General features: G+C 63.1%; 53 protein-coding genes and 1 riboswitch (2 of these 54 running past the window's edge). Of the genes, 20 read left to right on the forward strand and 33 right to left on the reverse strand.

Annotated features, from left to right (window positions below):
* The 4 genes from tkt to OH764_RS24580 form a co-directional block, all read right to left on the reverse strand.
* Positions 1-752, reverse strand: partial view of a transketolase family protein gene (gene tkt, locus OH764_RS24565; protein WP_498851198.1) — the start only. The gene continues 1,333 nt to the left of window position 1, outside the view; only the first 752 of its 2,085 coding nucleotides appear in the window; the start codon lies at positions 750-752; its stop codon lies off the left edge, out of view.
* 198 nt (positions 753-950) lie between these two features.
* Entirely contained in the window at positions 951-1,496 is a 546-nt protein-coding gene (locus tag OH764_RS24570) for a cupin domain-containing protein (RefSeq protein ID WP_498851199.1), read from the reverse strand.
* Between the two features lie 211 nt (positions 1,497-1,707).
* The gene (locus tag OH764_RS24575) at positions 1,708-1,878 is read right to left on the reverse strand and encodes a hypothetical protein (protein ID WP_020067861.1); all 171 of its coding nucleotides are present in this window, start codon (positions 1,876-1,878) and stop codon (positions 1,708-1,710) included.
* Between the two features lie 27 nt (positions 1,879-1,905).
* Positions 1,906-2,166: a hypothetical protein gene (locus tag OH764_RS24580; protein WP_020067862.1), complete on the reverse strand. Its 261-nt coding sequence runs from the start codon at positions 2,164-2,166 to the stop codon at positions 1,906-1,908.
* A 188-nt stretch (positions 2,167-2,354) separates the two neighbouring features.
* Between OH764_RS24580 and OH764_RS24585 the strand changes: the two genes are divergently transcribed.
* The gene (locus tag OH764_RS24585; RefSeq protein ID WP_020067863.1) at positions 2,355-2,591 is read left to right on the forward strand and encodes a hypothetical protein; all 237 of its coding nucleotides are present in this window, start codon (positions 2,355-2,357) and stop codon (positions 2,589-2,591) included.
* A 20-nt stretch (positions 2,592-2,611) separates the two neighbouring features.
* On the opposite strand, the gene OH764_RS24590 is transcribed toward OH764_RS24585, so the two are convergent.
* A complete protein-coding gene (locus OH764_RS24590) occupies positions 2,612-2,857 on the reverse strand; it encodes a DUF6723 family protein (RefSeq protein ID WP_020067864.1) in 246 nt (81 codons plus the stop codon).
* Between the two features lie 188 nt (positions 2,858-3,045).
* Between OH764_RS24590 and OH764_RS24595 the strand changes: the two genes are divergently transcribed.
* The gene (locus OH764_RS24595) at positions 3,046-3,258 is read left to right on the forward strand and encodes a hypothetical protein (protein WP_498851200.1); all 213 of its coding nucleotides are present in this window, start codon (positions 3,046-3,048) and stop codon (positions 3,256-3,258) included.
* Positions 3,259-3,280: 22 nt separating this feature from the next.
* Here OH764_RS24595 and OH764_RS24600 read toward each other — a convergent pair whose 3' ends face one another.
* The 5 genes from OH764_RS24600 to OH764_RS24620 all read right to left on the reverse strand — a co-directional run bounded on the left by OH764_RS24600 (position 3,281) and on the right by OH764_RS24620 (position 8,896).
* Positions 3,281-4,597, reverse strand: a complete 1,317-nt coding sequence (locus OH764_RS24600) for a cytochrome c (protein ID WP_498851201.1) — start codon at positions 4,595-4,597, stop codon at positions 3,281-3,283.
* A 2-nt stretch (positions 4,598-4,599) separates the two neighbouring features.
* Positions 4,600-6,222: a GMC family oxidoreductase gene (locus OH764_RS24605; protein ID WP_498851202.1), complete on the reverse strand. Its 1,623-nt coding sequence runs from the start codon at positions 6,220-6,222 to the stop codon at positions 4,600-4,602.
* 3 nt (positions 6,223-6,225) lie between these two features.
* A complete protein-coding gene (locus tag OH764_RS24610; RefSeq protein WP_498851279.1) occupies positions 6,226-6,675 on the reverse strand; it encodes a sugar dehydrogenase complex small subunit in 450 nt (149 codons plus the stop codon).
* Positions 6,676-6,847: 172 nt separating this feature from the next.
* Positions 6,848-7,954, reverse strand: coding sequence for a porin (locus OH764_RS24615; protein WP_498851203.1), 1,107 nt, complete (start codon positions 7,952-7,954; stop codon positions 6,848-6,850).
* 261 nt (positions 7,955-8,215) lie between these two features.
* Complete coding sequence (locus OH764_RS24620) at positions 8,216-8,896, reverse strand: MarC family protein (RefSeq protein ID WP_498851280.1); 681 nt, start codon at positions 8,894-8,896, stop codon at positions 8,216-8,218.
* A 385-nt stretch (positions 8,897-9,281) separates the two neighbouring features.
* Here OH764_RS24620 and OH764_RS24625 point away from each other — a divergent pair, with 385 nt between their 5' ends.
* The 3 genes from OH764_RS24625 (at position 9,282) to glgA (ending at position 12,840) form a co-directional block, all read left to right on the forward strand.
* Positions 9,282-9,497 carry a DUF3311 domain-containing protein gene (locus OH764_RS24625; protein WP_498851204.1) on the forward strand — a complete coding sequence of 72 codons (216 nt, stop codon included), beginning with the start codon at positions 9,282-9,284 and terminating at the stop codon, positions 9,495-9,497.
* Complete coding sequence (locus tag OH764_RS24630; RefSeq protein ID WP_027778576.1) at positions 9,494-10,966, forward strand: sodium:solute symporter family protein; 1,473 nt, start codon at positions 9,494-9,496, stop codon at positions 10,964-10,966. The genes OH764_RS24625 and OH764_RS24630 overlap by 4 nt, the downstream gene beginning before the upstream one ends.
* 272 nt (positions 10,967-11,238) lie before the next feature.
* On the forward strand, positions 11,239-12,840 hold the full coding sequence (glgA, locus tag OH764_RS24635) for a glycogen synthase (protein WP_498851205.1): 1,602 nt from the start codon (positions 11,239-11,241) through the stop codon (positions 12,838-12,840).
* Positions 12,841-12,950: 110 nt separating this feature from the next.
* On the opposite strand, the gene OH764_RS24640 is transcribed toward glgA, so the two are convergent.
* From OH764_RS24640 to OH764_RS24665, 6 genes are all read right to left on the reverse strand, one after another.
* Positions 12,951-14,111, reverse strand: coding sequence for a diguanylate cyclase domain-containing protein (locus tag OH764_RS24640; protein WP_498851206.1), 1,161 nt, complete (start codon positions 14,109-14,111; stop codon positions 12,951-12,953).
* Complete coding sequence (locus tag OH764_RS24645) at positions 14,071-14,919, reverse strand: hypothetical protein (protein WP_498851207.1); 849 nt, start codon at positions 14,917-14,919, stop codon at positions 14,071-14,073. The genes OH764_RS24640 and OH764_RS24645 overlap by 41 nt, the downstream gene beginning before the upstream one ends.
* Before the next feature lie 718 nt (positions 14,920-15,637).
* A complete protein-coding gene (locus OH764_RS24650; protein ID WP_498851208.1) occupies positions 15,638-17,806 on the reverse strand; it encodes a M1 family metallopeptidase in 2,169 nt (722 codons plus the stop codon).
* A gap of 587 nt (positions 17,807-18,393) precedes the next feature.
* The gene (locus OH764_RS24655) at positions 18,394-19,029 is read right to left on the reverse strand and encodes a glutathione S-transferase family protein (protein ID WP_498851209.1); all 636 of its coding nucleotides are present in this window, start codon (positions 19,027-19,029) and stop codon (positions 18,394-18,396) included.
* 42 nt (positions 19,030-19,071) lie between these two features.
* The gene (locus OH764_RS24660; RefSeq protein WP_498851210.1) at positions 19,072-19,518 is read right to left on the reverse strand and encodes an SRPBCC family protein; all 447 of its coding nucleotides are present in this window, start codon (positions 19,516-19,518) and stop codon (positions 19,072-19,074) included.
* Positions 19,519-19,521: 3 nt separating this feature from the next.
* Positions 19,522-19,854, reverse strand: a complete 333-nt coding sequence (locus OH764_RS24665) for an ArsR/SmtB family transcription factor (RefSeq protein ID WP_498851211.1) — start codon at positions 19,852-19,854, stop codon at positions 19,522-19,524.
* Positions 19,855-19,983: 129 nt separating this feature from the next.
* On the opposite strand from OH764_RS24665, the gene OH764_RS24670 reads away from it, so the two are divergent.
* Positions 19,984-20,757 carry a YkgJ family cysteine cluster protein gene (locus OH764_RS24670; RefSeq protein WP_498851212.1) on the forward strand — a complete coding sequence of 258 codons (774 nt, stop codon included), beginning with the start codon at positions 19,984-19,986 and terminating at the stop codon, positions 20,755-20,757.
* Between the two features lie 196 nt (positions 20,758-20,953).
* Here the strand turns inward: OH764_RS24670 and OH764_RS24675 are convergent, their stop codons facing one another.
* Entirely contained in the window at positions 20,954-22,108 is a 1,155-nt protein-coding gene (locus OH764_RS24675) for an epoxide hydrolase family protein (RefSeq protein ID WP_498851213.1), read from the reverse strand.
* Positions 22,109-22,242: 134 nt separating this feature from the next.
* On the opposite strand from OH764_RS24675, the gene OH764_RS24680 reads away from it, so the two are divergent.
* Together OH764_RS24680 and OH764_RS24685 are read left to right on the forward strand one after the other, a co-directional pair.
* Positions 22,243-22,614 (forward strand): CidA/LrgA family protein, encoded by a 372-nt coding sequence (locus tag OH764_RS24680; protein WP_087754839.1) that lies wholly within the window; start codon positions 22,243-22,245, stop codon positions 22,612-22,614.
* On the forward strand, positions 22,611-23,351 hold the full coding sequence (locus tag OH764_RS24685; RefSeq protein WP_498851214.1) for an LrgB family protein: 741 nt from the start codon (positions 22,611-22,613) through the stop codon (positions 23,349-23,351). The genes OH764_RS24680 and OH764_RS24685 overlap by 4 nt, the downstream gene beginning before the upstream one ends.
* 94 nt (positions 23,352-23,445) lie before the next feature.
* On the opposite strand, the gene OH764_RS24690 is transcribed toward OH764_RS24685, so the two are convergent.
* The gene (locus OH764_RS24690; protein WP_498851215.1) at positions 23,446-24,591 is read right to left on the reverse strand and encodes a porin; all 1,146 of its coding nucleotides are present in this window, start codon (positions 24,589-24,591) and stop codon (positions 23,446-23,448) included.
* A gap of 659 nt (positions 24,592-25,250) precedes the next feature.
* Between OH764_RS24690 and treA the strand changes: the two genes are divergently transcribed.
* Together treA and OH764_RS24700 are read left to right on the forward strand one after the other, a co-directional pair.
* Entirely contained in the window at positions 25,251-26,945 is a 1,695-nt protein-coding gene (gene treA / locus OH764_RS24695; protein WP_498851216.1) for an alpha,alpha-trehalase TreA, read from the forward strand.
* A 146-nt stretch (positions 26,946-27,091) separates the two neighbouring features.
* Positions 27,092-27,673: an alpha-ketoglutarate-dependent dioxygenase AlkB family protein gene (locus tag OH764_RS24700; protein ID WP_498851217.1), complete on the forward strand. Its 582-nt coding sequence runs from the start codon at positions 27,092-27,094 to the stop codon at positions 27,671-27,673.
* Between the two features lie 46 nt (positions 27,674-27,719).
* Here OH764_RS24700 and OH764_RS24705 read toward each other — a convergent pair whose 3' ends face one another.
* Both OH764_RS24705 and OH764_RS24710 read right to left on the reverse strand, forming a co-directional pair.
* Positions 27,720-28,355, reverse strand: coding sequence for a carbonic anhydrase (locus tag OH764_RS24705; protein ID WP_498851281.1), 636 nt, complete (start codon positions 28,353-28,355; stop codon positions 27,720-27,722).
* Positions 28,356-28,667: 312 nt separating this feature from the next.
* The gene (locus OH764_RS24710) at positions 28,668-28,940 is read right to left on the reverse strand and encodes a DUF1488 family protein (RefSeq protein WP_088173713.1); all 273 of its coding nucleotides are present in this window, start codon (positions 28,938-28,940) and stop codon (positions 28,668-28,670) included.
* Between the two features lie 211 nt (positions 28,941-29,151).
* On the opposite strand from OH764_RS24710, the gene OH764_RS24715 reads away from it, so the two are divergent.
* Positions 29,152-30,645: an MDR family MFS transporter gene (locus tag OH764_RS24715; protein ID WP_498851218.1), complete on the forward strand. Its 1,494-nt coding sequence runs from the start codon at positions 29,152-29,154 to the stop codon at positions 30,643-30,645.
* 74 nt (positions 30,646-30,719) lie between these two features.
* On the opposite strand, the gene cobM is transcribed toward OH764_RS24715, so the two are convergent.
* The 4 genes from cobM to cbiE are packed head-to-tail and all read right to left on the reverse strand — an operon-like array spanning position 30,720 to position 34,547.
* A complete protein-coding gene (cobM, locus tag OH764_RS24720) occupies positions 30,720-31,445 on the reverse strand; it encodes a cobalt-precorrin-4/precorrin-4 C(11)-methyltransferase (protein WP_498851219.1) in 726 nt (241 codons plus the stop codon).
* A 29-nt stretch (positions 31,446-31,474) separates the two neighbouring features.
* On the reverse strand, positions 31,475-32,197 hold the full coding sequence (locus OH764_RS24725) for a precorrin-6A/cobalt-precorrin-6A reductase (RefSeq protein WP_498851220.1): 723 nt from the start codon (positions 32,195-32,197) through the stop codon (positions 31,475-31,477).
* A complete protein-coding gene (locus tag OH764_RS24730) occupies positions 32,194-33,282 on the reverse strand; it encodes a cobalt-precorrin-5B (C(1))-methyltransferase (protein ID WP_498851221.1) in 1,089 nt (362 codons plus the stop codon). Before OH764_RS24730 ends, OH764_RS24725 begins: the two co-directional genes overlap by 4 nt.
* Positions 33,283-33,287: 5 nt before the next feature.
* A complete protein-coding gene (gene cbiE / locus OH764_RS24735) occupies positions 33,288-34,547 on the reverse strand; it encodes a bifunctional cobalt-precorrin-7 (C(5))-methyltransferase/cobalt-precorrin-6B (C(15))-methyltransferase (protein ID WP_498851222.1) in 1,260 nt (419 codons plus the stop codon).
* An 85-nt stretch (positions 34,548-34,632) separates the two neighbouring features.
* Positions 34,633-34,818, forward strand: a riboswitch (cobalamin riboswitch).
* Positions 34,819-34,901: 83 nt separating this feature from the next.
* Here cbiE and OH764_RS24740 point away from each other — a divergent pair.
* Genes OH764_RS24740 through cobJ form a run of 4 tightly spaced genes read left to right on the forward strand, consistent with a single transcriptional unit; the run spans position 34,902 to position 39,583 of the window.
* A complete protein-coding gene (locus tag OH764_RS24740; RefSeq protein WP_498851282.1) occupies positions 34,902-36,452 on the forward strand; it encodes a ferredoxin-like domain-containing protein in 1,551 nt (516 codons plus the stop codon).
* Positions 36,453-36,461: 9 nt separating this feature from the next.
* A complete protein-coding gene (locus OH764_RS24745) occupies positions 36,462-37,088 on the forward strand; it encodes a precorrin-8X methylmutase (protein WP_498851223.1) in 627 nt (208 codons plus the stop codon).
* Positions 37,089-37,829 carry a precorrin-2 C(20)-methyltransferase gene (locus OH764_RS24750; protein WP_020067897.1) on the forward strand — a complete coding sequence of 247 codons (741 nt, stop codon included), beginning with the start codon at positions 37,089-37,091 and terminating at the stop codon, positions 37,827-37,829.
* Positions 37,826-39,583 carry a bifunctional cobalt-precorrin 5A hydrolase/precorrin-3B C(17)-methyltransferase gene (gene cobJ, locus OH764_RS24755; protein WP_498851283.1) on the forward strand — a complete coding sequence of 586 codons (1,758 nt, stop codon included), beginning with the start codon at positions 37,826-37,828 and terminating at the stop codon, positions 39,581-39,583. The genes OH764_RS24750 and cobJ overlap by 4 nt, the downstream gene beginning before the upstream one ends.
* A gap of 14 nt (positions 39,584-39,597) precedes the next feature.
* Here cobJ and OH764_RS24760 read toward each other — a convergent pair whose 3' ends face one another.
* Together OH764_RS24760 and OH764_RS24765 are read right to left on the reverse strand one after the other, a co-directional pair.
* Complete coding sequence (locus OH764_RS24760; RefSeq protein WP_498851224.1) at positions 39,598-42,222, reverse strand: AAA family ATPase; 2,625 nt, start codon at positions 42,220-42,222, stop codon at positions 39,598-39,600.
* Positions 42,219-43,361 (reverse strand): metallophosphoesterase family protein, encoded by a 1,143-nt coding sequence (locus OH764_RS24765; RefSeq protein ID WP_498851225.1) that lies wholly within the window; start codon positions 43,359-43,361, stop codon positions 42,219-42,221. The genes OH764_RS24760 and OH764_RS24765 overlap by 4 nt, the downstream gene beginning before the upstream one ends.
* A 238-nt stretch (positions 43,362-43,599) precedes the next feature.
* Between OH764_RS24765 and OH764_RS24770 the strand changes: the two genes are divergently transcribed.
* The 4 genes from OH764_RS24770 to OH764_RS24785 all read left to right on the forward strand — a co-directional run bounded on the left by OH764_RS24770 (position 43,600) and on the right by OH764_RS24785 (position 49,150).
* Entirely contained in the window at positions 43,600-44,880 is a 1,281-nt protein-coding gene (locus OH764_RS24770) for a DUF445 domain-containing protein (protein ID WP_498851226.1), read from the forward strand.
* Positions 44,881-45,044: 164 nt separating this feature from the next.
* On the forward strand, positions 45,045-46,994 hold the full coding sequence (locus OH764_RS24775) for an AI-2E family transporter (protein ID WP_498851227.1): 1,950 nt from the start codon (positions 45,045-45,047) through the stop codon (positions 46,992-46,994).
* 189 nt (positions 46,995-47,183) lie between these two features.
* Positions 47,184-48,956 carry an FAD-dependent oxidoreductase gene (locus OH764_RS24780; protein WP_498851228.1) on the forward strand — a complete coding sequence of 591 codons (1,773 nt, stop codon included), beginning with the start codon at positions 47,184-47,186 and terminating at the stop codon, positions 48,954-48,956.
* Positions 48,953-49,150: a hypothetical protein gene (locus OH764_RS24785; protein WP_498851229.1), complete on the forward strand. Its 198-nt coding sequence runs from the start codon at positions 48,953-48,955 to the stop codon at positions 49,148-49,150. The genes OH764_RS24780 and OH764_RS24785 overlap by 4 nt, the downstream gene beginning before the upstream one ends.
* A 105-nt stretch (positions 49,151-49,255) precedes the next feature.
* Here OH764_RS24785 and OH764_RS24790 read toward each other — a convergent pair whose 3' ends face one another.
* From OH764_RS24790 to OH764_RS24800, 3 genes are all read right to left on the reverse strand, one after another.
* Positions 49,256-50,230: a 2-dehydropantoate 2-reductase gene (locus OH764_RS24790; protein ID WP_498851230.1), complete on the reverse strand. Its 975-nt coding sequence runs from the start codon at positions 50,228-50,230 to the stop codon at positions 49,256-49,258.
* 4 nt (positions 50,231-50,234) lie between these two features.
* Positions 50,235-51,026 carry a class II aldolase/adducin family protein gene (locus tag OH764_RS24795; protein ID WP_498851231.1) on the reverse strand — a complete coding sequence of 264 codons (792 nt, stop codon included), beginning with the start codon at positions 51,024-51,026 and terminating at the stop codon, positions 50,235-50,237.
* A gap of 74 nt (positions 51,027-51,100) precedes the next feature.
* Positions 51,101-52,300, reverse strand: a complete 1,200-nt coding sequence (locus OH764_RS24800) for an amino acid aminotransferase (protein ID WP_498851232.1) — start codon at positions 52,298-52,300, stop codon at positions 51,101-51,103.
* Positions 52,301-52,480: 180 nt separating this feature from the next.
* Here OH764_RS24800 and OH764_RS24805 point away from each other — a divergent pair, with 180 nt between their 5' ends.
* Positions 52,481-53,422, forward strand: a complete 942-nt coding sequence (locus OH764_RS24805; protein ID WP_498851233.1) for a LysR family transcriptional regulator — start codon at positions 52,481-52,483, stop codon at positions 53,420-53,422.
* Positions 53,423-53,455: 33 nt separating this feature from the next.
* On the opposite strand, the gene OH764_RS24810 is transcribed toward OH764_RS24805, so the two are convergent.
* From OH764_RS24810 to OH764_RS24825, 4 genes are all read right to left on the reverse strand, one after another.
* Positions 53,456-54,274, reverse strand: coding sequence for a helix-turn-helix transcriptional regulator (locus tag OH764_RS24810; RefSeq protein WP_498851234.1), 819 nt, complete (start codon positions 54,272-54,274; stop codon positions 53,456-53,458).
* A 121-nt stretch (positions 54,275-54,395) separates the two neighbouring features.
* Positions 54,396-55,523 carry a hybrid sensor histidine kinase/response regulator gene (locus OH764_RS24815; protein ID WP_498851235.1) on the reverse strand — a complete coding sequence of 376 codons (1,128 nt, stop codon included), beginning with the start codon at positions 55,521-55,523 and terminating at the stop codon, positions 54,396-54,398.
* A gap of 9 nt (positions 55,524-55,532) precedes the next feature.
* A complete protein-coding gene (locus OH764_RS24820) occupies positions 55,533-56,159 on the reverse strand; it encodes a chemotaxis protein CheB (protein WP_498851284.1) in 627 nt (208 codons plus the stop codon).
* 10 nt (positions 56,160-56,169) lie between these two features.
* Positions 56,170-56,977, reverse strand: the 3' portion of a protein-coding gene (locus OH764_RS24825; RefSeq protein WP_114198850.1) for a CheR family methyltransferase. The gene runs 38 nt beyond the window's last position; 808 of the gene's 846 nt are visible here — the last part of the coding sequence; its start codon lies beyond the right edge, outside the window; its stop codon occupies positions 56,170-56,172.

Raw genomic sequence — 56,977 nt, forward strand, 5'->3', positions numbered from 1 at the left:
ATGCTTTTTGCTTCGACGAATGCGGCTTCGAGCGCGGCGGCGTCGTTCGCATCGTTCACATGCAGCGTGTGCCAGTTGTAGCCGCGGAAGCGGCTTTCGACATCGTCGCTATACGCAAGATCGGTATGTCCTTCGATCGTCACGCGATTGCTGTCGTAGATCCAGATCAGATTAGACAGCTTCAGATGGCCCGCGAGCGAGGCCGCTTCGTGCGAGATACCTTCCATCATGTCGCCGTCGCCGCACAGCGCGTACACGCGGTAGTCAAAAAGCGGAGCGTCCGGCTTGTTGAAGCGGTTCTCGTACCAGCGGGCCGCCATCGCCATGCCGACGCTATTGCCGAGGCCCTGGCCGAGCGGACCTGTCGTGGTTTCGACGCCCGTCGTCATCCGGTATTCAGGGTGTCCCGGCGTCTTGCTGTCGATCTGGCGGAAACGCTCGATGTCTTCCAGCGACACGGCGGGCTTGCCGGTCGGCTTGCCCTCTTCGTCCACCGCTTTCACGTTTGCCAGATGCAGCAGCGAATACAACAGCATCGACGCATGCCCGACCGACAGCACGAAGCGGTCGCGGTTGGGCCACAACGGCTCGTCCGGGTCGTAGCGCAAATGGTTCTGCCACAAATGGTAGGCGACCGGCGCGAGCGCCATTGGCGTGCCGGGGTGGCCGGAATTGGCCTTCTGGACAGCGTCCATCGACAGCGTGCGGATCGTATTGATGCACAACTGATCGAGGGCGGGATCGTTTTGCATGGGACACTCCTTGTTCGGCCGTTGGAAACATTGCCGGCGCGCGCTGCCGCGACGTCGCCGGCAAGCGGTGTTCAGGGGAAACAACGCATGAAGAGCTCAGCAAGCCTCATGGATGATGCGCCGATGCGCGCAAATCTGCACGCGGCGTGACATGGGGATCGTTGCTGCAGCGCTAGGAGGCGCTGCCGACCGGCGCGGCTAGGCCGCGTTCAGCCAATGCTCGCAAAGAGGGCCATGCTTGCCGTCGACTGGGTCCATCTTCGGGAACGGCAGCGCATGCATTGCGGCAAGCTCCTGCGGGGTTAGCGCTTCGCGGCGGATATCCCACTGCTGGCCTGCGGGATAGGCCCCCACCACGCGGAAGCGGCCTTCGAACGATTGCAGGCAATGGCCGGTGCCGGCAGGCAGCAGCAGGACGTCGCCCGCGGACACGCTGATCACCTTGCCGCCCGGACCGCCGACTATGACATCCGCGGAACCGTCGGCCACGCCGAGCACTTCGTGTGCGGTCGAGTGGAAGTGGTGGTAGTCGAAGATGCCGTCGCGCCACTGCGGCGGCCATTCGTTCCGTGCGAACAGCAACTCGAACGCCTTGGCGAGGTCGCCAATCGCGGGGTCCACTGCCTGCCTGTAGATCACGACCGGCAGCTTGCTGTTATTCGGTACCCAGTCGTGCGGTTCGAGCATGAAGGCTTCGTACTCGGTCTGCGCTGCGTCGAATCCGTGCTTCGAATGTTCCTGCATGGTTGGCTCCTGTGGGTAGCGGGGCGCGTCCGGCGTGAGCATGCCGGGAGGCGCGATATTGCAGCGCCGCATAAAGCGCGCCCGCCCCGGGGGCATAGCGCTGCCCAAGTCGGCCCACGACGTATTCGACTCGCACGAAGCTGCCGCGACGGGCGGCAGCCACGCCTTGGCCCGGCGATCACACCATCACAGCGACGCCCGAGCAAACCGCTCAACCGCCGCCGATGCCCTGCAGCACTTTGCCGGTGCCGCCACACACGGTGCACTGTACTTCCTCTACCTTGCCTGTTCCCTTGCATGCCGGGCAGATGTCTTCGCCGACGCCGGGCGCGTCGGGGGGCGCTTCATCGCCGGGGTTCAGGGGTTGGTTGTCCTGTTGCATATCTCTCTCCGTTCGCTGTTGAGCGCATCAGTTCTTGTGCGACGCGCGGCCGCCGCCGCCCGCAGGCTCGCCGTGAGTGCCGGTGCCGAGCGGCACCTCGGCGGTCTGCTCGGGACGTTCGTTCGAGCGCGGCGGATTGGTTTGCTTGTCCACTCCGGTCTGCACGACCGGCTCGATTCCAAGCGGACTCGGCTCCACGTACTGCGCGCCGCTCGGCTTGTTGCGTTCTTTCACTTCCGGCGAAACTTCGGGAGCGCCGGAATTCTCGCTGGGTGTGTCAGGCTGCATATCGCTCTCCTTTTGTCGGCTACGTCGTGAGTGCAGCAACATACGGACCCTGCCGGACTGCGTCGGACCGCACGCCGAAGGGCGTTCCGTTACAGCTCGGAAGCGGCGCGCACATCGGCAAAGTGGGCACGTGCATTGCGTCGCCAGAACTGAAGCTTCGGATTCATCTTTGTAAAAAGGAGCACTTCATGACAGTGACGACAATTCGCATCTCCGACACGGAAGTTCAGGTCGAGCGAACGCTATACACGTTCGCGCAAAAGAGCGATGCCGACGCGTTCGCGCAGTGCGTAGTGAACGATTCGATCGACACCTGCTATCGCAGTCATCCGCCGCTGTCGGCGCGGCCCACCGTGCCCGACGAACATCCGGACGATCCGAATCGCGGCAGCACGATCTCGCCGTCGCTCGGTGGCATGCCTTGACGAGCGCGCACGCGCCGCAGTCAACGTTCTGGCGATTTGCGGTCGGCCGCGACGATCTGCTTGCCATACTCGATGGCCGCACGGCGCGCCTGGTCGGCCGTCTCGTACGGTCCGATTTCCGGCGCACCGTCGAACGGAAAAAGAATCCTCCGATCTGCTCTGCGGACGACCTTCAGTCCACCTACGTAACGGCCGTCGCCTGTTCCGTGATAGCTGGCGAAAATTTCGAATTCGTCATCAGCAACGTCGGCCTTATGTCGCGCCATTTGTGTATTCCCTATCCCTGTCGATGCCCGATGAGCACCCCACGCTTAAGTGCGCAATGCCTCGTGCATTGCGCGATGAAACACAGCAATGGCCGTTCCACGCGTGAAAGGCACTACGCAAAGGGCGATCGGGGGCACAGGGACATGCGCGTTGCACGCATGATCAGAGAGAAAAGTTGGAGGTAACGATGGCCAGTTCAAACTCGCACGATGGGGTGGCGTTCGTCATGCATACGCCGATGCCGCCCGAGGTCGACCCGGAGGCCCCGCCGCCTCCGAACATCGATCCCGATCCACCCGCGACGCCCGACGACGATCCAGGCGGGCTGCCGCCGACCGCGCCGGAAGGCGACCCGCCTGCGAAGCCGCCGCCAATGCGTGCCTCGTCACGGCTCGCATGACGAGGCGGTCATGCAGTCGCGCTCAGCGCAGCCGGGCGACGTCCTTCTCGCTCACGCGCGTGGCTGCGGGGTTGCCGAACTGCGTCGTCACGTAGTTCGTGAGCGCGGCAATCTGCGCGTCGTTTAGCTGTGCGGCGAAGGCGGGCATGCCGACGTCGTTGCCTGCGGCTTTGCGTTGCACGCCGTGCAGAATGACCTGCAACAGGTTGCCCGGATTCGACGCACCCACCGTCGAGTTGTGCAGCAACGGCGGATAGTAGCCGTCCGGTGTGCCCTTGCCGCTCGCCTGGTGACACGTCGCGCAGTTGCCAAGATAGAGCCGCGCGGGATCGAGCGCGCCGTCGTTCATCGCAACGCCTCGCAGGCGCGCCACGTCGGTCGACGGTTTGCCCCACGCGCTACGCGAGCGCGAACCGCTCTGACCGCCGCCGTCGTTGACCGGCGGCACCGTACGCACATATGTGGCAATGGCGCCGATGTCTGCGTCGCTCATCTTCGAGAAGCTATGCTCGACCGCCTCGGCCATCGGCCCCGCTGCCTGTGCGAGTCCGGGTACGCTGCCCGTTTGCAGATACTGCACGAGCTGCGTATGGCTCCATCCGCCAATGCCGCTATCCGGCGACGACGTGATGTTGTAGCCGTCCCAATCCGCGAGCACCGAGCCGCCGAGAAAGCCGCTGCCGGTTTCATCGAGCGCCTGTTCCTGCATCGCGAAGCCGCGCGGCGTGTGGCACGTGCTGCAGTGCGCGAGCCCCTGCACAAGATACGCACCGCGGTTCCACTCGACGCTCTGTTGAGGCTTCGCCTGATATGGGCCACTCTTCAGGAACATCCAGTTCCATACGGTGAGCGGCCAGCGCATGTTAAGCGGCCATGCAATGTCGCTCGCGCGCGTAGCCTGCTGCACCGGCGCCACGCCGTAGCGGAAGTACGCGTATAGCGCCTTCACGTCACCGTCGCTGACCTTCGCGTAGGAGACATACGGCATCGCCGGGTACAGGTTATGGCCGTCCTTCGACACGCCCTTGCGCAGTGCGCGGTCGAAATCTTCGAGCGACCACGTGCCGATACCCGTTTGCGGGTCGGGGGTGATGTTGCTCGAATAGATCGTGCCGAGCATCGGCACCTTGAGCGGCAGGCCGCCCGCGAACGGCTTGCCCTTCGCGGTGGTGTGACACGCCATGCAATCGCCGGCGGTCGCGAGATATTCGCCGCGTTTGATCAACGCCGCGTCGTTGCCGTCCACCGCTTTGGCGTCCTGCGCGAATGCGCAAACGGGCAGCGCCGAAGACAACGCGAAGGCGCCGGCCAGCATCCAGAAAAAAGTCTTCTTCAACACGTTCACACTTCCTTCTTCAACTGGTCGGCCATGCGCAGTGCTAGCGCGGCAATGGTCAGCGTCACGTTGACGGTGCCGACGGTCGGCATCGTCGCGCTGCTCGAAATGAACAGATTCGGGTGGTCCAACGTGCGGCAATGCTTGTCGACCACGGAATCGCGCGGATCGCTGCCCATGATCGTCGCGCCCGTGATGTGGTTGTTCGGCGCGAATTCGTCGTCAAACCGGACGTCGGTGCCGCCGAGTACCTTCGCCGCGTTCGCATAGACTTCGCGGGTGTGCGCGGCGCCGCGCTTCACGTAGTCGTCGATGCGATAAGTGATCTCGGGCCGCGCAATGCCGATCGCGTCGGTCTCGGTACGGCTCGGTACGATGCGGTTTTCGGGTTGCGGCAGAATTTCGTGGAAGCAGTCGAACTCGACGAAACGCGCCGAGCGGTCGCGAATCTGCGCATCGAGCTCGGCGGGCTTGATGAGCTTGCCTTGTTTGAAGATCTTTTGGGTCTCCTGATCGACTCGCGACAGGTTCGACAGATGGATTTTCTTGGCCGCTTCCGTCGAGCGGAATGCGCCGTCGCGAAATCCGATCAGCGAGGTCATTTCCTGCGGGCCGCGCCCCGGCCACAGTTTTTCGTCAGCGTAAAACGTGACGCCCGTGCCCGGATGGTCCATCAGGTTGCGGCCCACCATGTCGGAGCTGTTGCCGACGCCGTTCGGAAAGTCGTGGCTCTGTGACATCAGCATGATCTTCGGCGTCTCGATGCCGTTCGCGGCGAGCACGAAATACTTGCCTTCCACGCGATGCTCGTTGCCCTGCGCGTCTTTGTACAGGGCCGCCGTGATGCGCTTGTCCGTGCCGACTTCGAGTTTGTAGACCACCGCGTTCGCGATCAGCCTGGCGCCGGCCTGCTCGGCTTTTTCAACGTGCACGATGCCGTTGTACATCGCACCGATCGGGCAGATCGGCATGCAGTTGTTATTGCCGCAGCAGGTCGGGCGGCCATCGTACGGACGGCTGTTGCGCGCGACCGGTTCCGTCACGACGTGATAGCGCGAGTCGAACGCATTGAGCTTGCTTTTGATGGTCTGCTCGTTGTACGACAGCGGCAACGGCGCCATCGGATAAGGCTGGCTGCGCGGCGAGCCGAGTTCTTCGTCAGTCGGGCCCCACACGCCGAGTTCTTCTTCGGCACGCTGGTAATACGGCTCCAGTTCCTCGTATTGCATCGGCCAGTCGCGGCCCACGCCATAGACGGTTTTCATCCTGAAGTCGTTCGGCATGAAGCGCCATGCGGACGCGGCCCAGTGCCATGTCGTGCCGCCGACCGCGCGAATGTACTGCGAGTTGAATTTGTGCTCGCCCTTGAGGATCAGATAGTTGTTGGGCGGGTAGTACTCAGGATGCGGCGCCCATTTGCTCGGCGGATACGGCGCCATGAAATCCATCTTGTCCGCCTGATTGCGAAAGCGCTCGACGATCTCCCAGCGCGGCATGCGCGGCCCGGCCTCGAGCAGGATCACGGACTTGCCGGCCTGCGCCATCTGATGCGCGACGATCGCCCCGGCGACCCCCGACCCGACCACGACGATATCGGCTTGCTCAGTGCTCTGTTGTTTATCGGCCATGGCTTATGCTTGCCTCTCGACGGGTTTTGCGGCCCAGAAGCCGGGCTTGTTCGGGCAATACGAGCGGATGATCAGCGTGTCGGATACCACGCCAAACATGAGCGCCTGCTCATAGGTAATGACGACGTCATCGACGGTGCCGAGATACCACGCTTCCATGATCTTCAGCGCAAGCGCTTGTTGAGCAGCATCGGCGGAACCGGCGGCGAGCGCGCCCGCGAGCTTCGGCAATTGCTGCGCGAGTTCGGGGGTGGACTTCTGCAGCGCGGCAAAGAGCCGGGTGCCGACGTCGCGATGGAGCGCGGACTTTTCGGTCAGCGATTGCGACAACGTCATGAAGGTGTCGATGGGAGCGGACGACGAGTCGTCGGCCAGCGCCTTGAGCGTGAGCGAGCCGGTCAGGCCCGCAGCCGTCAACGCGAGCGCGCCCTGAAGCCAGCGGCGGCGCGTCATGGTCGACGGCTCACCGCTCGCGGCGCGCTCACCGAGAGAGTCTTGTGGAGTCAATGTTCTTATCCCTTGTGAGGCGTGGTTCAAAACTTGTTGATGCGGTAATGCCGGTAATGAAATGAAGCGTGTGATATGCGATTAACTTAAGGCCGCTGCCTGACAATCGAGCCGCGCTTCAGAACTGATGCAGCATGCCGACATAGGCACCCGTCTGCGATTCGCCGACGAGCGGGCTCGTGTTGCTGGTCGAATCGCGCGGCGAGGCTTCGAGCGAGAAGTTCGCGTTGCTGCTGTTGCGCACGTAACCTACCGTGCCGTAAAGGAATGTTCGCTTCGAGAGGTTGTACGTGGTGCCGAGCACGTACATCATCGCGTGGCCCGAAGGATCATGCGCGGCGTCGCCGCTGCCGTCGCCGACCTTCACGTAGTAGCCGCCCGCGGTGACGGCCCAGCGCTGCTGGAAGCTGTACGTCGCGCCAAGCCAGTAGTGGTCGGCCGTATCGGCGACGCCTGCCGGCGAGTCCGGCGCCGAGTAATGCGTATAGGCGCCTTGAATCTTGACCGCGTCGAAATGCACGTTCGCGCCCACGAAGTATTCGCGCGAACTCTGAAAGATGTTCGAGAAGCGGCCATTGCTGTCGCGCAGTTCGTCGTAGATGCCGCGCACGTCGAAGAGCTGCGAATGGTAGGTCAGCATGATGCCGTCCGAGCGGCCGAACTCGCCGCTCGCGCCGCTGTTGAAGGCACCCGGCTGATTGCCGAATGCGTACTGCGCCTGCACGTCGAAGCCCCAGAACACCGGGCTGTGATATTCGACGTTATTGTTGGTCTGCTGCCAGTTGCGGCCCCGCACGAGCGACGCCGACGAAAACGCCTGCTGCACGAACGGATCGAATTCCCAAACGCCGTCGCTGTCGATAAAAAGATTACGACCTGCTTGCAGCGTGCCCCATTGCTGGCTGCTCAGTCCGGCGAAGGCGCGCCGCGACCAGAGCCGTCCGCCGCTCGTCGTGCCGTCCATCACCTGCAGACCGGTCTCCAGTGTGAAGATCGCTTTCAGTCCGCCGCCGAGTTCTTCATTGCCCTTGAGACCCAGCATGCTGGTGCCCCAATCGCCACCTTCGGCGCGCCAGCGGTTCGAGCTTCCGCCCGTGCCGTTGTTGATGTGATTCAGATATTCGACGCCGGCATCCAGACGGCCATATAGCGTTACGCTTGTTTGACCATATGCAAGCGGACTTGCCACCGCAAGAGCGGCCACCAGCTTCGTGTGTAGTCTCATTGTATTGGCGTGAGTTTCGTGTGACGCGGTATGGGGCAAAGCATGAGCACTGCATGACGCAATGCGAACTGCGGACGGCTCGAAGTAATGCGGCTCGACGCCAGGTGCTGCCAGAGGAGATGGCACGCGCGATGTTGTAAAACTACACGCAGTGCCGCCGAACTATAGGCGATGCGCGCCTGGCTAACTACCCGTTTCGCGCAATAGACTTTTGCGACGCATGCACTCGACTGCGCGTCCGCCGTCTGACTACCGCGTCGCTTACCGGTTCACCGCCGGCTGCATCGTCGCGATCGGAATGAGGAACTCCGAGAAACCAGTGAGCATGATCTGCACGCCGATGCACAGCAACAGAAACGACGAAACGCGCATCGCCACCTTAGTACCTTCGACGCCGAGGTACCGCGCAAAGATGACGGCACGGCTGTAGATCAGATAGACGGTGAGCGCGACCGCGAGTGAGATCACAACCGACGCGATGCTCGACAGCACGAACTCCGACAGCTTATGCTCGCGGTTCGCGGTCAGCGCGACGGCTGTGGCAATCGAGCCCGGTCCGGTGGTCAATGGAATGGTCAGCGGGAAGAACGCTCTCGCCTTGGCGTTCTCCGCATCCACGCGCTTGACGGTCGGCTGTTCGGCCGGCTGTGTATCGGGTGCATTCAGCATTTGCCAGCCGCCCACCGCCACCGCAAGGCCGCCGCCGATGCGCAGAGCCTGCATCGAGATGCCGAAGAAATGCAAAATGGGCGTGCCGATAAAAAACGCCACCAGTAGCACGCACACGACATTGATCGCGATCTTTCTTGCGAGCGCGGTGCGTTCCTCGGTGGTCAGTGAGGCGGTCCGGTCGAGAAAGACAAAAGCAATGCCGATCGGGTTGATGATGCTGATCAACCCGGTAAAGCCGAACAGAATGTCCGAGATCAGACTTTCGACCATATGCGATCCGTGTCGAGCGGCGGCCAGGCACTGCGACTGCTGCACACTGGTGCGCCGCGCCGTGTAGTTGAACTGAAGCGCCGAAGCCTCAGACCTGCGCGCGTTGCGTGGCGAGATCATAGCGCGGCGCGATATGAACCCGGTAGAAACGCGAACCTGCATGGAAAGGCGTGAATGTTCTGGATGCACCCCGACGTCCGCTCGCGCGCGCCGCACATTGCGGCGCAACACGAGCACACATTCGATGCGCTGATCGATGCGTCCGCAACTTTCGAAAAGCCTACACTTTTTTGACTTGCTTTACGGGACCGAAGCATCCGGCATACAGTCGCCAGCGAAGCCGCACTTTCAACGAGACGTACTTACAGTTCGAGGAGTTGCCCCCATGTTCCTTCGTGTACTCGCCGCGCTGCCGTTCATCGGCATTTTGCTCGGTGTCCCGTTTGTGAACCGGGTCGAGCCGCTTGTGCTCGGCATGCCGTTCGTGCTGGGCTGGATCGTCGCGTGGGTGGTGTTGAGTTCGATCATCATGGCGATCGTGTACCGGCTCGACGCGTCGAACCGGCACGTCGCCGCTGACGGCGAGGAGGTCCGGCCATGAGCGCACTCGTTATCATTGCAGCCATTACGCTCTTTGCGCTCTTTCTTGGCGTGCGCGCGAAGCATGGCCACGACATGAGCCTCGAACAGTGGACTGTGGGCGGCCGCAGCTTCGGCACCGCCTTCGTGTTCCTGCTGATGGCCGGCGAAATCTATACGACCTTCACGTTCCTTGGCGGCAGCGGTTTTGCATATGGCAAGGGCGCGCCTGTCTATTACATTCTGGCCTACGGCACGCTCGCATACATCCTTTCGTACTGGATGCTGCCGCCGATCTGGCGCTACGCAAAACAGCACCGTCTCGTTTCGCAGCCGCACTTTTTCAGCCGCAAGTACGATAGCCCCGCGCTCGGCACGCTCGTCGCGCTGGTTGGCGTGGCCGCGTTGATCCCCTACCTCGTGCTGCAGTTAAAGGGCCTGGGCATCATCGTCGCAACCGCTTCGTATGGCGCGATCTCGTCGACCGCGGCGATCTGGATCGGCGCCGCGGTGGTCACGGTGTATGTGATCGTGTCGGGCGTGCGCGGCTCCGCATGGAACTCTGTCGTGAAGGATCTGCTGATTCTGGCGATCGTGCTGTTCCTCGGCATTTATCTGCCGCTGCACTACTACGGCGGCCTCGGCGAAATGTTCCATGCAATCGACGCCGCCCGTCCCGGCTTTCTGACCTTCCCCGCCAAGGGTTCGAGCGTCACCTGGTTCCAGTCCACCGTGCTGCTGACGGCGCTCGGCTTCTTCATGTGGCCGCACACCTTTGGCTCGATATTCACGGCCAGGGACGAGCGCATTTTCCGCCGCAATGCGATGGTGCTGCCGCTCTACCAGTTGATCCTGCTGTTCGTGTTTTTCGTCGGCTTTGCCGCGACGCTGAAAGTGCCGGGTCTGAAGGGCGGCGACATCGACCTGTCGCTGTTCCGCCTGTCGCTGCAGACCTTCGACCCCTGGTTTGTCGGCGTGATCGGCGCGGCCGGCATTCTGACGGCGCTCGTGCCGGGCTCGATGATTCTCACCTCGGCATCCACGCTGCTCGCCAACGACGTCTATCGCGGCATGGTGAACCGCAACGCGACGGACGCCACGGTTGCCAATCTGGCGCGAATCCTCGTGCCGGTCGTCGCGCTCGTGGCGGTCGCCTTCACGCTGCACGGCGGCGAAACCATCGTCGCGTTGCTGTTGATGGGCTACAGCTTCGTCACGCAGCTCTTCCCCGCGGTTATCTGCAGTCTTTTCCCGCGCAACCGGGCGACCAGGCAGGGCGCGTTTTGCGGCATCGTTGCGGGCGTCGCCGTAGTGGCCATTACCACGACCATGCATCTGACGATCGGGCAACTAATGCCGTTCCTGCCCGACGCGCTGAAAGACGTGAACATCGGCTTCGTTGCCTTGGCGGTCAATATCGTCGTGTTCATCATTGTCAGTGCGATGACGCAAAGCGGACGCGTCGAGCATACGCACGCATCGGCGCATTGAATCGAGCGCACCTTGCGCTTACCCAAAGCCGTCGCCCCGCTCGACGGCTTTTTTGTTTCCGCCAGGCAATTCAGGAGGTCAAAACTACATTCGCATGAAGAAATGCCTTCTCCCAACGGACCGGGCTCCTAACGCGCGAGCCGCACGCACTGCAGCATGGCCGTGAGTGGGCCGCAAACCCAATACACGTGCTGGGCACACGGCTTGCTGTTAGATGGCCCTGTGAATCCGCCGCACTGCACAAGTGCAAATCGCGTCCTCTGGGGGCCACCTTGCCGCTTAACGTACTACTTGTCGCTTCCGAAGCCCTACCGCTCGCCAAGTCGGGTGGACTCGGCGACATGGTCAGCGCCTATGCCGCAGCTTTGCGCGATGCCGGCGTCGACGTTTCAATTCTGATGCCCGCTTATCCGGACGCCCTCGAGCGTGCCGTCGATGTCAGTTACGTTGCGCGGATGACCGGTCTGCCAGGCGGCGACGCGCGTTTGCTGCGCGCCCGCATGCCCGACAGCGGCGTGACGGTGCTGCTGCTTCAGATGGATCACCTCTTTGCGCGCGAAGGCTTATACCGTGACCCGCAAGGACACGATTATCTCGACAACCTCACGCGATTTGCGTCGCTGGCGGCGGCCGCCGCGCGCGTCGCGCGTGGCGTTCGCAACCTGAAACGCCCTCACATCGTGCACGCGCACGATTGGCATGCAGGTCTCACGCCGCTTTATATGCGGCTCGCAGGCGTCGCCGCGAAAAGCGTCTACACGATTCACAACCTGGCGTTCCAGGGCAATCATCCGCTCGCGATGGGCGGCTGGATCGGTGTACCGCCGGAGTTGCTCGCTCCGGCACTCAGCGACGAGCGCAGCATCGAGTTCTACGGTTCGCTCAGCATGATGAAGGCCGGGATCGTCCATGCGGACCGCGTGACGACTGTCAGTCAGCGTTATGCACGGGAAATTCTCACGCCGCATTTCGGCCACGGAATGGAAGGCGTGCTGCAGGCACAGATAGGAAAACTGAGCGGCATCGTAAATGGCATCGACGCGTCCGTGTGGAATCCGGCCACCGACGAATACATCGCCCGCCCCTATTCCGTCGACGACACCGCCGGCAAGCAGGCGTGCAAGCGCGAACTGCAACAGGCATTTGGCCTGACGCGCGACCCGTTCGCGCCGCTTGTCGCGATAGGGAGCCGCCTGACCGAACAGAAACTGGCCGACGTGGTGGTACACGCGCTGCCCCGACTGCTCGAAGAGCATCCGCGTCTGCAGTTCGCAATTCTCGGACAAGGCGAACGCGGGCTCGAACATGCGATGCAGGAACTCGCCGCCGCGTGGCCGGCGCGCGTGGGTGTGCAGATCGGCTATGACGAGCCGCGCGCGCACATGCTGCACGCGGGCGCGGATATTCTGCTGCACGGCAGCCGCTTCGAGCCGTGCGGACTCACGCAACTCTATGCGATGCGTTACGGCACGATCCCGGTGGCCTCGCGCGTGGGCGGCCTCGCGGATACGATCGTCGATTACGCGCCGCACGAAGCGCGAGACGAAGAGTGCGCGACCGGCTTCCTGTTCGATGGTGAACATCCGCACGACGTCGTGCATGCACTCGGCCGTGCGTTGGCCGCGTTCGCGCGGCCCTCGTCGTGGCATGCGTTGCAGCGCAATGCGATGAACCGCGACTCGGGCTGGGAAGCGTCGACATCGAACTATCTTGCGTTATATGCAGGTCTCGTCGACGCACGCCCTGCGGTGCCCGATACGCGTGTTCGCAAGACGCCTGTCCGCGCAAGAACTGCAGCCCCGGCGAACTCACGGCGAGTTCGCAGCGAAGATACGTTCAATGCGGGTGTGGGCGAATTGGCGCGAACCGCGTGACGGATTGACGGCGTGATGGCTGGACCGGCGGTAATGAATGGCCTACACCGTCAAGGCGCAGCCGCTTCATTAAAGGTGCGGCCGCTTCGCTTCGAGACGCAACGCCCAGGCTAGCCGGCGCGCGCCTCAGGTGGGCGCGAGGCAAACGCGAAGCCGTTCTTGCCGCTTCGCTTGACCCGATACATCGCTTCGTCGGCGGCAGCGACCAGGCGGCAATAGTCGTCGACGAGATCAGGGTAGCTCGCTATACCGATGCTCGCGCGAACCATGCCCATGCCCATCTGTTCGTCAGTGCGGGCCACGCAGCCGATCAGGCGCTGCGCGATCTGCCGCAACTCCTCCTGCTCGGCGAACTCCTGAACCAGCACTGCGAATTCGTCTCCGCCAATGCGCGCGACAACGTCGTCTTTGCGCACCGATTCGCGAAAACGCCGCGACACCGCGACCAGAAACTCGTCGCCCACACGGTGACCGCGTGAATCGTTGACCTTCTTGAAGCCGTCCAGATCCACATACAGCACGGCCATCTTGCGCGGTCTGACCGACATCGACGCCTGGGCAGCGGCCTCCTCCAGCGCGGCGAAAAGCTTGCGCCGGTTCGCGAGCCCGGTCATCGGATCATGCAGCGCCGCGTGCTTGAATTCGTGCGACTGGCCGGCCAACTGCCGGTTGCGTTTGGCGTACATGCCCAGCGCCGTGATAAGCAGGCAGAAAAGCAGCGCCGCCACCGCGATGAGCATGTGCGCGACCCCCGTGATTCGCTTGCGCATGTCCGCGCTATACGTGTCGCGTTGTGTGTGCCAGTAGGACGACGCGTCGCCGAGCAACCTGTCCATTTCGGCGAACGTCGCATCGGGCAACAACACCGACGACGGAATACGCGGCGCATTCGCAGGACTCGCATTCACGAGCGCGGCGAGCGACGCGAGACGCCGCGTCAGTTCGGCGCGCGCCTGCCCGTAGCCCTCGGCTGCGGCATCGTGAGCGTGCGGTACCTGGTCCCATACGCCCACGCGGGCACGCGCCGTCTCGGCTCGCTCGACGGCTTCGAGCACGAGGCCTGCATATTCCTGTTTGACCTGATCCGCGAACACCGTTCTGATCTGCAACGCCAGATACAGCAGGCCGATCAGCATGCACAGCAGCGACGCCACGGCGACGGTTGCGGGACCGGGCGTGAGACGCCATCCGTTGGCGCGGCCGGATTCCCAGGGCAACGCAAAAAGCGTTTCAGGGATGCGAGTAGGGGTCTTGCTGACTTCCGCTGCCATGTTGTCGGTAGCTTACGCGTCGAAAGAAGGAGCTCATCCTTGCAAACAGATTGGGCTTACGTCGTGCAGCGGTCCCTGAAGCGCGGCGCTCCTGCTGCGCGTATTTCGCTGCTCGCGCGGGACGGGTGGCTGCCAGCTGCGGCGCGGCCGCATCTGCCGCGGCGGCAGTACGTTGCATTGAGCGAGGCGATACGGCCGCGCCGGTTTCCGTGCCCGACGGCACAGCCTCGGCATTATCCGCGAGCACTTCCTCCTCGTCCTCCGGACGGCTGATCTGTCCGGACCACACCGACGGCTTCCGGCTCTCGGCAGTCGACACCGGCGACTTCGCTGGCACCGCCGGCAGGTCGAGCAACGCAATCGGGTCCGCGGGCGAACTGGTGACGGGACTGGGACTCTGCGCCGGTGCCTGTATCGGTGCCGATATCGGGGCGCTGATCGCGGATGTTACGAGCGGTGCTCCCACAATAGCCGCTGCGGGCGGCGCAGCCTGCGCGCTGGTCGCGAGCGCAGTGTCTGCTTGCGCGGACGCTTTCGCGAGCGCCGACGCCATGTTGTTGGGCGTGGGCATGCGCAACGCCTGGCGCGCGCGGGCGATGGCCTCGGCATAGGTCTGCTGGTCGCTGTTGAACCAGACGCCGTACGCCACGGTGCCCACCACGCCGAACGCGAGCGCGCTCGCCGCCGCTACGCATAGCGCGAGGCGTCCGAAGCGGGGCGTCAAGCCTGTGTCTTCCACATCGCCGCTATCGAAGCGCGCATCGTCTCCATGTCCGCGGACAGGAGGCAAGTCGGGATCGTTATACATCGCAATACGCTCCGGAATTCTTCCGTCTGACGCTCCATCAGGCTGGGTCTCACAATTTCGCACGGTCGATGCAAACGCTGCTGGAAGAATGTAACTCCCTCGTCCGGTAGCGACAACAACACGCGGCGCGGCTTCCGACGTCTGTTCGGCAGCGCGCATTCGCGTCTGAAAACTCGGGTAAAACGTTCAACGTCCATGCATATACAACAACGCAGTGGCCTTTCAACTGACGTAGGAGCGGGCGCAAAGCGCCGCCAGCCTTGATGATCGGTCGGCAGAACGCGCCAAGGGCCCACTCCCACGCAATTTTCGCGCCCGGACGCGGGGCACATGAAAGCCCGGCACGTTCACCTCGTATGGCTCGCGTCGAACAGCCGCGCCGAGCGGCGCCAGAAATGGTTGCGCCATCCACTAAACGAGGAATGTTTAACGCCACGCCCAGCGCACAGAAGAGTCACACATTCTCATCGGAGGGGTTGTGAACGGCCATGCGCCCTTTGGGGTTGCGCACGTGGGCGAAGTGGCGTCCATCGACGAGATTTCGGCGCTATTGCGCTACCGCCTGGTAGAGCCGCTTGGCCATCCGTTAAGCGGCTCTGGCCGCTAGTGCGGTAGCGCTGACGTCACTCGCAGAAGCGCAGTGGCCCGCATCGCGTGAACGATGCGGGCCACTGTACTGCCGGCGGCTAAGGTTGGCGTTCGCCGCCGGCTTGGTGCGTTACTGCCCTTGCGCCTTCTGCCGCAATTTGCCTTGGTAGCGGATGGTCGGACGCAGCGACTGCGTCGTCGGCGCCGGCGTCTTCAGCAACTGGCGGGCAACCACGGCGTTAGCGGAACTGAACGAGCCGATGCTGGTTTCACGCGACGGGTCCGCAAGACCGTGTGCCACGAGCAATTTCGCTTCGAGTTGCAAGCTCGTCAGCAGGACAGGATCCTTCAGCGCATTGCCCTGTGCGAGCAACTGACTCCACGCGTTGTTGCTGTAGTTCGTCACGTAATAGTCGAGACCGCTCGGGTCCGCGAGCACCGCTGAGCAGCCGTTGAGCCGCACCTGCGTTTGCGGGTCCTTCAGTGCGAGCGTTTTGCGCGAGGTCAGTCCGTCGCCATAAGCGAGCGTCAGCGGAACGGTCCACTGCGTGCCCGGATACTGGTTCTGATTCGGGAACGGCGACTGTTTCAGCGTCACGATGGTCTGGTTCGTCGTCAGATCGCATTGCGTGTCGAGCGAAATCAACGGAACGCCGGTTTGCCGCACGAAGCTGTCGCCGATCGCGACCATGGGCTCGCCGCTCGCCTTTGCCAGCTCATCCCACAGACGCTTCGGCGTGACGTTGCCAAGCGAATAGTCGGCGAGATACTGCTGCAGACCGCGGCGCATGGTTTCCTCGCCGAGATAGTTCTCGATCATCTTCAGCACATGGCCGCCCTTGTCGTACGTGAACGCGCTCGCGCTCAGCACGAAGTCGTTGGACGCCCAGCCGTTGAAGTTCGGCTGCACCGGGAACGAGGTCGACTTCAGGTCCGCGTTGATCACCGCATACTTGTTCTTCACGTCGTCGACCCAGCTGAACCGGTCCGGGAAGAAACGCACCTTGGTCTTGTTTTCGAAGAACGTTGCGAACGATTCGTTCAGCCACACATCGTCCCACCAGTCGAGCGTGACCAGATCGCCGAACCATTGGTGCGCCGCTTCGTGCGTGAGCACGGTTACGCCATAGTCGGACATGGTCGTGCCCGGCGCGGGCAGGATGTCATCGGCAAATTCGAGAATGGCGCCCCAGTTCTCCATGCCGCCGAAGTTCAGGTCCTTCTCTTCCTTGAACGCGTCATTGGCGGCCACCGTGTCGAACTTCGTGAGCGGCAACGGGATGCCGGTGTAGCGATAGTAGTAATCCAGCGCCTGCTTGGTCTGCTGCATCGCCGGCTTGGCCCAGTCCCGCATGCCCGGCGGCGTGAAGATGCGCAGATGCAGCCCCTTGCCGTCAGGCAGCGGACTCGTGAAGTCGTCTTCGAGAATGTCGAACTGGCCGCCGCCGAAAAAGAGCAGATACGAAGGCATCGGCGGCGTCTTTTCGAACGACACCAGCTTGTAGCCGCTATCCACATTCACCGCGGGTTTTTCCGCCGCGTTCGACACGACGTTCCAGTTCTGCGGCACCTCCGCGCTCACCTCATAGGTCGGACGGAAAGCCGGCTCGTCCCAGCCCGGGAACCACTGCCGGGCCAGATTCGACTCGCCTTGGGTAAGGATCGCGCCGCTCGTCGTGCCGTCGGTCGCCTTCAGATCGACGCGGAATACGCCCTCCGCTGCAGAGCAGCCCGGGTAATGGTCGTCGCCGCAACTGCCGCCCGTCTTCGCGACCGGATCGTCGTAACTCTTGAAGTTGATGATGCCGCTCCACTCCATGTGGAGCGAGTAGTTGCCGGCGGCGATCTGACCGCTCACGGGCCGAAGCTGATAGAAGTCGCCGTCGTCTTGCGGCGTGGCGATCAGCGCGATGTTGCCCGGTTGAAGCGTGATGGTGCCGTTGGTGAACTTGACGCGATGGCCTGCGATCGTGATCGCATTGACGGCTTTGAGCACCTTGATCTGCACGTCTGCGCGACCGTCGAACGACGACAGCGCCGGGTTGGGCCGGAACCACAGTTTGTAGTTGACCGGCATGACAGTGTTCGGCAATTCGACCGGTTGCACGGTCTTGTCGATCGACGTATCCGCAAGCACTGCACTTGCGGGCGGCACCTGAGCGACTTCGGACGCGCCCGCCGGCCCTTGTGCGGATTTACTCGTCAATGACGAGGTGCCGTCTCCTCCACCGCACCCCGCCGTTACCATTATTCCTGCTAACGCCAGGCACTGCACCTGCGATCGGAAATTTATACGCATTTTAATCCTCGACTGACAATATCGGTATAAAGAAGTGCGTTGAGCCACTTGAGCCGTGTTTCTTTTTTCAGCGACAAAGGTCTCCCGCACTAGCACCGAATTGCTAGCCAGAATATGGACGTGTTACGTCCTCAGCACTAATTGGCTGATTTAAAGATTCAAATGCTTATTTATTACAAAGCTTTCGGAGACGTAATAGCTACGCTCCGATGATCGCCGGGCAAAGCGCCGCCCACAGGACCTCACAGGCAGAACCCGAAACCAGGATCAGTTTTCGACGACAGTGCGTAGCCTAGATTGGCAAACGTTATCGTGTCAACTTCCTTTCACAATCTTTCCTGAATTGCCACACGATGTATGCGAGTTGGATGCGTGACGTAATCAACCCGAATTAATACTCTAAATAGCGGTTTTTCCGGACCGGACTACGAAAAACTTTTTTATTTTTCAATGCCGGACGTGCTAAGGCGAGCGTCACGCAGATAACGAATTGCGAATCGATTTTGTACTAGCTATTGAGTTCAACGCAGCGCGCAAAAAGACTGGTGTGCGGACGGGTCATACGATCGCATCGCAGTTGAACGTTCTCAGGCCGCAACCGCCTGGGCTTGCCTCGACGGAAACGGATCGCACCACGCCTCAAGCTCGCTCAGCCGATCGTGCCAGCGCATTACCTCAGGGAACTCGTCTAGCGGCATATTCGCGCTTGCCGCATAGGGCAGCGTGACGCCTACCGAAAAGTCAGCGATGCTCATCTGATCACCAATCAACCATCTACGGCCTTTCAGATGCTGGTCGAGAACGCCTGCATGTTTGCGGAACCACCCTTGGGCTTCCGCAACTTTCGCACTGTCAGGCGCGCCCAGACCGATTGCCGGCTTGATCAGGTGTTCGAAGTAAAGCAAGCCGCCGTGGCGGTAAAAGTGCTGGCTATTCCAGCTCAGCCAACGCAGCACGTCGGCCTGCTGCTCGCAGTTCTGCGGCCACAGCGGCGATTGTCCGCGTTGCGCGAGATGGCAAATAATCGCGTCCGCTTCCCAGATGCTTCTCTGCCCGTCAACGAGGCACGGCACCTTGCCGTTCGGATTGAGCGCCAGGTAAGCGGGCTCCGTGTGCTCGCCTTTGCCCAGATCGACATAGACATATTCAATTGGCAACCCTAAATATTTAGCCACTGCGCATGCCTTGCGCGGCGCTAATGACTCCGCATAGTAAAGCTTCATTTGGCGTCTCCGTGATGGTTCACTTCATTCGACGCTGCCTCTTCAAAGTTCCGTGTTGCCGAGTTCCACAATCAGTGCATCCAGCTTCTCAAACGCGCCCTTCCACCCGACATCGTGACCGTCGCGCGCGGCTTCGTCGAAGAACTGTGAGTGTGTGAAGTTCATTTCCGTGCCATCGTCGATCGGCCGGAACGTGATGCTGACTAGTGAACGCCGCTCGGGCAACGTCACCCATTCCCACGTAAAGACGAGCTTATGGTCCGGCTCCACTTCCCGATATTCGCCGCGGCAGTCATGCGTTTCGCCGTCGAGCGTCTGGAATACCACGCGAAACCGGCCACCCACACGTGGATCGGCTTGGGCGCTCAATACCGGACCAGCGTCAGGCCCCCACCAGCGCGCCATCAACTCCGGCCTCGTCCACGCTGCGTACACTTTCTGCGGCGGCGCCTTGAGGCGGCGCACGATGGTTAAACTGGGCTTCTGCATCGCTCACTCCCCTCCTTCGACAAAATCGGCAAGCCGGTCGAGGCTCGCGGACCAGAAGCGTTCATAGCGTTTGAGCCACGCCATGGCCTCTTCCATGGGGCCGGCAACGAGATCGACTGACACGGTGCGTCCATGCTTGGCGCGCGTGATGAGGCCGGCTTCGCTCAGCACGTCGAGATGCTTCATGACGGCGGGCAGCTTGAGCGGCAACGGGCGCGCGATTTCCGTGACGGAAAGGCCCGGCTCTCGTTCCAGACGAGCGAGGATGGCCCGCCGGGTCGGATCTACCAGCGCGGAAAAAGTACGATCGAGTTGACTGACTGGACACTTCACCATGTGGTGAACTATAGAGATTCGACGGACAGTGTCAAGGATTTTTGCGCGATACTTTTTTCCGCCGCCCGCTGTCAGAAGTTCGCTGTTCGCGCGACCAAGCCGAACGTCGAATTAAAAAAGGAATTTCGCGTGGACGACATCGACTTCGAATGCACCGCGTGCGGCAAGTGCTGCAACGACTTGCGCTTGCCGCTGACATTGGCCGAGGCGAGCGACTGGCTCGCGCGAGGCGGACAGATGGAATTGATTTGCGAGGCGATTCCGTGGCCGGCCGATCCGGAGCCGCCCAACGCTCAAGCGGACTATAGAAAAGCGCGCTCGACACCCGCTGAGAGCGGTTCGCTGCCTGTGCGCGTGTCGATCATTCTCGCGGCCGCGTTCGCGGGTCCATGTCCGAATCTTCGCGCCGACATGCTGTGCGGCATCTATGAAGAGCGGCCACTCGTGTGCCGCATCTATCCGGCGGAGATCAATCCTTTCGTCTCGCTGACGCCGGCAAACAAGGCGTGTCCGCCCGAGGCATGGAATACGAAGCCGTTGCAGCGGCACGGTGTGTTGGTAGACGAGACGACGCGGCGGCTGATCGAACTATCGCGCCGCACGGCGGAAAATGAAGCGCCGCTTCGCATGCGTTTGTGTCACGAGTTGTCAATCACTCATGCGTCGCTTGCAAACGAAGGCTTTGTTATCCATGCGCCGCGAAGCAGTGAACTACTTGTGGCTCTCGAACGAATTCGCGCGACGCCGGATGTGCCACCCGCGCCGGCGGAATGGACGTTCGTTTCGAACCGAGGCGTTACGGTGGAGACGCTGTTGTCAGTGGGTGCCGCCGTCCGACTCGATGAGCCGGTGGACGCGCGCGACTTTCGCTACCACGGCTTTCATGAGGCATCGTCCGCATAGAGCCGTGTATGCCTGCCCGCACTAACTCGGCGCGGAGAATCCATCCGTAGGCTTCCGGCGGTTTCACCGGCCTTGCTGAACCTGACACCGCGTCTGTCCACGGGCACGCGGCGCATGCTTCGCCGAACATTCAGCGCAGCTATTCGATGAACTGCCACGACAGCCACGCGCCGCTCTTCACACATCGTTCAATGCGTTACGTTCGCAGCGGCCTGAAGAATGCGCGGATTTCGGCGGCGAGCAGATCCGGCTTCTCCATGGCTGCGAAATGCCCGCCGCTCGGCATGTCGGTCCATTGCACCACGTTGAAGGTTCGTTCGAGCCAACTGCGCGGGGGACGACTGATCTCTTTCGGGAAACGCGCGAAGCCGACGGGCGGCACGACACGTTGCCCATCGGCAAAACGCATCGGCGCGAGGCGGTTCTCCCAATACATCTGCATCGCCGGGCCAATGCTTTGCGTGTACCAGTAGAGCGATATGTTGGTCAGCAGGTCGTCTTTTGAAAACACCCGTTCGACGTCGCCTTCGCAATCGCTCCATGCGCGGAATTTTTCACCGATCCATGCGGCGAGCCCCACCGGCGAATCGTTCAGCGAAGCTGCGACCGTCAACGGCTTCGTCGCGTGCATGTGCGCGTAGCCGCCCTCAAGCGCTACCCACTCGTTTCTCTCACGCAGAAAGCGCTCTTCTTCCGGCGTCAACGGTTGTTGGGCCGCTCCGATTGCGGGCTCGTACGACCCAGGCAGAAAATTGAGGTGAATACCGTCGACCATCTGCGGATGCCGTGCCGCGAGTGCAACCGACACACCGGCGCCGAGGTCGCCCCCTTGCGCGCCGAAGTGCTGATAACCGAGGCCTCGCATCAGCGACGTCCAGATATCCGCGACCTGAAACGCGGACATGCCGGGCTGCGCGGGCGGCGGCGAAAACGCGAAGCCCGGCAGCGAAGGCACGACGACATCGAACGAATCGGCGGGATCGCCGCCGAACGCTGCCGGTTCGCAAAGCCGCTCGATCAACGCCTCGAACTCCACGAACGAGCCCGGCCAGCCATGTGTAACGACGAGCGGATAAGGTGCCGGTCCCGTACCGCGCCGATGCAGGAAATGCACGCGCTGCCCGTGAACATCGGCCACGAATTGCGGCTGCTTGTTCAGGCGCTGTTCCGACGCGCGCCAGTCGAACTGACCGGCCCAATAGTCGGCGAGCTCACGCAACCAGTTTGAATCGACACCCTGTTGCCACGCGGAGGAAGGCGTAGTGGGCGCCCAACGTGTCGCGCGGATGCGTCGACGCAGATCGTCGATGTCCTCGTCAGACACGGCGATTTGAAACGGCTCGATTTGCATGGCTGTCGTCCTGCAACAAGTCATTGACGAAGAACTTTCTGTACGCAAGGCGCTCCGCAATCTACTCGCGGGGTCCACGAAACTATCCGCATGGTACACAATGGCCGCATTTCCGTTTCCTGCTGGAGATCTACATGCTTGCCGCGCTGGCTGCCCTGCTTACTTTTCAATGCCTCGGAGAAGGTGTGTCTTACGTGTTTCATTTGCCGGTGCCGGGTCCCGTGATCGGCATGCTGCTGCTGTTCGGCTTTGTCATGATGCGTCCGCAAACAGCCGATGCGATTGAACCCACCGCGCTCGAACTGCTGCGGCACCTGTCACTGCTGTTCGTGCCGGCAGGCGTCGGCATCATGGTCTCGGCAAGCCGCATTCGCGGCGACGCCATTGCGGTGATCGTGTCGATTGCCGTCAGCACGACTCTGGCGATTGCGGTGGCCGCGCTTGTCACGCGCGCGTTGATGCGCCGGCAGTTGCACAATGATGCCGACCGCGAGGCCGCACAATGACCGCCTTACCAAAGCTCGGCGCACTATGGGTGTATCTCGCAGCAAGCCCTTTGCTCGGCCTGACCATCACGCTGATCGCGTACCTGATCGCCCAGACGCTGTATGCGAAGGCGCGCTTCAATCCGCTGGCTAATCCGGTGTTGATCGCGGTCGCGTTGCTGGTCGCGTTGCTCGAGATCACGGGCACTCCGTACGCCACCTACTTCGAGGGCGCGCAGTTCGTGCACTTCCTGCTCGGCCCCGCGACGGTCGCGCTTGCGTTGCCGCTTTATCGTCAATGGCCGAAGCTGCGCCGCTTTGCGTTTCCGCTGATCGGCGGACTCGTCGCCGGCTCGTTGACCGCGATACTGTCCGCGGTCGCCGTGGCTGCGCTCTTCGGCGCCTCGCATCAGACGGTTGCGTCGCTCGCGCCAAAATCGGCGACAACGCCGATTGCAATGGCCGTCGCTTCCGAAATCGGCGGGATTCCTTCGTTGACGGCTGTACTCGTTATCTCTACGGGGGTATTTGGTGCAGTGTTCGCCCGCGCCATTCTGAACGCGCTGAAAATCGCCGAGCCTGAAGTGCGCGGTTTCGTACTCGGCGTTGCGTCGCATGGCATCGGCACAGCGCGCGCTTTTCAGGTCAGCGAGCAAATGGGTGCGTTCGCGGGGCTCGGCATGGGTCTCAACGGTGTGTTCACCGCGTTCGTGGTTCCCGTGCTGATGCCGCTCATTGCGCGCTGGCTCGGCGCCTGAGCGTAAGTTGTTCATTGTCTCGACGACGCAGAAAAGCCCGCAAATTGCGGGCTTTTCTGCAAAGTGCCGCTAAAGCGCCACTCGACGCCACGGCTTAGAAGCGATGGCGGATACCGACGGTGGCAACCACCTGCGAACTGGTGGACGACGCGCTCACGCCGACGATGTCCGCGGTAATGCCCGAGTTGCCGGTGCTGCCGACATGCTGGTATGCGGCTTCAGCATAGACGTCGGTACGCTTGGACAACGCGTAGTCCGTTTGCACGGTGACCTGATGGTACTTCGGGCTCACGCCGTCCAGACGCGCGTCGGTAAACGTGTACGCGCCCGACACCGACACCGCCGGCGTCAACGCATAACGGCCGTTCACTTCGTAGTTCGTGAAGCGTGCGCTGCCTCCCGTCAGAGCCAACCCACTGCTCGTGCCCGATGCCGACGAACTGATCGCGCTCGCGCCGTTCAGTTGCGTCTGCGTCACGACGAGACCGACGTTCGCCGGGCCGAACGCATAGCTCAAACCGGCGCCGTACGTGCGTTGACGCGCCGCCGTGAAGGTCGAGTCGCCAGTCGCAACGGCGCCGCTGGTGTTCGTCGACGAGCCGCCGCCGTTCAGTTGCAGATAACCCGCCCCGACCTTCAGGCCGCCGAATACATACGACGCGCCGACGCTGTACGCGCGGCTATCGGCGAAGCTGCCCGCTGCGTTCGAGAATCCGTATAACGCCCCAAATTTGAAGCCGGCGTAATCGACGCTCTGGAATTTGACAGCGTTGTTGATACGCACCGAGTTGTTCAGGTTGTCGTTGTCATACGGGTGTGACGCCAACGTGCCGCCATACTGCGTGCCGTTCAACGCAAGCGGCGCGAGATAATCGACCACGCTGTCGTACTGGCGACCCAGCGTGACGGCGCCGTACTGGTTGCTCGACAAACCGACGAACGCCTGCCGCCCGAACTCGCGGCTGTTCTGACCGAGCTTGCCGGTAGACAGATTGAAGCCGTTTTCAAGCACGAAGATTGCCTTCAGGCCGTTGCCGAGATCTTCCGCACCGCGCAGGCCCCAGCGATTGCCGTTCAGAATGCCGCTTGCCTGCTGGAAATTGCTGCTGCCGCCCGAATTGCTCGTGTAGGTCAAGCCTGTATCGATCAGGCCGTACAGCGTGACGGAGCTTTGTGCATGAGCGACGCTTGCGGCGCCGGCAAGAGCGAGCGAGAGGCTCGACAATACGTATTTGTTCATTGAATATCTCCTGAAGCCAATAGCGGCTGCTATTGAGCGGCGGAGAATACCGCAGAAATTCAAAACCTATTTTTCACTATATTACGACGTTGCTTTTTAACGACGTCATTGCGATTTAACTTTCAGTTTATTTCCTTCAACATGCTTAACCTCCGTGCCAAATGAAATGGGGCGCGCCTCGCGGAAGACGCGCCCCAAGTGCCTGATTTACAAAAGCGCTCGGAATCTCAGGCGAATCGAGAATAGCATATCGACAGTCGCACAACAACGCGGATCTAATCCCTTTATTCTTCCAAATTATTCTATGCGAAAGTTATGGAAATAATGAGTCAGCGATTGAAACAATTCCATTGGTTATTTATTTAACAGCAAAGACATTTCGCCTGACTCGACAAGCGGCGAACGATGTGGGCGCGTCAGTGGTAGCAGCCACGCCGTCGATCAAAGTTCGCTGACATAGACACTCGACTCAATCGTTTCGGCATCCGAACTAAACGACCGTCAACCATGACTCTTCGACAATGCGCACAACGCATTCACCACGCATAGTTTGAAGCACGCCCGGTTTTATGCCATGCTAGCCACGCCCCAACGCGGGCCATGAAAACAGAGGGCGTAAGAGGCAGACCAATCCTGTTGTCCATTCCTCAGGAGGAGACATGATTGTGTCATCGCAAGCGCGCAGCATTAGCCGTGCCGGCAACGTGTCCGGCGTTCCCGGCGTCCTCGTTCAGCCCTCCCTCCCCGCCGCACGATTGAAGCACTTGCATCGCGCGGTTGCTGTTTCAGGCTTTGCCTTCCTCGTTGGGCTGTCGTCGGTCTGTCGAGCCGACACGCAAGTAGGTGGCACCCTGCCGCCCGCGCCCGACATCCTGTACGGCGACCTCTTCGTTGCCGTGCAGACCGCGCAGATCTATCCGGACCAGAAGACCTTCGTCGATGCAACGCCAAATGCGGACCCTGCCGTCATCGTGCAGCTTTATCAGCAGCAGCGAGGCAAGCCCGGTTTTTCGCTGGCGAACTTCGTGAACCAGTATTTCACGCCGCCGAGCGAGCCGGTCATCACGCCGCCCGCTAATCAGACGCTGCGTGAGCACATCAACTGGCTATGGCCCGCCCTCACCCGCACGACCACGAGCGCGCCGCCGAACAGTTCGCTGATTCCGTTGCCGAAGCCCTATGTCGTGCCGGGCGGCCGTTTTCGCGAGGGCTACTACTGGGACACCTATTTCACGATGCTGGGCTTGCAGGAAGCCGGCCGTGAAGACCTCGTCGACAACATGCTCGACAACTTCGCGTTCATGATCGACACGTTCGGCCATATTCCAAACGGCAATCGCACCTACTACCTGGACCGCTCGCAGCCGCCCTTCTTCTCGCACATGGTTGAACTCGCGGCGAAGGTCGAAGGCCACGGCGTCTATCAGAAGTACCTGCCCGCGCTGCGCAAGGAGTACGGCTACTGGATGCAGGGCGAAAACTCCACGCCGGCGGGCTCGGCGACCCGTAATGTCGTAGTGATGCCCGACCGGACTGTACTGAACCGCTATTGGGACGAACTCGACACGCCTCGCGACGAATCGTATCTGGAGGACATACAGACCGCGCAGAAAGCCACCGGGCGCAATCCGAACGACGTCTACCGCGAACTGCGCGCCACTGCGGAAAGCGGCTGGGATTTCAGCTCCCGCTGGTTTGGCGACAACATGACGCTCGCGACGGTGCGCACGACGTCGATTATCCCTGTCGATCTGAACAGCCTGATGTTCCACCTGGAGATCAGCATTGCGAAAGGCTGCAGCGAGACGCGCGACTTCCGCTGTGTCGGCGAATTCGCAGGACGCGCCGCGAAGCGCGCGCTCGGCATCAATCGCTACCTGTGGAATCCGAACGGCTACTACGGCGACTATGACTGGCAGCTCGCGAAACCGCGCGACAACAAGACCGCCGCCATGGTGTTCCCGTTATTCGTGGGCGCGGCATGGCCGGAGCGCGCGCAAAAGACCGCGCAGCAGGTGCAGTCGACGTTATTGCAGCCCGGCGGACTCGCGACGACGACCTACAACACCACCCAGCAGTGGGACGCCCCGAACGGCTGGGCGCCGCTGCACTGGGTCGCGATTCAGGGCTTGAAGCGCTATGGTCACGACGCCCTCGCGCAACAGATCGGCACGCGATTTCTCACCGACGTGAAAGGCGTCTATGCGTCGGATAAGAAACTGGTCGAAAAATACGTGGTCGAGGGAGCGGGCACGGGCGGCGGCGGTGGCGGTGAATATCCGCTTCAGGACGGCTTCGGCTGGACCAACGGCGTAACGCTCAAACTACTCGACCTGTACAGCCCCGGCGAGTAGCGGCGCTCCGGCGACGCAAACAGGCTCAAGCGCGGACAAGGGCAAGAGGTAAGGCGTGCAGGAAGAACACTGTATAAAAACACAGTATAATGCCTTGCATGAACCAACTATTTGCCGGCCGGGCCGCTCGCGCCCGGCATTGAACCATGGCGTCCCAGCAAGGCCTGTTTGCCCCCGAACCCGTTGCGCTATTCGGCGACAGCGACGGCGGAATCCGCTACCTGCCCGACTCTATCCCACCCGAGCTCGCGCAACGGTGGTTTGACGAGGCGTTACGCAACATAGGCTGGAGCAGCTATCAGCGCATGATGTACGAGCGCGAGGTGCTTGTGCCCCGTCTGATCGCGACCTTTATGCGCGAATCGGCGGACTTGCCCACGCCGCTTGGCGAAGCGTTCGACATGGTGCGTTCGCTGGTCGGCGCGCCGTTCAATCGCGTGGGGCTCAACCTTTATCGCGACGAGCACGATAGCGTCGCGCCGCACAGCGACAAAACGGCGAGTCTGGTGCCCGGCGAGCCGATCGCGATCGTGTCGCTCGGTGCGAGCCGTCGCATGACCGTCCGTCCAAAGAAAGGTCCGGGCCGCGCAATGCATGTCGAACTGGAACCGGGCAGTTGCCTCGTCATGAGCTACGCGTCGCAGTTCACGCATGACCACGGCATCCCCAAGCTCAATGAGTGCGTTGGGCCGCGCATCAGCCTTGCGTTCCGCTGCTACAGCGGCTAGGGGCACGAGCTACATGCGGCGTGCGCGGCGCAATCAGACGCGTCAATCAGACCGCGTAAATGTTCGGATTCTCGAGCAGCGGCACGAATTGGCCGGTGCGGCCGTCGAGTGCGAGCATTACGCCGCTTTCAATCTGGAAGATCCAGCCGTGCAATTGCAGCGTCTTGTTCGCGAGGCCGACGGCGACCGACGGATGCGTGCGGAGATTGGCTAGTTGCGCGACCACGTTGTCCTTGACGAGCGCGTCCAGACGCTCCGTGGGCGACTGATAGGTGCGCGACGCATTGATCGCCTTCGCCGCATCGGCGTGACGCAGCCAGCCGGCCACTGCGGGCAAATGTTCCAGATTCGTATTGGTCGTGATTGCGGTCATCGCGCCGCAGTTCGAATGGCCGCATATCACGATGTCGCGCACGCCGAGCACAGCGACCGCATACTCGACTGTCGCCGACACGCCACCAGGCTCCGGACCATACGACGGCACGATATTGCCCGCATTGCGGATCACGAAGAGCGCGCCCGGCTCCGCCTGCGTCAGCAGTTCAGGAACCACGCGGCTGTCCGAACACGTCACGAAAAGCGTGCTCGGACTTTGCGCGGTCGAAAGGCGCTTGAACAAAGCACTTTGCTGTGGAAACACTTCACGTTGAAAGCGGATCAAGCCCTCGATGATTTCCTGCACGATGTTCTCCCGATAATCGAAGATACGCGGCACGCCTTGCATGGCCGCGGCGGTTCGCGCGAACTATACCGCGTTGCGGTGGCTTCGGCAGGCATGGCAGTGCTATCGGGGCGGCGCAATCGGCCAGGCACACGTCAACTCACCAGCACAGCGCATGGACTGGCTGCGAGTGCTGCAACGGCTCGCGGCAGGAGCGCCGCCGAGCCGCCGAGCGCTGAGTTGCCAGGCCGTCGCAGATCCATCGGCGATAACCACCGTCGAGCCCGGCGCATGCCGGACCCGTCGACGGCAATGACCGCGGCAGCGCCAATGCTAAGGCCCCGTCTTGTCGAAGTCGCGCGTCTCCAGCTCCACCGACTGCCCGCCGTTCTTTTCCAGCACCCGCTTGGTAGCCTTTTCAATCTGCGCGCGATTGGCTTCGAACGTACCCACGAGATCGTGAGCCGACGGCCCGCCGTTGCCGAAATGGTCGTTTAGCGCGTCGAGCGAGACGCTGCACCAGACGTCTTTTCCATCGACATTGGCTTCGAAGGCGACGCGTGCCGCCGCCACCACTTCACGGCGTCCGGTGAATTCGATCCTCATAATGACCCTCCATGTGTCGAAAGAACCTTGCAAGTCGCAAGTGCTGTGCCAAATGGCGCAGGGCGCCGATGGCGCCGCTCGCATGCGAAGATTCTGTGCAAGGTGCATACTCGGGGTCGGCCGCCTCCGAACGGCCGTGCTCTGCGTCGCCGCGTGCAGTTCGAGCGCCAGGCGGCCGGACGCACCCACTATTCTGATCCAACTTCGCCCCATGTCCCGCAATCCGCAATCGTCGCGTCCTTTGGTCATTGCCGCCGTGATGGCTTCCATGGCGATGGTCGCCATCGAAGCCACCATCGTTTCCACCGCCATGCCGCAGATCGTCGCGCAACTCGGCGATCTGCATCTGTATAGCTGGGTATTCTCTTCGTTCCTGCTCACGCAAACGGCAATGACCGTGGTGTTCGGCAAACTCGCCGATCTGTACGGCCGCAAGCCGGTCATGCTGGCCGGCATCGCGATCTTCCTGATCGGCTCCGTGCTCGCGGGCTTCGCATGGTCGATGCCGGCCATGATCGCGTTCCGGCTGATTCAAGGCATCGGCGCGGGCGCGATCCAGCCGGTCACGCTGACCATCGTCGCGGACCTCTACCCTGCGCGCGAACGCGGCAAGGTGCAAGGTTATCTTGCAAGCGTGTGGGCGATTTCAGCGGTGGTGGGACCGATGGTCGGCGGCTTCATCATCCACAACTTGTCGTGGGCGTGGATTTTCTGGATGAACGTGCCGATCGGCCTCGCATCCGCAGCAGGATTTATCGCGTTTCTACGAGAGTCCGAGCGGCATGCGCGCCCTTCTATCGACTTCGCGGGCGCGGCGCTTTTCATGGCCGCGATAGCCGCGTTGATGACTGCGCTTACCTGTGCGGGCGACGACGACCTCGCGCACGCATCGATGGCCGGCGGCGCATTCGTCGTGTGCCTGCTGCTGTTCGTGCTGCAGGAGCGTCGCGCAAAAGAACCGATGATCTCATTCGCGCTCTGGAGCCGCCGCCCGATTGCCGCGTGCAACGGCGCGACCTTGCTGTCCGGCATGATCCTGATGGGCTCGACGACGTTCCTGCCGATGTATGTGCAAGGCGTGCTCAATCGCTCGCCGGTGATAGCGGGCCTCGCGCTCACGATGATGATGGTCGGCTGGCCGGCCGGCGCCACGCTCGCCGCCAAATCGTTTCATCGCATTGGCTTGCGGCGCATGCTGATTGGCGGCAGTGCTTTCATCCCCATCGGCGCGGTGCTGCTGCTGTTCCTCGCGCCGGGCGGCTCGCCGCTCGTCGCCGCATTCGGCTCGCTGATCATGGGTTTCGGCATGGGCACGTCGAGCGTCAGCTGTCTCATTCTGATTCAGGAAATCGTGAAAATGGACGAACGCGGCAGTGCAACGGCGTCGAATCTGTTCTCGCGCAATCTGGGCAGCACGCTAGGCGCCACGCTATTCGGCGCTGTGCTCAACTTCGGGCTTAGCCACTCGCAAGGCGTCGCCGTCGTCACGTCGGACCAACTGAAAAGCCTGCTGCAAAATCAGGCCGCGAGCCTCGGTGGTAGCGAAGCAATCCGAATGGTGCTGCATCAATCGCTGCACCTCACGTTCATTTCGATCTTCGCAATCGCCATTTTCGTGGTGCTGCTGCTGACTCTCGTGCCGGCCATCACCATTGGCACGGAGAAAAAGATGCCGGTCGAAGCGTTTGCACCGCTCGAAGACTAGCTGCTGCCGGTAGATCGATCGACGTGTATGTCGAATGGCCGACGCACGAATGCAATCGACTGGCTTCCGATACGTCAGACTTTCGCGTACAGCGTCGAATTCGCAAAGCCTTCGGCCGCGAGCACCTGTCCGACCAGAATCAACGCGGTGCGCTCGATCTGCGTGGACTGGACCTTCCCGAGAATGTCGTCGAGTGTGCCCGTGATCTTTTCCTCGTCGGGCCAACTCGCGCGATAGATCACCGCGATCGGGCACGCGCCGCCATAATGCGGCCGCAGTTCTTCGACGATGCGCGCAAGGTGCCGCACGCCAAGATGAATGGCCATCGTCGCACGATGCCGCGCCAGATCGGCGAGCTGTTCGCCCTCAGGCATCGTGGTTTTCGTCGCGTACCGCGTGAGGATCAGCGTCTGCGAAATGTCTGGCAATGTGAGTTCGCAGCCGAGCGCCGCCGCGCAAGCAGCGGTTGCGGTCACGCCCGGTACGATTTCGTAGGGAATCGATAGCTCGTGCAACCTGCGAATCTGTTCGCCAATCGCGCCGTACAGCGACGGGTCGCCGGAGTGCACGCGCGCCACGTCCTGACCTTTGTCGTGCGCGCTTTTCAGTAACGCCACGATCTGGTCGAGGTCGAGCTCGGCCGTGTTCACCACCTGCACCGCCGAATGCCCTTCGAGCACCGCAGCCGGCACTAACGAACCGGCATAGAGAATCACGGGGCAACTGCGCACGAGACGCTGCCCTTTCACCGTGATCAGTTCCGGATCGCCAGGACCGGCGCCGATAAAAAACACCGTCATTCAATACTCCATTGATTCAAGCGGACGACTCACCGTGACAGATGCAGCGCGTCAAGCAACTCCGCCACGCTTTCAAATTCAAGATCCGCGGCGGGCAATGAAGGCCGGCGCAGCATCACGACAGGCAGGCGGCGCTCACGTGCGACTTCGAGCTTGGCCTCGGTCGCACTGCCGCCGCTATTTTTGCTGACCACGACGTCGACGTGTTGCAGCGCAAAGAGCGCACGCTCGCCTTCGAGCGTGAACGGTCCGCGCGCCGCGAGTATGCGGGCGCGTTCCGTGTCTTGATGCGAGTCGAGACAGCGCACGAGCCAGAATTGATACGCCGGAATCTCGTCGAGATGCGCGAGCGGTTCGCGTCCGAGCGTGAAGAGCGGTCGCCTGAACGGCGCGAGCGCCATGGTGAGTTCGTCCCAGCCGTCGACCATGCGCCAGTCGTCGCCGGCGCGCGGCTGCCACGCCGGTCGACGCAGCGCCCAGCACGGCACGCCCGCGTGACGAGCCGCACTCACAGCATTCGCACTGATCTGCGCCGCGTACGGATGCGTCGCGTCGATCACGAGGCCGATCTCTTCATCTGCGATATACCGCGCCATGCCTTCGCTACCGCCGAAGCCGCCGACCCGCACGCTGCATGGCAGATCGTCGGGCACCTTGCCGAGTCCCGCGAGACTGTACACGTCGACGGAAGTCAGTTGTCGGGCGATGCGTAAAGCGTCGCCGGTGCCGCCGAGCAGCAGAACCTTTGTCATCGCGCGACTCCGATCAGCTTGCCCGCGCGGTCGATCGCGAACATCTCCACGTTCACCTGCGGCGGCACGATTTCGCGTGCGACGGCAAGCGCGTGCGCGCAGACAATGTCGCCGAGCGGTACCTGCTCCGCGTGCGCTAGCGCGACCGCTTGCTGACTCGTATTGGCCGCGCGGATCGCGGATTGCAACGCGTCGTTGGCCCCCTGTTCGGCGGCCCATGCGGCGAGCCGTTCCAGGTCGATACTCGAGTTGCGGCTATGCAGATCGAGATGGCCCGCCGCGAGCTTGCTCAGCTTGCCGAAGCCGCCGCAAATACTCAGGCGCTCGACCGGCGCGCGCTTCATATGCTTGAGCACCGCGCCGACGAAGTCGCCCATTTCGATCAGCGCGATGTCGGGTAATCCGTAGTGCGCGCGCATCGCGTCTTCGCTCGCATTGCCTGTACACGCGGCAAGATGCATGTAGCCGTTAGCGCGCGCAACGTCGATGCCCTGATGAATCGACGCGATGTACGCCGAGCACGAAAACGGCCGCACGATGCCGGTCGTGCCCAAGATCGACAGGCCGCCCACGATCCCGAGCCGCGGATTCATCGTTTTGAGCGCGAGCGCTTCGCCGTCTTCAACGCCAATCGTCACTTCGAAACCGCCGCCATAGGCATGCTCGGCGGCGAGTTCTGCAAGATGCTCGCTCATCATTTTGCGCGGCACCGGGTTGATCGCCGGTTCGCCGACGGCGAGCGTCAACCCCGCGCGAGTCACCGTGCCCACGCCCGGCCCGGCGCGGAACACAACGCCTGGCTCAGGGACCAGACGCACGCGTGCGAACACCACCGCGCCGTGCGTGACGTCGGGATCGTCGCCGGCATCCTTGATCGTGCCGGCTTCGGCGCCGTCATCGGTCAACCGGCAGAAGACGAGCGGCATCGGCACATGCTGGCCCTTGGGCAACACGATTTCGGCCACCTCGCTGACCACACCCGCGAGCAGCAGACGCGCGGCCGCCAGCGACGTGGCGGTTGCGCAACTGCCGGTCGTGTAACCGCTGCGCAGCGGTGCGGGTTGTTCAGGCGTTTCGTCGCGCATGAGCGTCACGCCGATGAAGCAGCGCTGGTGCTATCGGCGACACTATGGACGCCATCGGTAGCGCAACGCTTCACCACATCGTACAAGGTGATCGGCAGCGCTTGCCGCCACGTATCGAAGCCACCGAGCGGCTGAGCGTCCGCAAGCGAGATTCGCGTGAGCGTCCCGCCATGTTTGTCACGCCATGCGGCGAGCGCCGCCTCGCCTTGCAGCGTGACCGCGTTCGCGACCAACCGGCCGCCGTCGCGCAAATTGTCCCAGCACGCTTCGAGCACCCCGGGCACCGTCACGCCGCCGCCGATAAACACCGCATGCGGCGCGGCCAGCCCTTCGAGCGCTTGCGGCGCGCGGGCCGCCACGAGTTGCAAGCCGGGCACGCCCAACGCATCGCGATTGTGCTCGATGAAGCGCTGACGCTCCGCGTGCCCTTCGATGGCGATCGCCCGGCAAGTCGGATGCGCGCGCATCCATTCGATGCCGATCGAGCCGCTGCCCGCACCCACGTCCCACAACAATTCACCGGGCGTCGGTGCGAGTCGCGCGAGCGTGATCGCTCGCACATCGCGTTTGGTGAGCTGGCCGTCGTGACGGAACGCGTCGTCGGGCAGGCCGCAGGTGAGCGGCAGGCGCGGCGCGCCTTCGGTGGCGCGGCATTCGAGCGCGACCAGGTTCAGCGCGGCGACATCGCCCGGGGACCATTGATCCGCGCGGCCGTCGATGCGCCGCTCGTCGTCGCCGCCAAGATGTTCGAACACGGTCATCCGCGTTGCGCCGAAACCTCGCGCGCTCAGCAGATCGGCAAGCGCGGCGGGTGTGCGCCCGTCCGCGCTCAGCACGAACACGCGTGCGCGGTCATGCAAATAAGCGTTCAGCGAGGGCAACGGCCGCCCAACCACCGATACCGTGGCCACGTCCTGCAGCGCCCAGCCGAGCCGCGCCGCCGCAAGCGATAACGACGACGGCGCGGGCAACACGCGCAGTTCGCTGGGCGGCAACTGTCGAGCCAGCGTCGCGCCGACGCCGAACAGCATCGGATCGCCGCTCGCCAGCACACACACGGAACCGCCGCGCTCGGCCAGAAGCGGCGCGAGATCGAATGGGCGCGGCCACTCGGCGCGCCGTGCGGCCAGCCGCGCGGGCAACATCGACAGATGACGTTCGCCGCCGTAAATCACCGACGCCTCGAGCAACGCACGCCGTGCGGGCCGCCCCAAACCGGCGAAGCCGTCGTCGCCAATGCCCACCACCGTCAGCCACGCCGACATGCACCCTTCCTCATTTTGTATCTCAAACAATGCACTGCGCCACGCCGGTCAAAGCGTCCAGCCTCGTTGTGCTATCCGAAAAAAGGCATAATACAGCCGCCGGTGCCCTTCGGGGCCTAACAGGGAACACAGCGGGAAGATTGCCGCTGTGGCTGCCCCCGCAACTGTATGCAGCGAGTCCGCCTGCGCTTGGCGCCACTGGTTAAACCGGGAAGGCCGCGGCGGACGACGACCTGCCAGCCAGGAGACCTGCCGGCCAGACTGTTCGTGCCAGCCAACATCGGGCGGGGTGTACCGATGCCGCAGCAATGCCGTTTTGACCGCTTGCTCGGGCCGTCGCGCGACGCTAACCCGGTGTCCGTCTTGAATCCAGCTTCGCCCTCCACTGTCTTGCCCGACGCGGCATCTGCGCTGCGGCCCTCGGCGTGTCCGGGCCTGCTGCGGATCGTGGCGGCGCGCGACGGCGGGATTTGTCGGATCAAGCTGCCAGGCGGCGAATTGAGCGCGGCTCAGGCCGAGGCGATCGCCAACGCGAGTGCGCGGCATACGGCGGGCGCGATCGAACTGACGAATCGCGCGAATCTGCAATTGCGCGGCGTTCGTGCCGGACATGAAGCTGCGCTGGTCGCCGCGCTGATCGATGCGGGGCTCGGACCGAGCGCTGCAAGCGGCTCTGAAAGAATGGGCGATAGAGCGCCGACCGATTGCGCCGAAGACGGCCATGATCGCGATCGAAGCGCCCAAGCCCTGAACGCAACCGCCGCTGACGACGTGCGCAACGTCATGATCAGCCCAACTGCCGGACGCGACCCGTGCGCACTGTTCGACACCAGACCTCAGTGCGCCGCGCTTCTCACGCTGCTGCAAAGTGAAGCGCGTTTCGCGGCGCTATCGCCGAAATTCGCGCTGTTGCTCGACGGCGGCGAGCGGCTCGCGAGAGTGGACCACCCGCATGACGTGTGGCTCGCGGCAACACAAGATTCGGCCGGTGCGGTGCGCTTCGTGTTCGGGCTCGCAGGCTGCCCGACCGTTGATGCCAACGCGAGCGCAAACACGCCCATCGGCGGGAAGTCGCCATCATCATCAGGCAACGCTGCGAACTCGTCCGAAAGGTCGCATGCGGATGCGACAGGCGCGTTGGCCTCGGTGCTGCCGTCGCAAGTTCCGGCGCTCGTGCGTGCGCTGCTGCATACGTTTCTCGATCTTGCCGCTGCCGACGCCACGCGTATGCGCCATCTGCTCGGCACGCATTCGGCGGACGCAATATTGCAGCATGCGCAAACCTACGTGGATTTTCCATTGACGCGCGACGCGACGCTCGTCGACTGGCGTCGCAGCACGACCGCCGATGCCTCGTTACGCCTCGGCGCACGTGCGCAGCGCGCCGCGGATACATGGCATGCCGGCGGTCAACCGCCGCTCGGCCGCATCGACGCGGCCACGCTGCACGGCCTCGCCGCGCTCGCGCAACAACATGGCGACGGCACGCTGCGCATCACGCCGTGGCAAAGCGTGCTGCTGCCCGACATCCGAACGCTCTCAGTGCCCGTCGTGCTCGCCGCGCTGAACGCGCTGGGCCTCGCATGCGATTGGGCCGATGCCATCACACACCTGATCGCGTGCGCCGGTTCCACCGGCTGCGCGAAAAGCCTCGCGGATACCAAAGCCGACGCATTGGTTCTCGCGAAGCGCCTGCCCGCCGGCGCCGACGTGCATTTGAGCGGATGTCCGCGCTCATGTGCTGCCGCGCATTGCGCGCCGTTTACGCTGCTTGCCGCCGCGCCCGGCATGTACGACCTTTTTCGACGCGACCAGGGCCCCGGCTTCGGTCAATGCGTTGCGCGCCAACTGACAGTCGAACAGGCCGCCGATACGATTGCGCGCCTTGTTCGAAGCGACACATGAGTGACACCGATGCTTGATTACATTCGCGACGGTCAGGAGATCTATCGCCAGTCTTTCGCGACGATCCGCGCCGAAGCCGACCTGTCGCGCATTCCGGCCGACCTCGAAAAACTCGCGGTGCGCGTGATCCACGCGTGCGGGATGGTCGATGTGATCGACGATCTCGCGTTCTCCGAACATCCCGGCACGGCAGGCCGCACGGCGCTCGCGCAAGGCGCGCCGATTCTCTGCGACGCCGGCATGGTCGCGCAAGGCATCACGCGAGCGCGGTTGCCGGCGAACAATGACGTGATCTGCACGCTCACAGATGGACGAGTGCCTGCACTCGCCCGCGAACTCGGCAATACGCGCTCGGCCGCCGCGCTCGAATTGTGGCGCCCGCATCTGGGCGGCAGCGTCGTCGTGATCGGCAACGCGCCGACTGCCCTCTTTCATCTGCTCGATATGCTCGACGCCGGTGCGCCCAAGCCCGCACTGATCTTGGGCTTCCCGGTCGGCTTTGTCGGCGCGGCGGAATCGAAAGCGATGCTCGCAGAGAATAGCCGTGGCGTGCCGTATGTCGTCGTGCATGGCCGGCGCGGCGGCAGCGCGATGGCTGCGGCCGCTGTCAACGCGCTCGCAACGGAGATCGAATAAATGACGGCGCAACAACGTGCAGGACGTCTATATGGACTCGGTGTCGGTCCAGGAGATCCGGAACTCATCACGCTAAAGGCATTGCGTCTGCTCAAGGCAGCGGCCGTGGTCGCCTACTTCGTTGCGAAGGGCAAGAAGGGCAACGCGTTCAGCATCATCGAAGCGCATTTGCACGACACGCAGCAGCAACTGCCGCTCGTGTATCCCGTCACGACCGAAGCGCTGGAGCCGCCGCTGTCGTATGAAGCGATCATTGCCGACTTCTACGACACCGCGGCCGACATCGTCGGGGCGCATCTGGATGCGGGGCGCGACGTCGCCGTGATCTGCGAAGGCGATCCGTTCTTCTACGGCTCGTACATGTATCTGCACGACCGGCTCGCGGCGCGCTACGAGAGCGAAGTGGTGCCGGGCGTCTGCTCGATGCTCGGCGGAGCCGCCGTGCTCGGTGCGCCGCTCGTGTATCGCAACCAGAGCCTGTCGGTGCTGTCAGGCGTGCTGCCGGAAGACGAACTGCGCCGCCGTCTTGCGGATGCAGACGCCGCTGTCGTGATGAAGCTCGGGCGCAATTTCGACAAGGTGCGGCGCGTGCTCGGCGAACTCGGACTCGCGCACCGCGCGCTGTACGTCGAGCGGGCGACGATGGGCAACCAGCGTATCGTCCCGCTCGCCGAAGTGGACCCGATGGCGTCGCCGTATTTCTCACTGCTCGTCGTGCCGGGGGAAAAATGGCAAGGATGATGCCGCCCGCCATCGTCATTCTCGGCGCGGGTGCGTTGGATACCGCGCGGCGCATTCAGACGCTGTATGCGGATTCGCAGGTGCATGCGCTGCAAGGCCGCGTTGAAGCCGATGTCGCGTACGCCGAACTGAGCCCGCATCTGCGCGACCTGTATGCACGAGGCACGCCGATTGTCGCGCTGTGCGCGGCCGGCATCGTCATTCGCTGCGTGGCGCCGCTGCTGTCGAACAAGGGCGCCGAGCCGCCGGTGCTCGCCGTCGCCGAAGACGGCAGCGCCGTCGTGCCGTTGCTCGGCGGCCTTGCCGGCGTCAACGTGATGGCGCGCGAGATCGCCGCCGCACTTGCCATATCGCCTGCAATTACCACGAGTGGCGAGCTGCGGTTCGGCACCTGTGTGCTCAATCCACCGGATGGTTATGCGCTTGCCGATATCGGCCAGGGTAAGCGTTTCGTGTCGGACCTGCTCGCCGGCGAAAGCACGCGGGTCGAAGGCGACGCGCCGTGGCTCGACGATGCGCAACTGCCGCGCTCGCCATCGGCGCGGCTCGCGATTCGCATCACGCCTCGCGCGTGGAATGGACGCGACGACGAGCTTGTGATTCATCCTCGCAGTGTGGTCGCAGCGGTGACGCTTGAGGCTGTCGCTCCAACGCCCGCACATGCAAACAGCGCGGCGACATCAACCGCAGACCAGAACGCCGCCGCCGAGATCGCGGATCGCGTGCGCGCGTCACTGGACGCTCACGGACTCGCGTCTCTTTCGCTTGCCGCGTTGCTTGGCTCGTCGGAACACATGGCAGAACCGGCGCTCGCCGAAGCGGCCGCGCTGCTGAACGTGCCGCTGCGTTTTACGGATTGCGACGCAGGAATCGGCGAATCGCCGGCCAGCCTTTTACGCGCCGCCCTGCGCATCCCCTACGAGACGTTGCACGACGATCATGTGCAAGGCGTCGCCCTCGCTCTATCGCCGCTCGCGGTCGATCCCGACACGATAGGACGGGCGCGCGGCCGGCTGACGGTGATCGGCCTCGGCCCCGGCAGCGCGGAACTGATGGTGCCCGCGGCGCGCAAGGCGCTCGACCAGGCCACCGATATTCTCGGCTATGAGACGTATGTGAAAATGGCGGGCCCGCTGCGCGCCGGCCAACGCGTGCACGGCACCGATAATCGCGAAGAAATGCAGCGCGCCCGCCATGCGTTCGAACTCGCGAGCGCGGGACGTTCAGTGGTGATGGTGTCGTCCGGCGACCCCGGCGTATTCGCGATGGCCGCGGCCGTGCTCGAAGCGCTCGACGCCTCTGAGGACAGCGCGTGGGCCGCTGTCGAGCTCAGCATCGTGCCGGGTGTATCGGCGGCGATGGCTACCGCCGCGCAAGCCGGCGCGCCGCTCGGCCACGACTTTTGCATGCTGTCGCTGTCGGATAACCTGAAGCCCTGGAGCATCATCGAAAAACGCTTGCGACATGCCGCGCAAGCGGACCTCGTCATGGCGTTCTACAACCCGATTTCGCGCGCACGTCCGTGGCAACTCGATAAGGCGCTCGATATCGTTCGCGAGTATCGCGCGGCAAATACGCAGGTCGTGCTCGGCCGCGACATTGGCAGGCCGGGCGCAACGCTGCGCACAGTAACCTTGGGCGAACTGCGCTCAGCGGATGTCGATATGCGCACGATGCTGATCGTGGGCTCCTCCACCACGCGACGCTTCACCAGGGGCGCGCAGTGGGTCTACACGCCGCGCTGGTACGAGTAAGCCCCGACGGATAGTTACGCCGCGGCCTTCATATCGTCGATCGCGCGTTGCCTCACGCCCAGGTCGTCCCACAGTTCCGGATGACAGGTGAACACCAGAATCTGATGCCGCGTGGCAGCGTCGATCAGCGCCCGCTTGATCGCATCCCGCCGTGCGGCGTCGGTATGCACGGCCGCATCGTCGAGCATCAGCAACGTGGGCCGGCCGGACGCCTTCAGCAGATCGGCATACGCGAGCCGCGTGAGAATGCCGAGTTGCTCGCGCGTGCCAAAGCTCAGCGCTTCGAGCGTGTCTGCGCGGCCATAACGATCGAGCGTCGCGGGACTCAGATCGTCGCCGAGCGCGATGGTCGATTGCGGAAAGATCCGCTTCAGATAGTGGCCGAGCCGTTCCGTCAAAGGCGCACGCAACTGCGCGACCGCCGCATCGCGTTCCGCGACGAGCACTTCGTCGAGCAGACTCAACGCGCCGGCGCGCAAGCTCAGTTCCTCCTTGCGGCGGGTGGCCTGCTCCACTTTTGCGTCGAGCGCTGCAAGACGCTCGCCGAGCCCTGACGCGCCCACGGTCTCCAACTGACTGCGCAAGCGCGCGATGCTGACTTGCCGCTCGTGCTGGTCCTGACGCGCAAGTTCCGCCGACGCGCGATAGCGCTTCGCCTCGGCCGCCGGGTCGTCCAGACGCACGGCCTCGAGTTCGCGCGCCCGCGCTTCGCGCTGCTTCGTCAGCGCCTCGACCTGCACGCGTTGTTCGACGATCTTCGCCTGCCACTGCGCGCGGTTGCGGCAGAACGCCGGGTCGCTCAGTTGCGCTTCCTTGCGCTGCAACTGAAGCGCGAGCGATTCAGCCGTCGCAATGCCGGTGGAACGCTTCTCGGTTGCCTCGTTCAGCATCTTGCGGGCACTCTCCAGCGCGGAAGCCGCGATTTCGGCGCTGCGCCGGGCTTCGTCGAGTGGCAGCGCGGCCGAGACGTCGGGCAAACTCGTCAAACGCTCGTTGGCGGCCTGCGAGCGCGCGGCGGCCGAAGCCAACGCGGCACGCAGCGCGTCGATGCCCTGCGGCGCGTACGCTTCCAGCACCTTCGCGTAACTCTTCTGCTGCGCGACGAGCGCCTTCCACTGTTCGTGCCTCGCTTCGGCTTCGGCAAGCGAAGCGACGCCGAGCGCTTGCAGCAACTGCGCATGCTGCGCTTCGAGCGCGGCGAGTTCCGACAGTCGCGCGGACAGATCCGAAACGCCCGGAATCACGCGCAGTTCGCCAAGCTCGCCCAGGCCAATCCGCTTTTCTTCGTCGACACGCAATACGCCCGCGCCGCCGATGGACGCATCGCCCACCGTAATCGCGCTGCTAAGCCGATATTCGATGCGCGTCATTGCCGCTTCGGTGCGCGCACGCAACACGGTCAGCGACGCATCGAGCGATGCGAGGCGCTTGAGCTTCGCCTCGTCTATTTCAAGGGCGGCTGCGGCGCGCGCGGCTGCTACGAGCGCTTCGTTGGCTTCGCTCGCGGCGGCAATCGCCGCTTCGAGCCGTTCCAGTTCCGCGCGATGAAGACCGATCTGGTTGCGCAGATCCGCGGCGCTCACCGCCGCATTCGCCAGTTCGAGCGCGCGGTTTGCATCGGTAAATGCCTGCTCCAGTTGCGCGACGCGGGTTGCCGCCTCCGCATATGCGGTTTCGACCGCCGCCACGTTCGCGCGCGCCGTGTCGAGTTGCTGACGCTCACGCGTCACCGCTGTTTCCAGTTCCACCGCGGCCTGTTCGTGCTGCAACGGCAGCGCGAGTTCAGCCTCACTGACTTTCAAAGCCTGCGCGAGTTGATCTACGCTGCGTTCGAGTTCCGCCGCCGCATCGGCGCGTTGTTGCGCGAGCACGGCCTTCTGCTCGTGAAGTTCCCACGGCCGTTTGCGTTCGGTTTCTTCAAAGGCCTGCTGCTGCGCGGCAAGTCGTGCGATGTTTTCATCGAACTGTTCGCGCTGCCGGTTCAGATCGTCACGCTCCGCCATTAGCGCGGCGAGCGCGGCTTCGGCTTCCGCGAGCGGCCCCGTGGATTTCTGCGTGCGCGCGGTCAGCAGTTGCCGAAGCTCGCGTTGCACGGCGGCAATCAACGCATCCTCGCCTGCCGATTCGCGGCTGCCCGACAATTGCGACAACGCATCGCGCAGATACTGCGCCGCGTGACCGGTCGAGTCGCGCATATCCTGCGTGCCGCCCTGCTGCACCCATAGCAGACCTGGAACGCCCGCGTTTTCCGCCTTCAACGGCCCGCGCGCGGCACGCGAAAAGCCGAGCAGTGCGGCGAGCTTGTCTTCAGCTTCGTCTTCGCCGAATACGGCTTGGCCGATCCTCAACTCACAGCGCTGACGCGTGACGAACTGCTTCGACAGGCGGCATGGGACGCCGTCGAGATCGAAGCTCACTTCGACCGACGGCTGCCCACTCGCCTTGCCCCAAGGCAGCAAATCCTTCAGATGCGAGGCCTTGTAGCGTTCGAGAAATACCGCACGCACGGCCTCGGCAATCGTGCTCTTACCGGCCTCGTTCGGTCCCACGAAAAGATTGAGACCGGGCTGCAGGTCGTCGATAAATAGACGCCCGGTGAACTGTTTGAATTCCTGTATCGCGATGCTCTGAAGCTTCATGCGGACCTCGCTTCACGCGGCAATTCACGTTGAAACCGCGCCAGCAGCAATAACGCCTCTGCCGCGCGCTTGACCTGTTGCGGGTCGGACTGCGGGTCCTCCTGCATGCCTCGCAAACGCGCGACGACTTTTGCCAGATAGCCGCTTTGCGCGCCGAGTTCGGCGAGATCCTCGGTAGTGGGCAGCACTTGCAAACCGCTCAGATCGACACGCAAGGCACGCACGCGCGCGCGGGTCTCTTCGACGGCGACATGAAGCGCTTCAGCATCGGCCAGCGCGGCCGTGCCGCTCACCGAAACGCGCAGCACGTCGCTGCCGCCCAACGTGGCGAGGCGCGTCTTCAGCGAGTCGACATCGGTCGGCACGGAAATCGTTTCGTCCCAGCGATGCCACTGGTACTGACCGACTCGCACCGCCTCGACTGCGGGTTGTGCGCCGGGCTCGCTCAGCGTGACGTCGAGCATGAAGCCGGGATCGTTCGCGCGAAAACGGTCCTGCTCGTGCGTGCCGGCGTACCAGGTGCGCTCGTCGACGCGAAAGTGGCCGTGCCAGTCGCCGAGCGCCAGATAGTCGAGACGCGCGCTCGCGGCGCGCGTCGGCGAAATCGGGTTCGAGGAGTCGATGCCTTCCTGCAAAATGCCGCTCACGCTGCCATGCGCGAGGCCCACACGGTGATAACCCGGCGGCGTGTCGACGGTATCGAAAAAGCCGGTGGTGTCGTCGTATGTAATGCGCTGCGTGAGCGGGGCGCACAGCACCGCGCAACGGCATGCGTCCAGCAACACAACGCCGGGCGCAAGCACGAGGCGCACGTTCGGCGGCACGCAATTGAGGCGCTGCGCGCGCGTCCAGACGCTTTCCACGAGCGCGGCGTCGTGATTGCCTGGCAGCATGATCCAGGGGCCCGCGAAGGCTTGCAGTGCGGCGAACAGGCGGCGAATCACTGTATCGGACACCGTCTGCAGATCGAACACGTCGCCTGCCACCAGCACCGCGTCGACCTGGCGCGCGGCTGCTTCGTCTGCGATTCGGCGCACGGTGTCGAAGCGCGCCTGTGCCAGATGCGCGGCCTCCTCCGGCTCGAACTGGCCAAACTGCGTGCCGATTTGCCAGTCTGCGGTATGCAGAAACCTGATCACTGTGCCTCCATTTCGTTCAAATGCATTGCCGCGCGGCGCACGCTGCTCACGCCGCCGCCGCGGTTCAACCCTCGATGTTACCGCGCCGGCGGCGCAAACAGCGACCTATACGGCCCGATCGCGGTCAAGCGGCGCGATGCCGCGCTCTTCACCATCATTCAGCGCGGCTCGACTCGCCCTGCACAGCGCGCGGCGCGCGGCGCTACACTCGCGTTTCCGGACCCTGGCTCTCTCGCCGATGAACAAAGTACTCGAACTGAAGAAGGCCAAACGCACGCCGCTGCTGCTCCTTGCCGCGGCGGCCTGCGTTTTCGTCGTCACGGCATTGATGCCGCGCGGCGTCTGGATCGACGGTATCAAGGCAGTGGCCGAAGCCGCGATGGTCGGCGCGCTCGCCGACTGGTTCGCAGTCGCCGCGCTATTCCGGCGTGTACCGATTCCAGTGGTATCGGCCCACACGGCGATCATTCCGCGCAACAAGCACAAGATTGCCGACAACCTCGCCGTGTTCGTGCAGGACAAGTTTCTCGACGTGCCGTCGCTCGTCGGTCTGATCAAGAAACACGATCCGGCACAGAGCATCACGCGCTGGCTGACCGGGCCGGCCAACACCGCGCGCCTCGGCAATTACGTCGTCAAACTGACGAGCGGCATTCTCGATCTGACCGACGACGTGCGCATCCAGGTGTTCATCAAGGACGCATTGCGCGACGTGCTCGCGAAGGTCGACCTCTCGCAGTCAATGGGCTCGATTCTCGACACGCTCACCAAGGACGGCCGCCACCAGGAGCTTCTCGACGCGGGCATCGAACAGGTCGTCGCATTGCTGCGCGAACCGCAGGCGCGCCAGTTCATCGCGGACCGTATCGTCGATTGGGTGAAGAGCGAGTATCCGAAGATGGAGAAAATCCTGCCCTCCGCGTGGCTCGGCGAGAAAGGCGCCGAGACTATCGCGAACGCGGTGAACCGGATGCTTGAACAGATCAGCGAAAACCCCACGCACCAGTTGCGCCAGAAGTTCGACGACGCCGCGCACAAGCTGATCGTAAAGCTCAAAAGCGATCCGGCCTTTCTGGAAAAAGGCGAGGAATTCAAGCGTTATCTGGTGGAAGGCGAAGCGCTCGCCTTGTATGTGAAGGACATGTGGGGCGAACTTCGCGCGTGGCTCAAGCGGGATCTGCAAAGCAGCGACTCGGCGTTGCATGCGCGAGTCGTTGCGGCGGGCCAATGGGTGGGCCGCGAACTCGCGAACGATCCGGCGCTGCGCCAGTCGCTCAACGATCACCTCGAAGACGCAGCACGCGCAATGGCGCCCGAGTTCGCGCAATTCCTCACACGGCATATCAGCGATACCGTCAAGAACTGGGACCCGAATGAGATGTCGCGGCAGATCGAATTGAACATCGGCAAGGACCTGCAATATATCCGCATCAACGGGACCGTGGTCGGCGGCTTCATCGGCCTGCTGCTCTATGGAAGCTCGCTAGTATTCGACTTGCTGCGCATGCATATCGGGTAAGCGGGCCACTCTGGCGAACCGCGACGCAAAGCGCCTACAATCCGGGCATAAGGTTTGCTCAGCCGCAGTGGCCCATACGGCACCGTGCCGCCGCCGCATCTACCGCGCGCGAGACTACAAGCGACCGCGGAAGCGGCCGCGCCACTCAAACGGACAGTGTGCTCATGAAAATATCCTTACCGCCGCATGGGCGGTCGAACCGCGTTTATCCACCCGCCGCTCCGAGTTTGCATGGTCTCGCGTCGGTGATTACCGGCGTGGTCGTGGTTTGCGCGCTTTACTTCGGCCGCGCGGTGCTGATTCCCATCACGCTCTCCGTGCTGCTCAGTTTTCTGCTCGCGCCGCTCGTGCAGATGTTGCGGCGGCTGCATATGGGCCAGTTGCCGTCCATTTTCATCGCGGTGCTGTTCGCCTTGGCCGCACTGCTGGCCGTGGGGGCGCTGATCGGCGCGCAGCTCGTTCAACTGGCGGGCGACCTGCCGCAGTACCAGGTTGCCATCGAACGCAAGATCGAAACCGTGCAGGAGAAGACGATCGGTCGCGCCGATTCGCTGATGAGCCGCGCGGCGGCCACGCTGCAACGCGTTGCGCCTTCAAAGCCGCCGCCGCGACCCACCGGCCGGGCGGCGCGCAACGCTCCCGCCGTGCCTACGCCTGTGGAAGTTCACGAGCCTTCGCCCACGCCGTTGCAACTCGCGCAGCGTGCGCTGTCGCCAGCCATCGCGCCGATTGAAACCACCTTCATCGTGCTGGTGGTGACGATCTTCATTCTGCTGCAGCGCGAGGACCTGCGCGACCGCCTGATCAGTCTCTTCGGCTCTCGCGATCTGCATCGCACGACGACAGCCATCAACGACGCCGCGGTGCGCCTGAGCCGCTATTTCGTCGCGCAACTCGGCGTGAACCTGAGCGCAGGCGGCGTGATCGCCATCGGGCTCGCGATCATCGGCGTGCCAGGCGCGTTGCTGTTCGGCGTGATAGCGGCGCTGCTGCGCTTCGTGCCATATATCGGCATCTGGATCGCGGCGATTCTCGCGGTGTTTCTCGCGGCAGCCATCCAGCCGCAGTGGACCATGGCGGTCTACACACTGATTCTCTTTATCGTCGTGGATGTGGTCGCCGGGCAGATCGCCGAGCCGCTGCTGTACGGCCATCGTTCGGGGCTGTCGCCGCTCGCGGTGGTCGTCGCGGCGATTTTCTGGAGCTGGCTGTGGGGGCCGATCGGCCTCGTGCTGTCCACGCCGCTCACGCTGTGCGTCGTGACGCTTGGGCGCTACGCCGATCGTCTGAACTTTCTCACGGTGCTGCTCGGCGACCAGCCGGCGCTCACGCCCGCGCAGAATTTCTATCAGCGGCTTCTTGCCGACGATCCGCATGAGGCGATCGTGCAGGCAGAGCGTCTGCTGCGCGAGATGTCGCTAATCGACTACTACGACACCGTCGCGCTCGAAGGACTCAAGCTCGCGCGCAACGACGCGATGCGCGGCGTGCTGATGCCGGACCAGTTGGCCCGCGTGAACGAAGCGCTGGTGGACATCGTCGAAAATCTGGAAATCGCCGATGGTTTGCCGGACCGGCTGATCCGCGCCGAGTCTCCAGAAGCGCTCGTCGCTGCTTCCTCAGCGGATCTCTCTGAGCGGCACGACAGTGCGACGCGAGCGCATGCTTCGGCACAGGGCGACAGCGAAAAAACGGCGGTGCTCTGCGTGCCCGGACGCGGCGCTTTCGACGAAGTCACGACGGCCATCGCGGTGCAACTGCTCGGACGCTTCGCCTTTGCACCGATCATGGCGACGCACTCGGGCTACCGCAGCGCGCACGCCGACGAGCCGAGCTACAAGAATGCGCCGATCATCTGCATCGTCACGCTCGACGCTCCGGAATCGCCGCCGTATCTGCGCAATATGCTTCGACGCACACGCCAATGGCGGCCGAGAGCGGCACTCGTGGTCGGCGTCGGCGGCACCGCGGAAAACGGGCATGAGACAGGAACGGGTGCGACTGCCGCTTCACACTCGGCACCGACCTTCCGCGCGATGATCGAGGAGTGCCAGCTGGCCGCCTCGTCGCTGCACACGCGCCAGCATTCGCACATGGCAAGCAGCGCCGATTGAGCACGGTTATGGGCCAACCGCGCGCCCCGCTAGCGTGGATCGAATCGTGGCGCGCCTGTACCCAAAATGAGGACAGGCGCGCGTAAGCTCTCCTCCATACTTCGCTCATCGCTTTTTTCGTGTCGCCGCGCGTCCAGAACACTTACAGCGCGGCGCACCGAAAACGCGGCGAACATCGAGGAGACATGCATGACGCGCAGTTTCAAACCCTACCCCTTTGCGCCGCGCCATTACGAGGGCGCGGCGCCCCCGCTCATCGACGGACGCGATCCCGTGCGGCGGCCCGTGGCGATAGTCGGCGGCGGGCCGGTCGGCATGACGCTCGCGCTCGCCCTCGCCCGGCAAGGCGTGCACTCGGTGCTGATCGAGGCCGACGACAGCGTATGCACCGGCAGCCGCGCAATCTGCATTTCGCGGCGCAGCCTGGAAATACTCAAGCGCCTTGGCGCCGTGCAAGGCTTCCTGCAAAAAGGTCTGCCGTGGACGGGAGGCCGTAGCTTCTATCGCGACACCGAAGTGTTCCGCTTCACGATGCATCAGGACGACGAGCAATCGTTGCCGCCGATGATCAACATCGCGCAATACCAGATCGAGCAGTTCCTGCTCGACGAACTGGAGCGGCATGCGGATCTGATCGACATCCGCTGGCAAACTCGCGTGACCGGCATCGAGCAATCCGACGGTTCCGGCGCGCAGCGCGGTGCAACACTCGCGCTGCGCACTGGCGACACCGCGTGGCGCATGCAAGCCGATTGGGTCGTGGCGTGCGACGGCGGGCGCAGCACCGTACGTGAAGCGCTCGGTCTGAAGCTCACCGGCACCACGTACGAAGGCCGCTACGTGATCGTCGATATCGCCTTGCACAGCGAGCGCGCGACCGAACGCCTCGCCTACTTCGATCCGCCGTCCAATCCGGGTTCCACGGTGCTCGTGCACAAGCAGCCGGACGACGTATGGCGTATCGACTACCAGCTTCGCGACGACGAAGACCCGCAAGCGGCCATCGAGCCGGACAACGTGATTCCACGCGTTCAGAGCGTGCTCGACGCGATGGGTGAAACGGGCGAATGGTCACCCATCTGGATCACTGTCTACAAGGCAAACGCGTTGACATTGGAGCGTTATCGCCACGGCTCGGTACTGTTCGCCGGCGACGCGGCGCATCTTGTGCCGATCTTCGGCGTGCGCGGTGCCAATTCGGGCATTGACGACGCCGACAACCTCGGCTGGACACTCGGCTGTGTGATCAACGGCATGGCATCGCCCGACCTGCTCGACAGTTATAGCGACGAACGCGTGTTCGCCGCGCGCGAGAACCTGAGCTACGGGATGAAAAGCACCGAGTTCATGGCGCCGCCCACGTTCGGGTTCGAGTTGATGAGAACGGCCGTGCTGGGGCTCGCCGAACATCATCCCGCTGTGCGGCCGCTGATCAATCCGCGGCAAACGCACCCGATCGCGTATGTCGAATCGCCACTCAATCGCGTTGCGGCAGACTGCGTGCAAGCAGCCGGCGCGGTGCCCATGGCGAGCCGATTTGCCAGCGGTCCCGCGCCGGGCAGCGTGTTACCGGAGTGCAGGCTACAGCGCATTAGCGACGGCAAGACGGTCGATATGCACGTTACCGATCTGCTGGCACCCTGCTTCACAGCGCTGCGCTTCGGCACGGACGGATCGCAAGATGCCGAGTGGCAGCGCATACAGGACGATCTGGCGAGTCGTGCGATTCCGTTCAAAACGATCGCCGTCGTCGACACGAACGTCAAGCTGGGCGCAGACAGCACTGCTGTTATCGATCACGGCGGCCGCCTGCATCACATGCTCGACGCAACACCGGGCACGGTCTATCTGATCCGCCCGGATGGCCATGTGCTCGCGCGCTGGCGCGACGGCAGCGCAGCCGCGACACACAGCGCGCTTATCGCCGCGCTGAACATTCGGAGCAAGGAGAGACAGTCATGACCGATAGCGATCTCGAGCGCATTTATACGACGCTTTGCCAGAACATCACTGCCGGAGGCGAAGCGCAGGCACCGCTCTATCTCGCCCGCCTTGCATTGCTTTGCATGACCGAACTCGATGACACGCAACGCGCTTTGTCCTTGATCGAGGCAGCTCGACTGCCTTCGCCGGGAGCAGTCACGGCAGCGACATAGGTTGAAGAGAGCACGGCAAACCAGGCGCAAAAAAGCCGCCGCGAGTTGACCCGCGGCGGCTTTCTGCTTCAGCGAAGCACTACTGCTTTATCTGCTAGATCGGCTTCAGTACAAACCCACCGTACTCGCATGCAAACGCGCGAGACCGAGCAGCGCGTCCGTGTATGGCGTTTGAACACCGGTCAGTTGACCGAGTTCCCGCACCGCGCTCACTAGTGCGTCCAGTTCCACGGGCTTGCGCGCCTCAACGTCCTGCAGCATCGACGTTTTCATCGCCCCGAGTTTGAGCGTGACCGCATGCCGGTCCTCCGGCGCCTGATCGATCGGAATGCCGAAGCGCGCGCCGATCTCCTTCGCTTCGAGCATGACGCTCGTGACGAAGTTGCGCACCAGCTCGTCGCTGAGAATGCGGTCGGTGGTCGCGCCGGTCATTGCGCTGATGGGGTTCATTGTCATGTTGCCCCAGAGCTTGTACCAGACATCGCGCTGGATCTGCTCCGACATCGACGCATTGAAGCCGGCGGCGGCGAGCGCTTCGGTCAACGCTTTGACGCGTTCGCTCGGCCGGCCGGCAGCCTCGCCGATGATCAACCCATTGCCCTGATGATGCCGGATCACGCCAGGCGCCTCGACGAGACAGCTCGCATGCACCACGCAGCCCACCGTTTGCGCGCCCGGAATCGCCGCGGCGATGGCGCCGTCCGGATCGACCGACTTGAGCCGCCTGCCCGCGAAATCGCCGCCGAGCCCGTCGCAGAACCACCACGGCACGCCGTTCATGGCAGTGAGCACGAGGGTTTGCGGCCCGAGCAGCGGCGCGATATGCGCGGCAACCGACGCCATGGCAGGACCCTTGACCGCCACCACCACGAGATCCTGAACGCCGAGTTCCGTGGGATATTCGGCCGCTCTCACGCGAACCGTCTGCGTCTCGCCGCCTTCGATCAAACGCAGGCCATGCTCGCGCAACGCTGCGAGCGTCGGGCCGCGCGCCACCACGCCGACATCATGGCCCGCTTGCGCGAGCTTCACGCCCATCCATCCGCCGATCGCACCTGCGCCGTAAATCACTGCTTTCATTGATTCATTCCTTGTAGCTCGCGTCGATGCGCTCCACGCGGCGCACCAGCGCATCGTACACATCCTGCCCAGCGCCGTGACGCGGATCGAACTGGAGCGCGTCACGCGAACAGCGGATCGCCACTTCTTCGGGGACCGGCCGCGCCTTGCCCATCGAGAACGTCGCCATCTGAATTTCGCACGCGCGGTTCAGTGTCCAGAGAATCGCAAAAGTCTGCGGCAACGTGCGGCCCCACGCAAGCAGTCCGTGGTTGCGCAGAATCACCGCCTGCCGGCTGCCGATATGTTCGACGAGCCGTGGCCCTTCTTCCGCATGCACGGTGATGCCCTCGAAATCGTGATACGCGATCCGGTCGTGCAACTGAGCGCTGTAAAAATTGGTCTGCTGCAAGCCGTCTTCGAGGCACGCCACCGCGACGCCCGCTGTGGTGTGTGTGTGCATCACGCAATGCGCGTCGGGCACGCCTTCGTGGATCGCCGCGTGCACGACGAAGCCGGCCGGATTGACGGGATAACGCGAGTCGTCCAGCACGCGGCCCTGCGCGTCGATCTTCACGAGATTGCTCGCCGTGACTTCGCTGTAGTGCAAGCCGAACGGATTGATCAAAAACTGCCGCTCGCCGCCGCTCACGCTTTCCGGCACACGCAACGTGATGTGGTTGTAGATCATCTCGGTCCACCCGAGCATGTCGAAAATCCGGTAGCACGCAGCCAGCTGAACGCGCGACTGCCATTCGTCGGGGTGCATTCCGGTGCTCTTCGGCGCACTCGCCGCTGGCATATCAAGTGTCGTCATCGATCTCTCCATGGTTATCTGCTGGCTGCTAATAGTGCGTATCCGCCGTTATGAGCCGCCGTTATGCGCCGCTGTTACGTGCCGGACACGACGGCGGCAATGGACGACGCGACGTAGTCCGCATTGCGCGCATTCAAGCCTGCTACGCACATGCGCCCTGAGCGCAAGACGTACACCGCGTGTTCGTTGCGCAAACGCTCGACCTGACTTGCGGTCAAGCCCGTATAGGTGAACATGCCGCGTTGCGCGACGTAACGTGCACGCATCACTTCGTCGACGCGGCCGGCGAGCCCCGCGTGGATCATGCCGCGCATCGCAAGAATGCGTTCGCGCATGGTGGCGAGTTCGGCTTCCCACGAAGCGCGCAACGACACATCGGACAGCACGTTCGCGACGAGGCGCGCGCCGTGCGTCGGCGGATTGCTGTAGTTCGCGCGCACGGCGGACATCAGTTGTCCGAGCACGCGGCCCGCTTCGTCGGCGTTCTTGCAGACAACGCTCAGTGCGCCGCACCGCTCGCCGTACAGCGAAAAATTCTTCGAGAACGAATTAGCTGCGATCAGCGGTACGCCGGCCTCGGCCAGCATACGAACACAAGCGGCGTCTTCTTCGAGGCCCGCGCCAAAGCCCTGGTAAGCCATATCGACAAACGCGATCAGCTTGCGACGCTGCAGGACCGGCACGAGTTCGGTCCATTGCTCGACGCTGAGATCTACACCGGTGGGGTTGTGGCAGCACGCGTGCAGCAACACGACGCTGCGCTCGGGCAAACGGTCGATGGTGTCGATCATATCGGCGAAACGCAGGCCGCCCGTCTGTTCGTCGTAATACGGATAGGTGTTGACCGTTAGACCCGCGCCCTCGAATACGACGCGGTGATTCTCCCAGCTCGGGTCGCTGATCCACATTTGCGAACCCGGAAAAAAGCGTCGCAGGAAATCTGCGCCGACTTTGAGCGCGCCGGAGCCGCCAATGGTCTGCAACGTCGCGATACGGCCTGCGGCGCGTGCTTCGCTGTCCTCGCCGAATACCAGCGCCTGTGCGGTCTCGCGATAGAGCGGCAAGCCCGCCATCGGCAGATAGGAACGCGGGCCGATTGCGTCGAGCAACGCGGTTTCCGCGCGGCGCACCGCGTCCATGACGGGCAGCTTGCCGGCGTCGTCGAAATAGATGCCGATGCTCAGGTTGACTTTGTTCTGGCGTGGATCGAGCTGGAAGTCTTCGTTGAGACTCAGAATCGGATCGCCGGGATAAGCGGGGATATTTTCGAACATGGCATTTCCTTGAAAGGAGCCCTGAGGTGTTGCGCCGACATTGCGTCGACGACCGGGCGAGACTGAAAGTCTAAGCGTCTTTACGTGCTCCCGTCGATTGGGACAAGTGTCGACGAACGCGCCCCAATCAACAATCAACGGATTTTTCACGATTCGTAAGTTTTTCTTTAGAATTGAGCAATGGCACTTACCCGCATCACCATCCGTCAATTCGAGGCGTTTCTCGCCATTGTCGATCTTCAAAGCATCGGCGCGGCGGCGCAGCGGCTCGGCCTCACTTCGTCGGCAGTCAGTCAGCTGCTCGCCGAGCTCGAAACGGAGCTGGGCTTTCGCCTGTTCGACCGGACCACGCGCCGCGTGAATCTGTCGAGCGCGGGGCAAGACTTCCTCGCGTCGGCGGAATCCGTGTTGCGTCACGTGCGCGCCGCCGCCCAATCCGCCGACGACATCCGCAACCGCGCGGCCGGCATTGTCCGGATCGGCGCGCCGCTGGTGCTGGCGTCCACTGCGTTGCCGGAGGCGATCGCCGAGTACGCGCGCGACAAGCCGAAGGTGGTCGTGCGCATTTGCGACACGGTGGTCGAGCAACTCGTGGAGCGTGTGGAAAGCGCGGATGTGGATCTCGCGGTCGGCCCCGACAGGCCAAGCGGTGCACGCGTGGGCCGCGACTCCGCGTTCGCAAGTCCGTGGGTGATGTGGTGCGCGCCATCGCATCCGCTCGGCACGCGGCGGCGTGTGCAGTGGCAGCAGTTGCGCGATATACCTATTGTCGCTACAGGCCGCGATCACGAACGCGCGGTCGACCAGATGCTCGCGAACCTGCCGGTCGAGGCGCGCATCGTTCCGGTCGATGTGGTGGACAACGTCACGACCGCTTTCGGCATCGCTTCGCGCGGACTGGCGGTGACGCTCGCGCCGGCCTACGTCGCCCCGCTTGCGCGCACTTTTGGGCTGATCATGAAGCGGATCGTCGAGCCGGAGACCATCCGCGAGGTTTGCGTGTATCGCTCGACCGAACGCGCGCTGTCACCGCCCGCGGCCGGCTTTGCTGATTTCCTGTTGCCGTGGCTCAAGCGCTGGGATCGCGAGACGCAGGCCGATGCGCGCGCGAGACGCGGTTGAAAAAGCGCGACTACGGGGCGGCAAGATAACATTTCAGCCACGTTGCGGCGCCAGACACAACGCGAACAGTTGCCTCTGACTGGAAATGCCGAGCCGCGCGTACGCGCGCTTCTGATAAGTGATAACGCTCGTGGGCTTGATGCCCATGTGCGAGGCGATTTCGACCGCTGTCGCGCCTTCAAGGGTGCCGCGAATCACGTCGAGCTCACGTGGAGTAAGCGCGGGGCAGATTCGTCTGATGCGTGCAAGCATGGCCGCTGCCGGGCCTTCCTGATGCTGCCCATGAAGCGCGTAATGCCCTTTCGCCGCCTGCGCAAACAGATGCGCGAGGCTCTCGACCCGTTCCAGCTCGCCCGCGCTGAACGTGCCGTATGCGCGGTCACGGTATAGGTTGATGGACAGCCACACGCTTTCCACGGGCTGCAGGAGCAGCGACAAGCGGTCGGATACGTTGGGCTGCGAGTAGCACGCGGCGCGATACGCTTCGTTCGGGATTTCTTCGCTTTGCTGCTGATGCAGAACTAGCGCGTCGTTCGATCGCGCGCCGCGCGCGTTTCCGATGATCGCCCTATTGCCGTCCAGTGCATAAAAGTGCGTCGCGTAGCGGTCTGCAACGTCGCGCAGAAAACGTCCGCCCCGATGATCGGCGGCGGAAATAGTGCGCGGCCGTGCGTCGAATTCGTACGCGAACACGGTGCATTGCGAAACCGGCAGCATATCGCCCACCGTTTTGAGCATGCTGGCGGCGAGCGAGTCCGCGTCGCTGTGCGAAATCGACATGACAAGTTCGGCCGCACGCGCGGTGCTGACCTGTTCGCTCCGATGAGGCGGGGAAATGCGCCATGAACGCATGATGGCTTCGTGCTCGCGCGGCGTGGATTGTGTTCCGCCAAGCGTAGCACAGCGCGGTGCTGGTATCGACGACAGTATTCGCAGCGCCGTTGCCGCCTACGCGCCGCATTTGTCTTCGCGCTTATTTCCCTGAAAACGAGCCGCGCTGCAGCGTCACCATTCGCGGGAGTTCAATCGTGAAAACCGTGCCGTCCGCTTCGTCCGACTTCACGCTGACACCACCGCCGTGCATCCGCGCAATTTCCTGCACGATATGCAAACCGAGCCCGAGCCCTTCGCGCGAGCGGGAGCCGCTGTTATTCGGGCCGAATGCCTTGAACAGATGCGGGAAAACTTCAGCGGGAATGACGCCGCGATTGGCCACCTTCAGGCGGACGCAGTCGGCGGATTCGCCGTCCACCTCGACGCTGACGTCACCGCCCTCAGCGCCGTGGTGTAGCGCGTTGCTCACCAGGTTCGACACGGCCTGCCAGACGAGATCCGTATCCCACGCGCCCGCTGTATTGCCACGGCTCGCGAACACGATACGCTTGCCGTTCTCGCGAGAAGTAAACTCGTCGATTACCGATCTGCATAGCGTCGCGAGTTCGATCGAACGAGGTTGCAACGGCAGCCGTCCGCCTTGCAGACGCGCCAGATTCAGCAATTGCTCGACCATGCGCGCCATGCGCAGCGAACTGTTTTTGACGCGCGCGGCAACCGTTGCCGATTGCGGGTCGGCGGCGGTGCGCATCAGATATTCCGCAGACGCGAGCACAGCGCCGAGCGGCGTACGCAGATCGTGGCTAAGCACCGCCATCAACATCTCGTTCGCTTCGAGCATCTGACGCGTGGTCACGAGTTGCGCGGCGAGCTGGCGCTTCTGCTGTTCGAGCTGAACGAACACGTCTACCTTCGATTGCAGGATGCGCGGATCGAACGGCTTGTAGAGAAAATCGACCGCGCCTGCTTCATAGCCGCGGAACGTTCGCGACGCGTCGTGCGCGGTTGCCGTCAAAAAGATGATCGGCACATGTGTCGTGCGAGGACTGCCACGCATCAGCGCCGCCAGTTCGAAACCGTTCATGCCAGGCATGTTGACGTCGAGAATCGCGAGCGCGACTTCGTGCTTGAGCAGCAGATCGAGGGCGGCGGTGCCGGAATCGGCCACGAGCACGGCGACGTCTGGCCGCGTCAGCAACGCCTTGAGGGCGGTAATGTTGTGAGCGATGTCGTCGACAATCAGAATGTTCACGGGTGGGTTCGACATGGCATCGGGTCAGAGAGAGGCCGGCAAAGCTGCAAGCTGCCGGGCCATTGTTTCGGGAGAGAAGATGTAATCGGCCGCACCGCGTTCGATTGCGGTACGCGGCATTTCCGGCGAACTGGCGGTGTCCGGTGCCTGCACCCACGTAAGGCCGCCGAACTCGCGCACGCGCTGCAAACCGCGCGCGCCGTCGTCGTTGGCGCCCGAGAGCAGCATGGCCAGCAATTGATCGCGATAGACGCTCGCCGCAGACTCGAACAACACGTCGATGGAAGGCCGGGAGAAGCGCACTGCTGCATCCGTTGAAAGTGCAATTGTCCGGTCCACTTCCACCAGCATGTGGTAACCGGGCGGCGCGACATGCACGCGGCCCGGCATGATCTGTTCGCCCGCGTCGGGCTCGACCACGGGAAGCAGGCAGCGGTGCGCCAACGCGTGAACGAGATAGCTCGGCGGGTCGTGCGGCAGATGCATGACGACCATCACGGCGGGCGCAAAGCTCGCTGGCAGCGCGGCAAGTAGCAGGTTGAGGACTTCCATGCCGCCTGCCGAGCCGCCGATCAGGACGAGCTCGCAAGTGCGCCCAATTTGCGCGCCTCGCGGGGCGTCTTCGGCCGACTGGATCGTTGTGCGTGGGATCACGGTGATTTCAGCGTTTCTGGTAAATACGCTCCCCCGGACGAAATTCGTCGAAGGCTTCGTAATGGCGGGAAAAACGCAGCGTCTCCTTGCTGCCCAGGCCGAGAAAACCGCGCCGTACCAGCGCATTCTCGAAGAGCCCCAACGCGCGGTCCTGCAAACCGCGATCGAAATAGATCAGCACATTGCGGCACGACACGAGATGCGCTTCGAGAAAGACCTCGTCGGTCGAGAGGCTATGGTCGGCGAACACCACGCGGCCTTTAAGCGAACCGGCAAAGCGCGCACCGTTATAGGCCGCGTGATAATAGTCCGACAGCGAGCGTTTGCCGCCGGCCGCGAGGTAATTCTGTGTGAAGCCCTGAATGCGATCCAGCGCGTAGATTCCTGCTTCGGCGCGCGCGAGCGCGTCCGGGCTGATATCGGTTGCATAGAACAGCGTGCGCTCGGTCAAGCCCTCTTCGTCGAAGAGAATTTTTAGCGACCACAGCTCCTCGCCCGTGCTGCAACCCGCAACCCACACCTTGATGGACGGATACGTGCGAAGACGCGGCAACACATGCTCGCGCAGTGCGAGAAAATACGCAGGATCGCGAAACATATCGCTGACCTGCACAGTGAGGTATTGGAACAGCCGCGAGAACTGGTCGCTATCGCGCATGATGCGGTCCTGCAATTGCGACAGCGTGCTCAGTCCAAATTCATCCAGTGCCTGAGACAGACGGCGACGCAGCGACGACATCGCATAGTGACGGAAATCGTGCTGGTATTTGAGGTAGATAGCCTCCAGCAGCAATTTCAACTCTATGTCGAAATCG

The organism is Burkholderia sp. M6-3 (genome assembly GCF_050858985.1).
GTDB classification, from domain to species: domain Bacteria; phylum Pseudomonadota; class Gammaproteobacteria; order Burkholderiales; family Burkholderiaceae; genus Paraburkholderia; species Paraburkholderia caledonica.

Bases quoted from the DNA above. Each gene is read 5' to 3' on its own strand.
- cbiE (WP_498851222.1), bottom strand. From the start codon at position 34,547: ATGTCGGCGTGGCTGACGGTGGTGGGCATTGGCGACGACGGCTTCGCC.
- OH764_RS24805 (WP_498851233.1), top strand. From the start codon at position 52,481: ATGGCACTTACCCGCATCACCATCCGTCAATTCGAGGCGTTTCTCGCC.
- OH764_RS24690 (WP_498851215.1), bottom strand. From the start codon at position 24,591: ATGAACAAATACGTATTGTCGAGCCTCTCGCTCGCTCTTGCCGGCGCC.
- OH764_RS24660 (WP_498851210.1), bottom strand. From the start codon at position 19,518: ATGCAGAAGCCCAGTTTAACCATCGTGCGCCGCCTCAAGGCGCCGCCG.
- OH764_RS24665 (WP_498851211.1), bottom strand. From the start codon at position 19,854: ATGGTGAAGTGTCCAGTCAGTCAACTCGATCGTACTTTTTCCGCGCTG.
- OH764_RS24810 (WP_498851234.1), bottom strand. From the start codon at position 54,274: ATGCGTTCATGGCGCATTTCCCCGCCTCATCGGAGCGAACAGGTCAGC.
- OH764_RS24800 (WP_498851232.1), bottom strand. From the start codon at position 52,300: ATGTTCGAAAATATCCCCGCTTATCCCGGCGATCCGATTCTGAGTCTC.
- OH764_RS24655 (WP_498851209.1), bottom strand. From the start codon at position 19,029: ATGAAGCTTTACTATGCGGAGTCATTAGCGCCGCGCAAGGCATGCGCA.
- OH764_RS24795 (WP_498851231.1), bottom strand. From the start codon at position 51,026: ATGACGACACTTGATATGCCAGCGGCGAGTGCGCCGAAGAGCACCGGA.
- OH764_RS24785 (WP_498851229.1), top strand. From the start codon at position 48,953: ATGACCGATAGCGATCTCGAGCGCATTTATACGACGCTTTGCCAGAAC.
- OH764_RS24680 (WP_087754839.1), top strand. From the start codon at position 22,243: ATGCTTGCCGCGCTGGCTGCCCTGCTTACTTTTCAATGCCTCGGAGAA.
- OH764_RS24640 (WP_498851206.1), bottom strand. From the start codon at position 14,111: ATGGCAGCGGAAGTCAGCAAGACCCCTACTCGCATCCCTGAAACGCTT.
- OH764_RS24645 (WP_498851207.1), bottom strand. From the start codon at position 14,919: ATGTATAACGATCCCGACTTGCCTCCTGTCCGCGGACATGGAGACGAT.
- OH764_RS24675 (WP_498851213.1), bottom strand. From the start codon at position 22,108: ATGCAAATCGAGCCGTTTCAAATCGCCGTGTCTGACGAGGACATCGAC.
- OH764_RS24790 (WP_498851230.1), bottom strand. From the start codon at position 50,230: ATGAAAGCAGTGATTTACGGCGCAGGTGCGATCGGCGGATGGATGGGC.
- OH764_RS24595 (WP_498851200.1), top strand. From the start codon at position 3,046: ATGGCCAGTTCAAACTCGCACGATGGGGTGGCGTTCGTCATGCATACG.
- OH764_RS24650 (WP_498851208.1), bottom strand. From the start codon at position 17,806: ATGCGTATAAATTTCCGATCGCAGGTGCAGTGCCTGGCGTTAGCAGGA.
- OH764_RS24815 (WP_498851235.1), bottom strand. From the start codon at position 55,523: ATGTCGAACCCACCCGTGAACATTCTGATTGTCGACGACATCGCTCAC.
- OH764_RS24610 (WP_498851279.1), bottom strand. From the start codon at position 6,675: ATGACGCGCCGCCGCTGGCTTCAGGGCGCGCTCGCGTTGACGGCTGCG.
- OH764_RS24625 (WP_498851204.1), top strand. From the start codon at position 9,282: ATGTTCCTTCGTGTACTCGCCGCGCTGCCGTTCATCGGCATTTTGCTC.
- OH764_RS24580 (WP_020067862.1), bottom strand. From the start codon at position 2,166: ATGCAGCCTGACACACCCAGCGAGAATTCCGGCGCTCCCGAAGTTTCG.
- OH764_RS24630 (WP_027778576.1), top strand. From the start codon at position 9,494: ATGAGCGCACTCGTTATCATTGCAGCCATTACGCTCTTTGCGCTCTTT.
- OH764_RS24780 (WP_498851228.1), top strand. From the start codon at position 47,184: ATGACGCGCAGTTTCAAACCCTACCCCTTTGCGCCGCGCCATTACGAG.
- OH764_RS24570 (WP_498851199.1), bottom strand. From the start codon at position 1,496: ATGCAGGAACATTCGAAGCACGGATTCGACGCAGCGCAGACCGAGTAC.
- treA (WP_498851216.1), top strand. From the start codon at position 25,251: ATGATTGTGTCATCGCAAGCGCGCAGCATTAGCCGTGCCGGCAACGTG.
- OH764_RS24725 (WP_498851220.1), bottom strand. From the start codon at position 32,197: ATGACAAAGGTTCTGCTGCTCGGCGGCACCGGCGACGCTTTACGCATC.
- OH764_RS24605 (WP_498851202.1), bottom strand. From the start codon at position 6,222: ATGGCCGATAAACAACAGAGCACTGAGCAAGCCGATATCGTCGTGGTC.
- OH764_RS24590 (WP_020067864.1), bottom strand. From the start codon at position 2,857: ATGGCGCGACATAAGGCCGACGTTGCTGATGACGAATTCGAAATTTTC.
- OH764_RS24760 (WP_498851224.1), bottom strand. From the start codon at position 42,222: ATGAAGCTTCAGAGCATCGCGATACAGGAATTCAAACAGTTCACCGGG.
- OH764_RS24620 (WP_498851280.1), bottom strand. From the start codon at position 8,896: ATGGTCGAAAGTCTGATCTCGGACATTCTGTTCGGCTTTACCGGGTTG.
- cobJ (WP_498851283.1), top strand. From the start codon at position 37,826: ATGATGCCGCCCGCCATCGTCATTCTCGGCGCGGGTGCGTTGGATACC.
- OH764_RS24685 (WP_498851214.1), top strand. From the start codon at position 22,611: ATGACCGCCTTACCAAAGCTCGGCGCACTATGGGTGTATCTCGCAGCA.
- OH764_RS24750 (WP_020067897.1), top strand. From the start codon at position 37,089: ATGACGGCGCAACAACGTGCAGGACGTCTATATGGACTCGGTGTCGGT.
- OH764_RS24575 (WP_020067861.1), bottom strand. From the start codon at position 1,878: ATGCAACAGGACAACCAACCCCTGAACCCCGGCGATGAAGCGCCCCCC.
- OH764_RS24615 (WP_498851203.1), bottom strand. From the start codon at position 7,954: ATGAGACTACACACGAAGCTGGTGGCCGCTCTTGCGGTGGCAAGTCCG.
- OH764_RS24585 (WP_020067863.1), top strand. From the start codon at position 2,355: ATGACAGTGACGACAATTCGCATCTCCGACACGGAAGTTCAGGTCGAG.
- OH764_RS24715 (WP_498851218.1), top strand. From the start codon at position 29,152: ATGTCCCGCAATCCGCAATCGTCGCGTCCTTTGGTCATTGCCGCCGTG.
- OH764_RS24745 (WP_498851223.1), top strand. From the start codon at position 36,462: ATGCTTGATTACATTCGCGACGGTCAGGAGATCTATCGCCAGTCTTTC.
- OH764_RS24700 (WP_498851217.1), top strand. From the start codon at position 27,092: ATGGCGTCCCAGCAAGGCCTGTTTGCCCCCGAACCCGTTGCGCTATTC.
- OH764_RS24775 (WP_498851227.1), top strand. From the start codon at position 45,045: ATGAAAATATCCTTACCGCCGCATGGGCGGTCGAACCGCGTTTATCCA.
- OH764_RS24730 (WP_498851221.1), bottom strand. From the start codon at position 33,282: ATGCGCGACGAAACGCCTGAACAACCCGCACCGCTGCGCAGCGGTTAC.
- OH764_RS24770 (WP_498851226.1), top strand. From the start codon at position 43,600: ATGAACAAAGTACTCGAACTGAAGAAGGCCAAACGCACGCCGCTGCTG.
- cobM (WP_498851219.1), bottom strand. From the start codon at position 31,445: ATGACGGTGTTTTTTATCGGCGCCGGTCCTGGCGATCCGGAACTGATC.
- OH764_RS24710 (WP_088173713.1), bottom strand. From the start codon at position 28,940: ATGAGGATCGAATTCACCGGACGCCGTGAAGTGGTGGCGGCGGCACGC.